This window comes from Paenibacillus guangzhouensis, assembly GCF_009363075.1.
Taxonomy (GTDB): domain Bacteria; phylum Bacillota; class Bacilli; order Paenibacillales; family Paenibacillaceae; genus Paenibacillus_K; species Paenibacillus_K guangzhouensis.
Map to the genome: position 1 here is coordinate 57,672 of NZ_CP045293.1, position 57,671 is coordinate 115,342.

The 57,671-nt window shown below is 49.2% G+C and carries 49 protein-coding genes, 1 tRNA gene, 1 pseudogene and 1 other annotated feature (2 of these 52 cut by a window edge); of the genes and pseudogenes, 40 read left to right on the forward strand and 11 right to left on the reverse strand.

Annotation, left to right across the window (positions count from 1 at the left end):
- On the forward strand, positions 1–56 hold the end of the coding sequence (locus GCU39_RS00270) for a hypothetical protein (RefSeq protein ID WP_152391663.1). The gene continues 898 nt to the left of window position 1, outside the view; 56 of the gene's 954 nt are visible here — the last part of the coding sequence; the start codon falls outside the window, past its left edge; its stop codon occupies positions 54–56.
- Here GCU39_RS00270 and GCU39_RS00275 read toward each other — a convergent pair.
- From GCU39_RS00275 to GCU39_RS00300, 6 genes are all read right to left on the reverse strand, one after another.
- Positions 48–1,994, reverse strand: a complete 1,947-nt coding sequence (locus tag GCU39_RS00275; RefSeq protein ID WP_193726705.1) for a tetratricopeptide repeat-containing glycosyltransferase family 2 protein — start codon at positions 1,992–1,994, stop codon at positions 48–50. The genes GCU39_RS00270 and GCU39_RS00275 overlap by 9 nt on opposite strands.
- Positions 1,995–2,020: 26 nt before the next feature.
- Entirely contained in the window at positions 2,021–3,550 is a 1,530-nt protein-coding gene (locus tag GCU39_RS00280) for a tetratricopeptide repeat-containing glycosyltransferase family 2 protein (protein ID WP_193726706.1), read from the reverse strand.
- 13 nt (positions 3,551–3,563) lie between these two features.
- Positions 3,564–5,588: a TPR domain-containing glycosyltransferase gene (locus tag GCU39_RS00285; RefSeq protein WP_193726707.1), complete on the reverse strand. Its 2,025-nt coding sequence runs from the start codon at positions 5,586–5,588 to the stop codon at positions 3,564–3,566.
- A 112-nt stretch (positions 5,589–5,700) separates the two neighbouring features.
- Complete coding sequence (locus GCU39_RS00290; RefSeq protein WP_152391667.1) at positions 5,701–6,801, reverse strand: DUF6385 domain-containing protein; 1,101 nt, start codon at positions 6,799–6,801, stop codon at positions 5,701–5,703.
- 114 nt (positions 6,802–6,915) lie between these two features.
- Positions 6,916–7,374 carry a DUF6385 domain-containing protein gene (locus tag GCU39_RS00295; RefSeq protein ID WP_152391668.1) on the reverse strand — a complete coding sequence of 153 codons (459 nt, stop codon included), beginning with the start codon at positions 7,372–7,374 and terminating at the stop codon, positions 6,916–6,918.
- 78 nt (positions 7,375–7,452) lie between these two features.
- Positions 7,453–8,376: a DMT family transporter gene (locus tag GCU39_RS00300; RefSeq protein WP_152391669.1), complete on the reverse strand. Its 924-nt coding sequence runs from the start codon at positions 8,374–8,376 to the stop codon at positions 7,453–7,455.
- Between the two features lie 154 nt (positions 8,377–8,530).
- Here GCU39_RS00300 and GCU39_RS00305 point away from each other — a divergent pair, with 154 nt between their 5' ends.
- From GCU39_RS00305 to GCU39_RS00360, 12 genes are all read left to right on the forward strand, one after another.
- Entirely contained in the window at positions 8,531–9,832 is a 1,302-nt protein-coding gene (locus GCU39_RS00305) for an efflux RND transporter periplasmic adaptor subunit (protein ID WP_152391670.1), read from the forward strand.
- The gene (locus tag GCU39_RS00310; RefSeq protein ID WP_152391671.1) at positions 9,829–10,569 is read left to right on the forward strand and encodes an ABC transporter ATP-binding protein; all 741 of its coding nucleotides are present in this window, start codon (positions 9,829–9,831) and stop codon (positions 10,567–10,569) included. The genes GCU39_RS00305 and GCU39_RS00310 overlap by 4 nt, the downstream gene beginning before the upstream one ends.
- Positions 10,547–11,704: an ABC transporter permease gene (locus tag GCU39_RS00315; RefSeq protein ID WP_152391672.1), complete on the forward strand. Its 1,158-nt coding sequence runs from the start codon at positions 10,547–10,549 to the stop codon at positions 11,702–11,704. The genes GCU39_RS00310 and GCU39_RS00315 overlap by 23 nt, the downstream gene beginning before the upstream one ends.
- Positions 11,705–11,758: 54 nt before the next feature.
- The gene (locus GCU39_RS00320; protein WP_407671728.1) at positions 11,759–12,439 is read left to right on the forward strand and encodes a response regulator transcription factor; all 681 of its coding nucleotides are present in this window, start codon (positions 11,759–11,761) and stop codon (positions 12,437–12,439) included.
- A complete protein-coding gene (locus GCU39_RS00325) occupies positions 12,436–13,899 on the forward strand; it encodes a sensor histidine kinase (protein WP_152391674.1) in 1,464 nt (487 codons plus the stop codon). Before GCU39_RS00320 ends, GCU39_RS00325 begins: the two co-directional genes overlap by 4 nt.
- Before the next feature lie 46 nt (positions 13,900–13,945).
- Complete coding sequence (locus tag GCU39_RS00330; protein WP_152391675.1) at positions 13,946–14,572, forward strand: RNA polymerase sigma factor; 627 nt, start codon at positions 13,946–13,948, stop codon at positions 14,570–14,572.
- A gap of 203 nt (positions 14,573–14,775) precedes the next feature.
- Positions 14,776–14,973, forward strand: a complete 198-nt coding sequence (locus tag GCU39_RS00335) for a hypothetical protein (RefSeq protein WP_152391676.1) — start codon at positions 14,776–14,778, stop codon at positions 14,971–14,973.
- A 221-nt stretch (positions 14,974–15,194) separates the two neighbouring features.
- Positions 15,195–17,912 carry a pyruvate, phosphate dikinase gene (gene ppdK, locus GCU39_RS00340; protein WP_227793394.1) on the forward strand — a complete coding sequence of 906 codons (2,718 nt, stop codon included), beginning with the start codon at positions 15,195–15,197 and terminating at the stop codon, positions 17,910–17,912.
- A gap of 196 nt (positions 17,913–18,108) precedes the next feature.
- Positions 18,109–18,690 carry a TetR/AcrR family transcriptional regulator gene (locus GCU39_RS00345; RefSeq protein WP_152391677.1) on the forward strand — a complete coding sequence of 194 codons (582 nt, stop codon included), beginning with the start codon at positions 18,109–18,111 and terminating at the stop codon, positions 18,688–18,690.
- A gap of 49 nt (positions 18,691–18,739) precedes the next feature.
- On the forward strand, positions 18,740–20,050 hold the full coding sequence (locus GCU39_RS00350; protein WP_152391678.1) for a cytosine permease: 1,311 nt from the start codon (positions 18,740–18,742) through the stop codon (positions 20,048–20,050).
- Between the two features lie 4 nt (positions 20,051–20,054).
- On the forward strand, positions 20,055–21,167 hold the full coding sequence (locus GCU39_RS00355) for an S-methyl thiohydantoin desulfurase family protein (protein WP_152391679.1): 1,113 nt from the start codon (positions 20,055–20,057) through the stop codon (positions 21,165–21,167).
- A complete protein-coding gene (locus GCU39_RS00360) occupies positions 21,167–22,744 on the forward strand; it encodes a hydantoinase/oxoprolinase N-terminal domain-containing protein (protein WP_152391680.1) in 1,578 nt (525 codons plus the stop codon). Before GCU39_RS00355 ends, GCU39_RS00360 begins: the two co-directional genes overlap by 1 nt.
- Positions 22,745–22,837: 93 nt before the next feature.
- On the opposite strand, the gene GCU39_RS00365 is transcribed toward GCU39_RS00360, so the two are convergent.
- Together GCU39_RS00365 and GCU39_RS00370 are read right to left on the reverse strand one after the other, a co-directional pair.
- Positions 22,838–23,080 (reverse strand): helix-turn-helix domain-containing protein, encoded by a 243-nt coding sequence (locus GCU39_RS00365; RefSeq protein ID WP_152391681.1) that lies wholly within the window; start codon positions 23,078–23,080, stop codon positions 22,838–22,840.
- A gap of 30 nt (positions 23,081–23,110) precedes the next feature.
- Positions 23,111–24,391 carry an adenylosuccinate synthase gene (locus tag GCU39_RS00370; RefSeq protein ID WP_152391682.1) on the reverse strand — a complete coding sequence of 427 codons (1,281 nt, stop codon included), beginning with the start codon at positions 24,389–24,391 and terminating at the stop codon, positions 23,111–23,113.
- A 126-nt stretch (positions 24,392–24,517) separates the two neighbouring features.
- Here GCU39_RS00370 and GCU39_RS00375 point away from each other — a divergent pair, with 126 nt between their 5' ends.
- Positions 24,518–25,396, forward strand: a complete 879-nt coding sequence (locus GCU39_RS00375; protein WP_152391683.1) for a LysR family transcriptional regulator — start codon at positions 24,518–24,520, stop codon at positions 25,394–25,396.
- 48 nt (positions 25,397–25,444) lie between these two features.
- Here the strand turns inward: GCU39_RS00375 and ku are convergent, their stop codons facing one another.
- Positions 25,445–26,302 (reverse strand): non-homologous end joining protein Ku, encoded by an 858-nt coding sequence (ku, locus tag GCU39_RS00380; RefSeq protein WP_152391684.1) that lies wholly within the window; start codon positions 26,300–26,302, stop codon positions 25,445–25,447.
- A gap of 128 nt (positions 26,303–26,430) precedes the next feature.
- On the opposite strand from ku, the gene GCU39_RS00385 reads away from it, so the two are divergent.
- The 3 genes and pseudogenes from GCU39_RS00385 to GCU39_RS32360 all read left to right on the forward strand — a co-directional run.
- Positions 26,431–26,670: a hypothetical protein gene (locus GCU39_RS00385; RefSeq protein ID WP_152391685.1), complete on the forward strand. Its 240-nt coding sequence runs from the start codon at positions 26,431–26,433 to the stop codon at positions 26,668–26,670.
- Between the two features lie 323 nt (positions 26,671–26,993).
- Positions 26,994–27,404, forward strand: a complete 411-nt coding sequence (locus GCU39_RS00390; RefSeq protein ID WP_152391686.1) for a YjdF family protein — start codon at positions 26,994–26,996, stop codon at positions 27,402–27,404.
- Between the two features lie 96 nt (positions 27,405–27,500).
- Positions 27,501–27,599: pseudogene (locus tag GCU39_RS32360) on the forward strand (chromosome condensation regulator); the annotation flags it as partial.
- A gap of 132 nt (positions 27,600–27,731) precedes the next feature.
- On the opposite strand, the gene GCU39_RS00400 reads toward GCU39_RS32360, so the two are convergent.
- Positions 27,732–27,808, reverse strand: a tRNA-Arg gene (locus tag GCU39_RS00400).
- 111 nt (positions 27,809–27,919) lie between these two features.
- On the opposite strand from GCU39_RS00400, the gene GCU39_RS00405 reads away from it, so the two are divergent.
- The 21 genes from GCU39_RS00405 to GCU39_RS00505 all read left to right on the forward strand — a co-directional run bounded on the left by GCU39_RS00405 (position 27,920) and on the right by GCU39_RS00505 (position 53,781).
- Positions 27,920–28,864 (forward strand): hypothetical protein, encoded by a 945-nt coding sequence (locus tag GCU39_RS00405; protein WP_321575650.1) that lies wholly within the window; start codon positions 27,920–27,922, stop codon positions 28,862–28,864.
- Between the two features lie 190 nt (positions 28,865–29,054).
- Positions 29,055–30,341, forward strand: a complete 1,287-nt coding sequence (tig, locus tag GCU39_RS00410; RefSeq protein WP_152391687.1) for a trigger factor — start codon at positions 29,055–29,057, stop codon at positions 30,339–30,341.
- Between the two features lie 381 nt (positions 30,342–30,722).
- Positions 30,723–31,313: an ATP-dependent Clp endopeptidase proteolytic subunit ClpP gene (clpP, locus tag GCU39_RS00415; RefSeq protein ID WP_152391688.1), complete on the forward strand. Its 591-nt coding sequence runs from the start codon at positions 30,723–30,725 to the stop codon at positions 31,311–31,313.
- 11 nt (positions 31,314–31,324) lie between these two features.
- The gene (gene clpX, locus GCU39_RS00420; RefSeq protein WP_152391689.1) at positions 31,325–32,584 is read left to right on the forward strand and encodes an ATP-dependent protease ATP-binding subunit ClpX; all 1,260 of its coding nucleotides are present in this window, start codon (positions 31,325–31,327) and stop codon (positions 32,582–32,584) included.
- Between the two features lie 119 nt (positions 32,585–32,703).
- On the forward strand, positions 32,704–33,807 hold the full coding sequence (ispG, locus tag GCU39_RS00425; protein ID WP_152391690.1) for a flavodoxin-dependent (E)-4-hydroxy-3-methylbut-2-enyl-diphosphate synthase: 1,104 nt from the start codon (positions 32,704–32,706) through the stop codon (positions 33,805–33,807).
- Between the two features lie 243 nt (positions 33,808–34,050).
- Entirely contained in the window at positions 34,051–35,484 is a 1,434-nt protein-coding gene (locus tag GCU39_RS00430) for an alanine/glycine:cation symporter family protein (RefSeq protein WP_152391691.1), read from the forward strand.
- Between the two features lie 262 nt (positions 35,485–35,746).
- On the forward strand, positions 35,747–37,480 hold the full coding sequence (gene lonB, locus GCU39_RS00435; protein WP_152391692.1) for an ATP-dependent protease LonB: 1,734 nt from the start codon (positions 35,747–35,749) through the stop codon (positions 37,478–37,480).
- Positions 37,481–37,895: 415 nt separating this feature from the next.
- Positions 37,896–40,235: an endopeptidase La gene (gene lon / locus GCU39_RS00440; RefSeq protein WP_152391693.1), complete on the forward strand. Its 2,340-nt coding sequence runs from the start codon at positions 37,896–37,898 to the stop codon at positions 40,233–40,235.
- Between the two features lie 32 nt (positions 40,236–40,267).
- On the forward strand, positions 40,268–40,906 hold the full coding sequence (gene yihA / locus GCU39_RS00445) for a ribosome biogenesis GTP-binding protein YihA/YsxC (RefSeq protein WP_152397023.1): 639 nt from the start codon (positions 40,268–40,270) through the stop codon (positions 40,904–40,906).
- Positions 40,907–41,085: 179 nt separating this feature from the next.
- Positions 41,086–41,673 (forward strand): non-ribosomal peptide synthetase module, encoded by a 588-nt coding sequence (locus GCU39_RS00450; RefSeq protein WP_152391694.1) that lies wholly within the window; start codon positions 41,086–41,088, stop codon positions 41,671–41,673.
- 363 nt (positions 41,674–42,036) lie between these two features.
- Complete coding sequence (speD, locus tag GCU39_RS00455) at positions 42,037–42,435, forward strand: adenosylmethionine decarboxylase (RefSeq protein ID WP_152391695.1); 399 nt, start codon at positions 42,037–42,039, stop codon at positions 42,433–42,435.
- Positions 42,436–42,623: 188 nt separating this feature from the next.
- Positions 42,624–43,166: a hypothetical protein gene (locus GCU39_RS00460; protein WP_152391696.1), complete on the forward strand. Its 543-nt coding sequence runs from the start codon at positions 42,624–42,626 to the stop codon at positions 43,164–43,166.
- A gap of 176 nt (positions 43,167–43,342) precedes the next feature.
- A complete protein-coding gene (gene hemA / locus GCU39_RS00465) occupies positions 43,343–44,749 on the forward strand; it encodes a glutamyl-tRNA reductase (protein WP_152391697.1) in 1,407 nt (468 codons plus the stop codon).
- Positions 44,728–45,591: a cytochrome C assembly family protein gene (locus GCU39_RS00470; protein WP_321575615.1), complete on the forward strand. Its 864-nt coding sequence runs from the start codon at positions 44,728–44,730 to the stop codon at positions 45,589–45,591. The genes hemA and GCU39_RS00470 overlap by 22 nt, the downstream gene beginning before the upstream one ends.
- A 6-nt stretch (positions 45,592–45,597) precedes the next feature.
- Positions 45,598–46,269, forward strand: coding sequence for a precorrin-2 dehydrogenase/sirohydrochlorin ferrochelatase family protein (locus tag GCU39_RS00475; RefSeq protein ID WP_193726708.1), 672 nt, complete (start codon positions 45,598–45,600; stop codon positions 46,267–46,269).
- Positions 46,270–46,308: 39 nt separating this feature from the next.
- On the forward strand, positions 46,309–47,250 hold the full coding sequence (gene hemC, locus GCU39_RS00480) for a hydroxymethylbilane synthase (protein ID WP_152391700.1): 942 nt from the start codon (positions 46,309–46,311) through the stop codon (positions 47,248–47,250).
- A gap of 13 nt (positions 47,251–47,263) precedes the next feature.
- Complete coding sequence (gene cobA / locus GCU39_RS00485; RefSeq protein ID WP_152391701.1) at positions 47,264–48,805, forward strand: uroporphyrinogen-III C-methyltransferase; 1,542 nt, start codon at positions 47,264–47,266, stop codon at positions 48,803–48,805.
- A 61-nt stretch (positions 48,806–48,866) separates the two neighbouring features.
- Positions 48,867–49,862, forward strand: a complete 996-nt coding sequence (gene hemB, locus GCU39_RS00490; protein WP_152391702.1) for a porphobilinogen synthase — start codon at positions 48,867–48,869, stop codon at positions 49,860–49,862.
- Positions 49,863–49,879: 17 nt separating this feature from the next.
- On the forward strand, positions 49,880–51,178 hold the full coding sequence (gene hemL, locus GCU39_RS00495) for a glutamate-1-semialdehyde 2,1-aminomutase (protein ID WP_152391703.1): 1,299 nt from the start codon (positions 49,880–49,882) through the stop codon (positions 51,176–51,178).
- Positions 51,175–52,053 (forward strand): RluA family pseudouridine synthase, encoded by an 879-nt coding sequence (locus GCU39_RS00500; RefSeq protein WP_193726710.1) that lies wholly within the window; start codon positions 51,175–51,177, stop codon positions 52,051–52,053. Before hemL ends, GCU39_RS00500 begins: the two co-directional genes overlap by 4 nt.
- 399 nt (positions 52,054–52,452) lie before the next feature.
- Complete coding sequence (locus GCU39_RS00505) at positions 52,453–53,781, forward strand: LysM peptidoglycan-binding domain-containing protein (RefSeq protein WP_152391704.1); 1,329 nt, start codon at positions 52,453–52,455, stop codon at positions 53,779–53,781.
- Between the two features lie 205 nt (positions 53,782–53,986).
- On the opposite strand, the gene GCU39_RS31285 is transcribed toward GCU39_RS00505, so the two are convergent.
- Positions 53,987–54,151, reverse strand: a complete 165-nt coding sequence (locus GCU39_RS31285; protein WP_193726711.1) for a hypothetical protein — start codon at positions 54,149–54,151, stop codon at positions 53,987–53,989.
- Positions 54,152–54,285: 134 nt separating this feature from the next.
- Positions 54,286–54,561: a binding site (T-box leader), on the forward strand.
- A gap of 188 nt (positions 54,562–54,749) precedes the next feature.
- Here GCU39_RS31285 and GCU39_RS00510 point away from each other — a divergent pair.
- Together GCU39_RS00510 and GCU39_RS00515 are read left to right on the forward strand one after the other, a co-directional pair.
- The gene (locus GCU39_RS00510; protein ID WP_152391705.1) at positions 54,750–57,419 is read left to right on the forward strand and encodes a valine--tRNA ligase; all 2,670 of its coding nucleotides are present in this window, start codon (positions 54,750–54,752) and stop codon (positions 57,417–57,419) included.
- Positions 57,420–57,439: 20 nt separating this feature from the next.
- Positions 57,440–57,671 carry the start of a bifunctional folylpolyglutamate synthase/dihydrofolate synthase gene (locus GCU39_RS00515; RefSeq protein WP_152391706.1) on the forward strand. It continues 1,148 nt past the right edge of the window, so the window shows 232 of its 1,380 coding nt (coding positions 1–232); it begins with the start codon at positions 57,440–57,442; the stop codon falls past the right edge of the window.

Here is a 57,671-nt window from a genome sequence, read left to right on the forward strand (position 1 = left end):
TGCGGTTGAATGAGGATCACAAGTATGTGACCGATTTGATCCGCGGTTCACGATAGAAGGAGCAGCATCGGAAAGGTATAGGTCAGCGGGAATGCTGCCCGTGTATCGTGGTCGGCTGCCATTTGAGCCGTTAGGGAGACAAGGGCCGCATCAGGTACGGCGGAGGTTGTCATCGCAGCGGCTTCCCGTAGCCACAGATAGGACAAGCCCCATACTTTGCCTGCTGAAGCCAATGCGGCGAATGTTAAGAGTTCCGTGTGTTCTGGCGAGGACTGTCTAGCTTTTCTAGCGTTGTACAGATGACATAACTCTTGAAGTACGTGGGGTGGTGCTTGCATGAGGCCAAACACAAGGGATAACGGCAGTGCTGGTAAGGGTTCGGGTTGTTGCATTCGGTTCGATACGAGCCGCAGGAGAGAAGACCATGCCGAGATTTGAGTGGTCATCTGGAGACATTGCAGCCATTCGGCGGAATGCGCAATCGGTTGATTCCATTCATGTTCTTGGATATCAGAGGATAACAGAGTTTTAACGGCATGGGTCCATCGTGGCCCGATAGCTTCGAGGCACTGCCAAATCTGTGCCATTTCTTCCTTCGTGAAGTCCATAAGGCACTGCTGCAGAACAGCATATTGCAGGACGAGGGGATCTGCTGCTGCGCCATTGTTCGCCATTTCCTTCAACACCTGTAAGCCCTGCGTTTCTCCTCTCTGTAAGGCTGCAATGACGCGGAATAGCGTAGCGTGCGACGGAGCTATGCCTGCCTGTAACACCTTGGCTTCGAAACGATCGATGAATGCAAGCAGAACTTCAGGCTGTCTAACGTTCAGCATAACGGGCAGTAAGTTGTGCCAACACTGCGCAGACATTGAAGCAGTTGGTGAACCATCGAGAAATGCAGGAAGCTCGGCAAGACGCTCCGATGCAGCGAGCAAGGTAACATATCGCAGCCAAGCGATGGGCTGTGCTGCAGGATAGCGCAGGGCGGCTTCGTAATGCAGCACAGCGGTCGCGAAATCAAGCCTTTGCTCACAGACAAGGGCTGCGGAGAGGTGTGTACGATATGTTCCCGTACCTGCTATTGTCGTATATCGCCGTCCTGCAGGTCCGATAGCAAGGGCTTGCTGCAGCGCCTCATAAGCGGCTGTTAAATCGCCTTGCGCCGTGAATAACTGTGCCTGAAGCTCCCATAAATCCGTAAAGTCAGGGAAGAAGTGAAGCGCTTGGTCAACTAATGTTCGCGCCTCCATGTATTCACCAGTTTCGCGGGAAGCATAGATCGTTTTAAGCCACAGATCCGATGCATAGCCGACATCCAGCGGAATTGCTTCCAATAAGGGCACAAATACACGTAGTGCTTCCTCGTAGCGTTCCTGCTGGAAATATTCCGTACCGAGGGCATAGCTCAGTTGCAATTGATTCGGGTACAGCTGCAGCGCCTTTTGGATTATGCTCAGATTCCGTTCATTTTTATGTTTCCGTTCAATGACTTCCGGTAAATAGCCATAGTGCAGAATGCGCAGGTCCGTGAATGGCACATGTCCTACTTGTTCAGCTTGGATACTCTCGTATACTTCTTCGTGGATGAGTCCGCGGAATCGGATACGAGGATCGTTACGGAACAGCCTGCATACGGCGTCTGTAGCATAACTAGGCTCGGGTGCAAGATGATAGAAGTTCACGAGCTGGAGAGACCAGCCTGCGACATCGTCGTGACTCATGAGTAGCCGCAGTTGTTCCGGCGTCCAATCATCGCAACGCTCATCGGCGTCGAGAACAAGAATCCAAGGTGCCGTCGCAACGGATAGCCCGATATTCCGCATGGCTGCAAAATCGTCAAGCCAGTCCGTCTCGATAAGCTGAGCGCCGTATTGTCTTGCAATCTCCTGTGTCCCATCCGTTGAGCCTGTATCGACGATAATGATCTCTGAGACCAGCCCTTGTACCGATTGGAGGCAAGCGTCCAAGTGCATCGCTTCATTTTTCGTGATCATGCAGAGGGAAAGGGGGAGTGAGGACATCAGGACCAACCTCCTAACGGGAGAAATGGAAGGGATAAGCGTGTGCTGCGCAGCAGCCTGTCATTGGGAGAGTCCGCTTGAAGCTCGGCAAGGCGAGCATCGGCCCACTGCAATAAGACAACAGCAACTGCAGAAGAAGTGGATGGTTCTTCCGAACGGCGGAAGACATTGAGCTGCTGAAATGCAGCAGTTCGATTCCCGCAGCTGTACTGCTCGATCATCGATAGAATTTCTGATGCAGGTGGATATGGCCGTATGTTGTGCAAGGACGGCGTTCGTAGCGCCTCGTAACAACCTTCGGATGCGAGAAGATCCCGAATCGGTTGCACGTCCACAGCAGGGAAGCATTCCTGCAGCTGCACGATATACTTCGCAAGACCTGTCGGCTCCTTCGCGCACTTGAATAATCGAACGACGCGCTGCAGAGGAAGGATCCAGCTCGGGTGCCGCTCGAGTGCCTGCGTGAACCAGTGAATGGCCTGAATATCATTGTACAGATCCTCATAGCACTGTCCGAGTGCATAGCAAGTTAAGTATGTTCCCGTACCGGATTCCGAATGAAAATGGACGGGAGGCGGACCAAGCGTTAGTGCTTCAAGCAGTACCTGTACCGCTTGTTCCGGTCTGCCCGTAAGCCGAAGACAAGTGGCTTTCTGTTCACGGAGATCGGTGTAATCGGGGTATTGGGTGATGCCTTCATCGCATACCGCGATCGCTTCCGACCAGCTCTGCAGCTGAATGCGGCAGAGAATGATATATTTAAGCACGAGATGATAATAACTCGTTAGGTCGTTCAGCTGACTGCGGGCTTGCTGTAGGAGATCAAGCGCGGGATGAAAAGCTCCAGATCGCATATGCTCCACAGCGAGGTTGAACTTAAGGAATGGATTCTGAGGATCTTCGGCTAACGCTTCAGTAAGTAGAGATGAATTTCGTTGTACCTTATTTTTGCCTACGACCTGTTCTTTGAGATACCCGTAATGGTGAATGATGACCTCTGTCATTTGGAATACGGCATCCGGGTTATGCTGCGTGATGGATGTTGTGATCTGTTCATGGATGCGGCCAGAGAATCGATGTTCAGGCCGATTTCGGAACATGCGAATAATTGGATTTCGAACGATCGAATCGTCTGCCGGGTTGTTGCTGCTATGATTCCAGACGTGCAGGAAGAAGCCTTCTGGCAGGTGGTGCTGCGCATAGTTGCGAAGCAGCGCATGGGAATCTTCATCTAGTCGTTCATCGGCATCGAGGAAGAGAATCCAAGAACCGGTGGCGTGCATCAGCGCAACATTTCGTGCATCTGCAAAATCATCATGCCACGCATGCTGGATGACGATGGCGCCGAATTGCTCTGCGATTAGGACTGTCTCATCGGTCGAGCCTGTATCGACAATGATAATCTCGTCTACGCTTCGAGATGCGCTCTCGAGACAGGCGGGGAGTGAGGCGGCTTCATTTTTAACAATCATGCATAAGGAGATGGTAGAGTTTCCTGTGGTCAGAGCATTGTTCGTAGGCTGTGCCATTTGTTCTCCTCCTCTATTCCATCCATTCGGCTTTGCGCTGACGGACCCGCTCGGTATGGTCCGGATCGACCTTCGTTCGCCACGGTAACCGTTCAAGGAGATGGATGCTGTTTTGCAATTTGGCGATATGTTCAGGAACACCCTTGGCATGAGGGTTGTGTCCCATCGTATCGTGAGCGGATTGCAGCGATAGCTGTAGATAACAGAAAGCTGCGGCCGTCTTGGCATCTAAGTGATCAGGATGATCTTCGATAAGACCTTCAAGGAGGCCAGCGGCTTGCCAATAATGCTGTTTTCGCAGCAGAATTTGCGCGAGCATGAACAACCCTTCGGTGTCTAGACATTGATGCTCCATCGCGTGAAGGAAGCCTTCAGCCGATTTCTGGATGTAGCCGCTGAGGAATAGGATCTTCGCATAGATCAATTCAGGCGATGGTTGCGGCGGCGCATCTTTCAACGTAATGAAGCAGCGGGCAAGCTCGAATTGCTGATATCGAACCGCGAGCTCTGCGAGCTGACGGATGATGGTATGGAGCGGGGGATCTTCAGACGGCGCTAAGTCGGAAGACGTTGGTTCCGCTGGGGATAGACCGTATATGTGAAGCTGTTCTATGATCTCTGTACGCGTCTGAGGAAAACCTGAAACGACCCAAGTGCAGAATGCGATTCGTAATACAATCTGTTGTTTCTCCTCTACCATCGTCGCTAGTTCGAGTAGTTCAGTCAGACATCGACGTGCCGTGAGGTGCAATCCCAAATGAATCAGGGCGTCGGCATAATAGAATCGGAGTACTGGATGTTCGCGGTAATGCGATCTACATTGTTGTTCGAGCAAGGGATACGCTCCCATCTTGCGTAAGATTCGTGCGATTAGGATATAGTCCTCGGATTGCTGCGGTGGGGCAGTGGCACACATGTGACTCCATATTTCTTCATCCGGGACTTGCAACTGCTGGAGCGTTTCAACGAGTCCACTCCATGCGGGTTCATACTTGGGCGACAAACTTAACGCTTGAGTGTAGAGCTGGACGGCGTCTGTGAATTGCAATGAGCGCCTGGATAGATCGCCCATCGCCGTTATGGAGCGCGTTCGAATACCTGATTCAGATACATAGATGTTGGTTGTCTGCATGGCGGCTTGCTGGTAAGCGAGATAGGCTTCTTCCCACCGTCCCTGCGACTCGAATACCATGCCGTACAGCGCATGCAGATCGGCATATTCGGAATAGCGGGTCAGTTCAGCATCCAGCAGCTGGGCGGCCTCTTCGATTCTCTCCAACTCGATATAAATTTTCGTTAGATCCCGGATTAGCGTCGAGCGATAAGGGGATTGTGGCGGGGCAATGGCGAGTGAACGATGGAACCAGTCTACAGCTTGGGGAAGGTCTCCTTCCTGGCAAGAAGTCACACCAAGATGGTAGAGATAGAAAGGGTCATCTGGCGATTCTTGCAGCGCTAGTTCCAGTATTCTGCGATTGCGTGCGACCTTCTCTTGCTGCTGTAAGAATTGAGGCAAATACCCGTCATGTTGGATGCGCATCGTGGATGGAGCGATGACAGCGTCTGGATGATGAGCGAGAATGGAAGGTCCAATCTGCTCATGGATTCTTCCTTGATAACGTGTTGTCTGTTGATTGCGGAACAATCGGATGGAAGGGTGCGTAATCCGTTGATTGCCCGAAGAATCAAGGACACTCTCGATGAAGAACTCATACGCTTCGATGGATGTATCTTCTTGCTCCTCAATGAGTCTGCGAACGGTCCCCAGCGAACAGAGCAGCTGCTCGTCGGCATCTAAGGTGAGGATCCAGTCGGTCGTAGCCGCCTCGAGCCCGGCATTCCGCGCGGCTGCGAAATCATCGATCCAGGGGAAATCGATGAGCGTTGCGCCATATTGCGCTGCGATGAGTTTGGTATGATCCGTAGAACCTGTGTCTACAAGGATCAGTTCATCGGCTCCTTCGACGGATTGGAGACAGTTGGGTAACGTATCTGCTTCATTACGAACGATGAGATGTACACCTAGACTTAGGGGCATGCGGTTTCCTCCTCCATTCGATGTGTACGCATAGCAAAGAGTACATGACTTACGTTCCATGTACTCTAACTGATTATGCTATGGATCATAAGTTGTTTCGAGTGAATCACGTTTACGTTCCTTGCGCGTTGAAAATAACATCAATCGTCGAGGTGCCTAACGTCGTCTGATAAGCGACACGCGTGTATTTCAGAAATCTTGCGGCGACAAGCACGTCGGTCGAGCCGCTGGCAATGCTTAGTCCTTGGGAATCGACATAGTAGTTCACGCCATCAGCACTAACCTGAATTTGCGTTAATACCGGATTCGCTCCTTTGTTATAGACGAAGAAGGAGTAGACGCCGAGGTGGCTTGTTGTAACGGCTGCCATTGGCGTTAGTGCAGTTGTAACAGGATTATTCAGAACTTGGGATTCAATGAAACTCTTTTGCGAGATCGATGTGACGCTGGAGAGTGTACCTGTGGTAATGGTCGCACCGAGCACGCTGTTGATCGTACCTGATAGGAGCGTTGTTAGAGTCCCTGCTGTGATGGTCGCACCAAGCACATTATTTACAGTAGTCAATGTACCTGCGGTAATGGTCGCACCGAGCACGCTGTTGATCGTACCCGATAAGAGTGTTGTTATAGTTCCTGCAGTGATCGTTGCCCCAAGGACATTATTTACAGTAGTCAAAGTCCCCGCTGTAATGGTTGCCCCAAGCACATTATTTACGGTAGTCAGAGTCCCCGCAGTAATGGTCGCACCGAGCACGCTGTTGATGGTACCCGATAAGAGTGTTGTTAAAGTTCCCGCAGTGATCGTTGCCCCTAGGACATTATCGACGGTGGTCAATGTACCTGCGGTAATGGTCGCGCCGAGCACGCTATTTACGGTATTCAGTGTACCTGCGGTAATGGTCGCACCAAGCACATTGTTTACGGTAGTCAACGTACCGGCTGTAATGGTTGCCCCAAGTACGCTGTTGATGGTACCTGATAAGAGTGTTGTTAAGGTTCCCGCTGTGATGGTCGCGCCGAGCACACTGCTGACGGTTCCAATATTGAGGATACTATTGATCGTGCCTACGTTAACGGTCCCGTTAACGACATTCACGTTGAGATTCCCGTTACTATCGGTCGCGATGATATGATTGTTGCCGACGGAATCTTGTCCATATATCAACGTGCGAAGATTATCGGGATCGGTCTGAAATACATTATAGTTAGGCACATGAATCATCCTTTCCGGCTGCTTGCAGCGTCCCTGAAGTTATATCATTATGCTACGCTGTAACAAGGACGAAGTCGTGTGCGGCATCCTATGGATTGCAAAATGTACACTAACCTAGTATTGGGATTGAAAATAGACATCGGCGGAGCTTGCGCTGCCACCAGATTCAGTGGTCAAGGTAAGCCGCGTCCATTTCAGGAAATGCATCGGATTAATGACCTTCATGGAGCCTGTGGGTACGGTATATTTTTGATCAATGGCGAATTGAATCGCGTTGGGGCTTACTTCTAATACAGCGAGGATAGGGTTCGGTCCATGATTCATGATGGCGTAGGATAGGAGTGTGGTTAAGGATGTATTCTGAACGGGGAGGGTAACGCCATTTGCAGTCACCTGCAGCCCTAAGAACTGCTGTTCCGAGAATGTATGCTGGCAGGTAGGTTCATTGACGATGCGAATCGCATGTTTGGGTGATTTGGAACCCTTGCGGCGGCCAGATTTCGGCCGCTTACGGACTCTTTTTCGGACAGGTGCGCAGGTTGAGCGTATGGATGCATCTTTTTTTGTTGCCACGGTACCCATCCTTTCAAAGACGATCGCTTCATTACTATATGGAAGTTCCCGATAGATGGTGACAGTGGCCGTGCATTCCTACGCGGTTTGGCTGGGGATCTCGGGGGAGACCTTTGCATCTTTGGTTCGTGTGCTTAATGTATAAATGAGAATTCCGAACAGGATGACGCAGGAGCCAATCCATTGTTCGAAAGTAAGTTTGTCGCCTAAGATCAGATACGCCAGAATACATGTGCCGACAGGCTCACCCAGAATACTCATCGAGATCGTCGATGCGCTCATCCAACGGATTAGTCCGTTCATTACCGTCTGGCCGAATAGTGTAGGTATGATCGCAAGCCCTAGGAATAGAAGCCAATCTTGATCCGCATATCCGCTAAAAGATGTACCCAGGGCAGCGCAATAGAGCGCGAGGAAGACGCTGCTGCTCAGATAGACGATGAATGTATAGACCGGCAGCGAATACACCTGACGAACTGATTTGCCAATGAGGAAATAAATCGTAATGACTGCCGCGCCTAACAACGCGAGTACATCGCCAAGTAGTGCAATCCCTCCAATACGGAAATCCCCAATGCCGATAATGAAACTCCCGATGATGGACAGAATGCCGCCGATAATGGCCATTTTGCGCAGACGTTCTCCGAATAAGAAATAGCTCCCGGCAAAAGCGAATATAGGCTGCAGCGTCACGAGCACCGTCGAGCTGGCGACACTGGTATACCGTAGCGATTCGAACCAGAGCGCGAAATGGACACCAAGCAATACACCCGACAGGATCATGGTATAGAGCTCGCGACGTTTCATAGACCGAAACTCAGCTAGGCTGTGTTTATTTAACAAAAGCCAAGGGAGAATCAATACCGTGGAGAACAGCATGCGATAGAAAGCAACGATCGGCGCGGGAGCAGTCGAAAGTTTCACGAAAATGGCCGAGGTAGATAGAGCAGCAACACCAATAAATAGAGCGATATATAAATAAATGGATCGAGGTTTGATCACGTGCTTAGGCCTCCGATAATTCAAATGTAAATTGCCGTACTCAGTCTATCTTTTCCCCCGAATCCCGTCAAGCAGGAAGAGACTATGGATGTTCATAGGTTGTTCATATTTTCTTGCTAGACTGATGGAAGAATAGGCGAGAGGGGTATGAAAGATGAAGAAAAAGATTGGGATCGTTATCATTTCGGTGGTGATCCTCGGGGGACTTATATTCGGTTATAACTTGTATGCGAAGGGTCAAAAAACGGAGCCGGTCGTTCAGATGTCGGCAAAAGCCTCGAGGACAGACCTTGTTGTGAAAGTGTCCGGTACGGGAACCGTATCGCCTGTCAATCAAGCGACCGTGAAATCCTCCGACTCGGGCAAAATCAAGAGCATCACATTCAAAACAGGACAAAAGGTCAAGAAGGGTCAGGTTCTGGTCACGTTCGAACAAGATGACATGAGCTCACAGGTTCGCAAATCCGAGCTGCAAATTCAGCAGAAGCAGATGGATTATGATGCGCTGAAGCAGAAGTTTATGCAGGCTTCTGACGAAGAGCGCGATGCGATGAAGACGCAGATTGAGCAGAAGAAGTTGGATATCGAGGTTGCGCAGCTGGATTTGAAGGATTTGCAAGCGAAGCAGAAGGAGACGGCGGATGTTGTCTCTCCAATCGATGGCACGGTTGTTACCAGCGATATTCATGTCTCTGACCAAGTATCGCCGAATACCGTCTTAGCGGAAATCACGGACTATGATCATCTGGAATCCGTTGTTCAGATCGACGAGCTGGATATCGGCAAGGTCAAGACCGGACAGAGCGTGGAGATGACGCTCGATGCGGTAGCGGATCAAGTGGTGCAAGGGAAGGTGACCACGGTATCTCAGGAAGGAACCGCACAGAACGGCGTTGCGAGCTTCGACGTCTCCATTGGGCTCGATAAGTCTGATGCAATCAAGGTCGGGATGTCCCTGCAAGCCGATATTATTGTAGAAAAGAAAGAAAACGCAGTGGTCGTGCCGATCGAAGCCGTTCATCAATTCGGCGGCAAGTCGTATGTGCAGCTGGCATCCAGCGGAACACAAGCGCAAAAGGGAGAGTCTGCGGCAGCGAAGGACAACACCAATAATAAGTTCGCGCCACCTGAAGGGAACCAGCCAGGCAGCGGAGGCGCGAACACAGGCCGAGGCGCGCGCAATGCTGCAATGATGCAGAATATGAAAGAGATTACCGTCGGCATTCATAATGAATCTTATATTGAAGTTCTGAGCGGACTAAATGAAGGCGAATCCGTGCTGCTTCCTGCCGTCGCGGCTTCGAAGACGGGCGCGGTTCAAATGCAAGGCGGCTTCGGAGGCTTTGGCGGAATGGGCGGCATGGGTGGCGGCCAAGGATTCCGTCCGGAAGGCGGCATGGGCGGCGGCACGCGAAGCACACAGCGAATTGGCAGCGGCGGGGGCGGTACGCGATGAGTTCCACAGTCACTACGCCAGTAACGCAGCGCAAGCCATTATTGAAGCTTGAAGACATATTCAAGCGGTATGTCATGGGCGGCGAAGAGGTAACGACGCTCGAAGGCGTCTCGCTTCAAATTCATCAAGGGGAATTTGTGGCCATCGTCGGCCCTTCCGGATCAGGCAAATCGACCCTCATGAATATGATCGGCTGCCTCGATGTTCCGACGAGCGGTTCGTATTGGATTGACGGCCAAGAGGTCAGCCGAATGAAGGATGGTCAACTCGCCGAAATTCGCAATCAGAAGATCGGCTTCATTTTTCAGAGCTTCCACTTGCTATCCGCTCTCTCGGCGCTGGAGAACGTCGAACTGCCGCTCGTGTACCGCGGCATGTCGGCTAAGGCGCGCAAGGAGCAAGCGCAGCAAGCGCTTCGCGAGGTGGGACTCGAGGAGCGCATGCATCACCGTCCCTCCCAATTATCTGGCGGTCAGCAGCAGCGGGTTGCGATTGCTAGAGCGCTCGCAGGCCAGCCGCCGATTCTGCTCGCCGACGAGCCGACAGGCGCACTCGATACGAAGACGGGGCTCGAAGTGATGCAGATGATTCACAGCCTTCATCGCAAAGGACACACGATCGTACTCATTACCCATGATCCCCAGATTGCAGCGCAAGCGGAGCGGGTGATTCACATTGTGGATGGTCAAATTTCACATATGGAGGTGACGCAGCATGAAGCTGACCCAAGCATTTAAGATGGCCTGGAAAAGTATTCTATCGAACAAGACGAGGACATTGCTGACAATGCTGGGCATTATTATCGGTGTCTCCTGCGTTATTCTCCTCGTCTCCGTTGGGCAAGGCGCGACGAGTGCCGTCACGGCGCAGGTTCAGGGATTAGGTTCAAATTTGCTCTCCGTATCCATCAGCGGGCGGGGGGTGCAGACATCGGTGTCCTACGAACAAGCCCAATCCTTTGAAGAGATCGAAGGGGTCAATGCGGTAGCACCGACGGTGAGTGGCAATGTGCAGGCGAAGAACGGGAATAAGAATGTGAACGTCTCGGTAGAAGGCATCACGGCAGATTATGAAGAGGTCCGCTCGACGAAGGTGCAGAGCGGGCGGTTCATCCTCCCGATCGACGTGGATTACTCACAGAAGGTCGCACTGATCGGTACGGAGACGGCGACGGATCTGTTCGGCACGAGCGATCCTGTCGGCTCTTATGTGATGCTGAACGGAATGCGCTTCAAGGTGGTCGGATTACTGGAAGAGAAGAGCACCTCGAACAATACGATCAAGGTTCCGCTCACGTCTGCACAGCGATTATTGCGTTCCAAAGGAATACGTACAATTTATATGCAGGCCGAGACGGGAGATCTGACGTCTATTGTTAAGGCGCGTACGGAACAGAAATTAAGCCAGATCTTCCGATCTACCGATGATAGCTATACGGTAACCGATCAGAAGGAGATGCTCCAGACGGTTAGCTCGATAACGGATACCTTATCCCTTGCGCTAGGCGGTATTGCAGGAATTTCCTTGATCGTAGGCGGTATCGGAATCATGAACATTATGCTGGTCTCGGTGACCGAGCGAACGCGCGAGATCGGGATACGCAAGTCCGTTGGGGCGAAGAGGCGCGATATTCTGCTGCAATTCCTGATCGAGTCGATCGTGATTAGCGGGATCAGTGGCATTATCGGAATTCTCGTCGGACTTGGCGGCGGGGTGCTCGTAAGTAAGATTACGACGCTTACGGTACAAGCATCGCTCAATATTATTCTGATCTCCTTCGGATTCTCTGTCTTTATCGGTGTATTCTTCGGCATCTTCCCGGCGAATAAAGCAGCAAATTTGAAACCAGTGGATGCCCTGAGGTACGATTAAGGGAGTAGGCATATAACGGATCGAACATCGAGAAGGGGAAGGGGTGTGCGAAAATTGAGACAGCCACGCGTCCTTGTGATTGAGGATGATGAATATATTCGCGATTTACTCTCCTTATATTTGGATAAACATCAATTCGATTATGATATGGCGGAGACGGGGAATGAGGGGGTTGAGCTCTTCCTCGCCAATCCGCCTGATATTGTACTTTTGGATATTATGCTGCCGGAAATGGATGGCTTCGAGGTATGCAGAGAAATTCGCCGGTATAACAATGTGCCGATTCTGATGATCACCGGAAAAGGCGAGAGCTACGATAAACTGAAAGGCTTTGAGCTCGGTGCAGACGATTATATCGTCAAGCCCTTTGACCCCAAGGAGCTGATCGCACGAATCAAGGCTGTGCTGCGCAGAACGCAAGCAGGGCTGGTACAAGAAATTATCCAGTATCCGGGTTTAACCATTCGGATGGACGAGAACAAACTTGTGCTAAACCATGCGGAATATATGCTGCCGCCCAAAGAAATGGAATTGCTGCATCGGCTCGCGATTCATCCGAATAAGGTGTTCACGCGCGAACAGCTTCTCTATCAGGTCTGGGGGCATGACTATGCGGGTGATTTTCGCACGGTGGATGTGCATATTAAGCGGCTTCGCGAGAAACTTGGCGAGACCGAGCAGTGGCGGATCGTCACGATTTGGGGTGTCGGGTATAAGTTCGAGGTGACGATATGATGCGGATGCCGAAGCTGAAGCTGAAGTGGAAGTTCGGAATTTTCGCTAAAATATTGGTCACCATTCTCGGCTTCCTCTTCGTATCGATGCTAACGCTAGCACTGGTGTTCAACTGGTTCTTCCGCGGTGATCTATTGAATTCGCACCGTGATCAAGATATGCGACAGTTACAAGATATCACCAAATACATTGAGCAAGCCTATGCCGAAGGATGGAGCAAAAGCGCGGTCAACGCGGGGTTATCCTTAGTCGTCCCGAAGGAGATGCGTTCACTCTATCTCTTCGATCGGAAGACTGGGAGAGCCATTCTTCGAATTACGAACCCGCAGCGGCCTGATCTGCAACCGGATCCCTATCTGGTCAGAGAACTTATCAAAGACACGGAAATGACACACAGCAAATATATAATCGACAAAGAGGACGGCAAGGTCATGATCGCTGCGGGATCTGTGATGATCGACAACCAACCGAAGTGGACCGTTATGATCATCTCGCGGGCCTTCCAAGCGGATTTCTCCAGATCGAATAGCCGGATGGTGCTCGCGATTTGTGTCACCCTCATTGTGTCGTTTATTTTCACGCTGATCTTATCCCGGCAGTTGACCCGGCGGGTGAAGCAGCTGACCGCAGCGACACAAGCGATTGCCAAAGGGAATTTTAAACCGTTCATTCCACTGAAGTCCAATGACGAACTGGGTGAACTTGCGAACACCGTGCAGCAGATGGCACATGATCTGGAAGGCGTTGACCGGATGCGTAAAGACTTCATCGCGAATGTCTCTCACGACCTGCGTTCCCCGCTCACATCGATGAACGGCTATGTGGAGGCGATTCTGGATGGGACGGTGCCGGAACAGCGAACGAAGCATTATCTGCGTATTGTCAAAGATTTGAATACGCGTGTGATTCGATTGGTTAATGACCTGCTCGATATGAGCAAGATTGATCATGGACAGCTAGAGATGCAATTCCGCCCTTTTAACATCACGGAGACGATTCGCAAGGTGCTCGCAAGTATGGAGTCGCAATTTGTTAATCATCAAGTGATATTCCGCGTCTACCCGAAATCTGGCGCAGCTGTGGAAGGCGAGACGGAAGACATTGAAGTCTACGGCGATCCCGATCGGATTAAGCAAGTCCTGACGAATTTGATTCAGAACGCGATTGAATTCTCGCCGGATGGCAAGCCGATTCTCGTCGATTTAATCGCGGGCGACCAGGCTGTCATTGTCGTGAAGGACCACGGCATCGGCATGGATAAGGAACAGCTGGAACGGATCTGGGACCGATTCTATAAAGCTGATCAAGCACGAACAAGACGTAATGGAACCGGCATCGGACTCTCGATCGTCAAGACCATTATCGAACGTCACGGCACGACGATTCAGGCATCGAGCGAGCTTGGAGAAGGCACGCAATTTACATTCGCTCTACCGTATGCAAGTCATTCTGATTCATAAGGCATGAAGAATAGCTTAGGACACGGGATAAAAGGAGGTACTTAACATGATGGAAAAGTCAGTCCATTACGATCGAAGCAAGGAGAAGCGAAATCGGGATTTCATGGAGGAAGTGGCGCCGTATCTCGATGAGCTGCGCTCATATTGTGCATACGTTGCTGCATCGACTTGGGAAGGGGAAGACCTGTACCAGGAGGTATTGCTCAAAGCGTTCGTCTATCGCGCGAAGGTAAGCTGCAGTACGGTGCCATTTACGAAAGCGTATCTTTACCGGATGGCACAAAATATCTGGGTGGATATGTATCGTAAGCATCGAGGGCGAATCATCCCTTGTGAACAGATTGAGTTCAATGGCGTAGACTCGAACCGTTATGTGGAAGTACGCGAGCTGGTAGAGCACGTCGCTGATCAAGTTCCTGAGCACCATGTTGAGATGCTATTAATGCAGGATGTATTTCGTTATTCGATGGAAGAGATAGCACTTATGAATAATATATCGGTTCCGGCTGTAAAATCAGCGCTTCATCGAACACGGACGAAGCTTCGGTCAACGAAGCGATCCTATCACGTGAAGCCAAAAGATGCGAAGCATCCTGCTCGTGTCGAAGGCTGGGTCTACGCCGTATTGAAGGGGGACCCGAGCCAATTGTTATCGAATGTATCGCAAGGATAAGACCGAGAGGGCAGCTTGCATAGGGGCTGCTCTTTTTTATGTTCGAACGCAGGCTTTGATGTTATCGCTGTATTCGCTGGGGATCTTTTTATGTAGAATTTTGAAGAAAAATGGTATACAATGAATCTTGTCGTCTTTTTTAACAATCGTACGGAATTCCGCTTGCGGAAGAACCGGTATTAATAATCATTGGAGTGGGCAACATGAGCAGCAATAATCGAAATCCATTTTTTCCTCGTCTCGATATGGATCGGATCATGGGACTGATCGGTCAGATCGAATCCGAAGATGATAGAACCGGTGTAAAGGCAGAGGATCATCGTACGAAGGTAATTGAGCCGAAGAAACGTAGACGTCCGCAGAGCGTGGATGCGCTGCTGCATAGTGTTTTGAACAACTAATTGTAGAAGAGAATAAGATGTGGTGAAAATAAGCTGCCCAAAGGGTCATATGATATGACCTTTTGGACAGCTTATTTCTTTTTGTGTGCATGAATGGGCGTTTATTGCGTTATAAATCCACTTTAATAGGTATCATAAATATAAAATAATGCATTATATATTGTAATATGAGCATTATTTAGTTATATTTATGACATCATATTTAATTGGGAGGAAATGCGATGAATAGAGCAGTGATGGTGAACCGCAAGTGGGTATTTACTTTTCAAGAAGGTCATGCGAAAATGGTTGATTTGCTCGGCGGCAAAGGAGCGAATCTCGCAGAAATGACGCGAGCGGGTCTCGCAGTTCCTCCAGGATTTACGGTGACGACGGAGGCTTGTCTGACTTACTTCAAGGATGGCAATCGATTAAATGATGTCATGCTACATCAAATTCTAATGGGGTTAGCACAGCTTGAACGGGAGAAGGGGCAGGTCTTCGGGGAGCGGGATAAGCCGCTGCTCGTCTCGGTTCGCTCTGGTTCGGTTACTTCGATGCCAGGGATGATGGACACAATTCTTAATGTTGGGCTGAATGATGAGACAGTGGTAGGGATCAGCGAATTGACAGGCAATCCGCGCTTCGCCTTTGATTGCTATCGTCGATTGATCCAGATGTTCGGACATGTGGTGATGGGCGTTGAGTCACATCTGTTCGAACAGCAATTGGATCGAATGAAGACGCGTGAAGGGGTATTGCGAGATGAAGAAATTTCCGCAGCGGGGTTACAGCAGCTAGTACAGGAATATAAGCTGCTCGTCCTCCTGAAGACAGGCAAAGGTTTCCCTCAGAACGTTGTTGATCAGCTGCGACTCGCCATCGAAGCCGTATTCAGCTCATGGAATAATGCTAGGGCGCAGGTATACCGGCGAATGCACCGTATTCCGGACGACCAAGGAACGGCTGTGAACATTCAGAGCATGGTATTTGGGAATATGGGTGAGACATGCGGTACCGGCGTTGTGTTCACACGTAACCCATCGACCGGGGAGAATATACTCTTCGGTGAGTTTTTGCTTAACGCGCAGGGGGAAGATGTTGTTGCAGGCATTCGGACACCGATGCCCATCGCCATGCTGGAACAAGTCATGCCGGATGCGTATGACGAATTACAGCGTACCGTGAAGCAATTGGAGTTTCACTATCAGGATATTCAAGATATCGAATTTACGATCGAACATCATAAGCTGTACCTGCTGCAGACACGCAGCGGGAAGCGAAATGCACAGGCAGCGCTCAAAATTGCAGTGGATCTGGTGCATGAAGGCATCATTACGAAGCGACAGGCCATTGAGCGAATTGATCCGATGCACCTTGAACAGCTGCTGCATCGAGCCATTCGAGAAGATGCACAGCAAGCAGTGGCGAAGGGACTTCCTGCATCGCCAGGGGCTGCGGTGGGGCAAGTTGCACTGGATGCCGAGACGGCCGCGTTATGGGGCAAGGAAGGGAAGCGGGTGATTCTCGTTCGACCTGAGACGACACCAGAGGATATCGAAGGCGTCCTGGCCTCCGAAGGCGTGGCGACGCTCCGGGGCGGCATGACAAGTCATGCTGCGGTTGTGGCGCGGGGAATGGGGAAGCCTTGCGTCTGCGGCTGCGAGACAATCGAATTCCTTGCGTCGGAGCGCGGGATTCGAATCGGGTCGCAGACCATTCACGAGGGAGACTGGATGACAATCGACGGGCATCGTGGATTGATATGCCTAGGCGAGCTCGAACTGAAGGAACCGGAGATGACGGAAGCATTGATGGAATTGTTGGCATGGGCGGATGAGGTTCGTACCCTTCGGATCCTTGCGAACGCCGATCATCCGTATGATGCGCAGGTGGCTAGGCAATATGGCGCGGAAGGCATCGGACTCTGCCGTACGGAGCACATGTTCTTCGATAAGGAACGGCTCCCGATCGTACAGCGGATGATTCTCGCTGAGCATACGGATGCCAGACGGGATGCCTTGGCACAGCTGCTGCCGATGCAGCAGTCGGATTTCGAAGGCATGCTCGAGGCGATGAATGGCCTGCCTGTGACGATACGTCTGCTCGATCCGCCGCTGCACGAGTTTTTGCCGAAGCGGAAGGAACTGCAAGAGCGTCTGCAGCATCTGCGAGGTCTGCATGGGACGGACCAGGAGATCGCTGGCATCGAAGCGACGATGAAGAAAGTTGAGGCGCTGGAAGAAATAAATCCGATGCTGGGACAGCGCGGTTGCCGGCTCGGCATCGTCTATCCCGAAGTCTACGATATGCAGATCGAGGCGATCTTCAAAGCGGCAGCAAGCTGCTTGAAGCGCGGAATCGCTGTCCTCCCGGAGATTATGATTCCACTCGTCGGCCATGTGACGGAGCTGAAGTTCTTCCGCGAACGCATTGAGCAGATTGCAAGCGAGATGCTGAGCAAGAAGCAATTGCAGCAATGCGCCTACAGAGTCGGCACGATGATCGAGGTGCCGCGCGCAGCATTAACGGCTCATCAAATCGCTGTCCATGCGGATTTCTTCTCGTTCGGAACGAATGACCTGACCCAGATGACACTTGGATATAGCCGTGATGATGCGGAAGGAAAATTCATGTCGCAATATTTGGATCGTCGTATTCTTGCGCATAATCCTTTCCAGGTGCTGGACGAGGAAGGTGTCGGTCAGTTGATTCAGATCGCGAATACGACGGGCAAATCCGTGAAGCCGGAATTAAAGGCAGGCGTCTGCGGGGAACATGGCGGCGATCCGCAATCGATTCGCTTCTGCCATGCCATTGGCCTAGAGTATGTCAGCTGTTCGCCATACCGCATCCCACTGGCTCGGATTGCTGCGGCACAGGCGGTTATTGCGGAGGAACGGCAAGGGGTCGAAGAAGCGATGGCGGAGAGTTTGTTAGCAGAGCGAATGCACGCCTGAAGCAAGCCTGAGTGTAACGCCGAATTTTAAATATATGCATACGACCTTACTTCGTAATATGTTGCGGGGTAAGGTTGTTTGCTGTACCGCATAGCGAAACAGTGATTTAACCCCAAAAAAAGTGTTGTATTAATATGCAACTAACTGTATAATCCACTTAATTAACGTTAATTAAATTTGGAGTGTGAAGTTATTCATGACCAGAATGAAGTTGAAGGAAGCAGCCATGAGGTTATTCGGAGAGAAAGGCTATGATGGTACAGCGCTCTCTGAAATAGCCAAAGAAGTTGGCGTGAAGACGCCAGCGATCTACGCCTTTTATGAGAATAAAGAAGATTTGTTCATGACGGTCTTTCGAGACGCCATGCAGTCATACAATCGATTCATTCAACAGCTCTCCGATGAGCAGCAGGTGAGAAGCACACGGGACAACCTCTACCGGATTCTCACGAGGCAATATGAGTACTACCGGGAGAGCCAGGAGATTAGTCTATTCGCCCTGCGGTACTTGCTATTTCCGCCGCCTTTTCTGAAAGAAACGATCGATCAGGCTTTCCTGCAGTCGGATGTGCTGTTGACGGAGATTATTCAAGGGATCATGGTGCAAGGCCAACAGAAGGGTGAAATAAGAGAGCAATCGATTGAGCCCCTCGTGGACGCCTTCCTTAATGTAATGGACGGGTTATGCATGCAATACTTCTATTATTCCTCCAAAGAAGTCTATGAACGCAAACTGAACAATGCATTTGAGATGTATTGGAACGGTGCGCGCTCCTAAGAAAGTTACACAACAACAAGAAGATTTCAGAGCTGGGGGATGAGTAAAAATGAGCGAAGCTAGTCAAGTACAGAATAACGAACCTGTATCACAAGATTTTGAGAGGGAACCCGTTCCCGCGCATTTGCGCAAAAAATGGCTGCCCATGGCGCTCGTCTGGATTGCCATCGGTATCGATTTATCAGCCATGTTCCTAGGGGCTCAGCTTGGAGCGGGGATGAACCTGGTGGATTCTCTGACAGCAACGCTGATCGGCTCGTTAATACTTGGTGTCATCAGTGCTTTATGTGCTTATGTCGGGGCCAAAACAGGCCTGTCGACCGCCATGATCACACGTTTCTTATTCGGTAATAAAGGCGCGTATATTGTATCGATCGTACTTGGGATTTTCTCGCTCGGATGGTTCGGTGTACAAGCCGGATTCTTCGCTTCAAATATGCAGACGGCCTTCCAATCATTATGGGGCATTAATCTGTCGTTAGGCTTGCTTTCTTTTATCGGCGGGATGCTGATGATGTCAACGGCAATTTGGGGATACCGTTCTATCGAACGATTAAGCGTATGGTCTGTGCCGCTGCTTATCATTTTTATCGGGATTGCAATTTTTGCCGCGTTTAAGAGCAAAGGGTCTGCGGCGATTTGGGAACCGATCAGCGCAGCTCCGATTCCAATGGGGCTGGCGATATCGCTTGTGATCGGGATTTTCATCGTCGGAACCGTGTTGTCGCCAGACATTGCCCGTTGGGCGCGTACGCCGAAGCATGCGGTGATTGCGGCGTTTATCGGCTTCTTTGTCGGCAACAGCTTCATGACGGTCATCGCGATCTTCTTATCGCGACTGATGGATACTGACGATTTGACGCATATTTTTATCGCGCTTGGACTGGGGCTTCCGGCTATTATTGTCTTAACGCTGGCGCAATGGACGACAAATACGAACAACTTGTATTCTGCATCTCTTGGTTTCTCCGTCGTCTTTCGGCATGTACCAAAGAAAATCATTACGATCATTGCGGGTCTGATTGCGACTTCCTTAGCCGTGTTCGGGATTTATGATAAGTTCTTATCGTTCTTGACCGTGATCACGATGTTCGTATCGCCGATTGGCGGGATCTACACAGCGGAGTATTTGTTTGTCGATCGCAAGAAATTTACGTTCGAAGGGCTCGACCGTAATCCGAATTTGATTATCCGTTCTTTGGTGGTATGGGTGGCGGCTACGTTATTTGCTTATATGACGACAGACGCGCCGGATGGCTTCGGATTATTCCATCTGACCTATGTGCCGGCACTAGATGCCTTTATTTTCGCATTTGTCGCACAATGGGTGGTCGGCAAAATTATGAGTAAGAAAGGATAACATCATGACTGACTTCAAGTTGACTGAATTAAATGAACAAGCTGTGGAATATATCGCTGTCGGCGCAGCGGTGCTCGGAACCGGCGGAGGCGGCGATCCTCATATCGGTAAACTAATGGCGATTGAAGCCATTCGCAAATACGGACCTGTCCGCGTGGTGAGACCCGAGGCGTTGGCGGACGATGATCTCGTCGTTCCGCTCTCGATGATCGGAGCGCCGACGGTCATGAATGAGAAAATTCCTTCGATTGAGCAAATGACAAAGCCGCTTGATTTGATGGAAAAAGAGCTAGGCCGCAAAGTGAGCGCACTGATGCCGATTGAGGTCGGCGGCGGCAATTCGCTCGTTCCGGTTATCGCGGCAGCAGAACGCGGTATTCCGCTGCTCGATGCGGATGCGATGGGACGTGCCTTCCCGGAATCGCAGATGGTGACTTTCCATCTCGACGGCATCGACTGCAGCCCGATTACGATGGCGGATGAGCGCGGTAATGCAGTGCTCATGCATGCGATCGACGGCGTCTGGGAGGAACGGATGGCGCGTGCCATCACGATTCAAATGGGTGGATCCGCGTCGATCTGCGATTACCCGGTGTCCGGTGCTCAGGCGAAGCAAAGTGTGATTCCTTATACATTGTCGCTGGCTTATGAAATTGGCAAAACGTTATTCGAATCCAAGGAATTGAAGCAAAATCCGATCGACGCGCTGCTGAAGCAGCTGAACGGGTACGCGTTGTTCCATGGGAAAGCGGTCGATATTCGTAGGCGGACAGAAGGCGGGTTTACTCGCGGTGAAGCGGTATTCGAAGGGACGGACGCGCAAAAAGGCCGTACGATGAAGCTGTTCTTCCAGAATGAATTCCTGCTCGCAACAGAAGACGGCCGTTCGCTTGCTGTTACACCAGATTTGATCTCCTTGCTTGATCAAGATACAGGCATGCCGATCACGACGGAAAACTTGAAATACGGTGCGCGCGTGACGGCCGTTGGCTTCCCGTGCGATCCGAGATGGCGGACGCCGAAAGGTCTTGAGACGGTAGGTCCGGACTATTTTGGCTATGATACGCCGTATATTCCAATCGAAGAATTAGCATCGAAGAAAGGTGGAGAACTGTAATGGCAGCGACGAAAACGAACAGCGAAGAAGTGTACCGCATCGGGATTGATGTCGGCGGGACGAATACAGACTCTGCCTTGCTCGATTCTCAGCTGAATACGATTCATACGGTCAAAGTGCATACGACGCGGGATGTCAATGAAGGAATTATCGAGTCGGTGCGCCGCTTGTTGGCAGAGAGCGGAGTAAACCCTGCGCAGATCCGTTATGCGATGCTCGGTACGACGCATTGCACGAATGCGATCGTGGAGCGCAAGCATCTTGGCAAGGTGGGCTTGATTCGACTTGGCGCGCCTGCGACGACGGCAGTTCCGCCCCTTGCGGACTGGGACGATACGTTGAAGGCCGCGATCGGTCCTCATGCGTATGTGGCGAACGGCGGTTATGAATACGATGGCCGCACGATCGTGGAATTGGATGAGGCTGAGATTATCGGTTACTTCCATCAAATGAAGGGTGAAGTCGATGCGGTTGCGATTTGCGGTGTGTTCTCCCCTGTGAATACATCGCAAGAGAAGCGTGTCGAACAGCTTGCGAAGGAAGTGCTCGGCGCGAATATGCCAGTAACCTTGTCTCATGAGATTGGGAGTATCGGACTGTTGGAGCGGGAGAATGCTTCGCTGCTGAACGGTGCCCTGTTGAACGTCATTTCGGGTGTTGTGAAAGGCTTCGAGCAAGCACTTCAAGGCTTTGGCATTCAGGCGGGCGTATATATCTGCCAGAATGACGGGACGTTAATGCGCAGTGAATATGCACTCCGTTATCCGATACTGACGATTGCCTGCGGACCGACGAACTCCATTCGCGGCGCGGCGCATCTATCTGGGCTAAGTCATGCGCTCGTCGTTGATATCGGCGGGACGACGACGGATATCGGCGTCTTGGCGCAAGGGTTCCCTCGCCAATCTTCGGCTGCGGTGGAAATCGGCGGCGTACGCACGAACTTCCGGATGCCGGATATTCTGTCGATCGGGATCGGCGGCGGTACGATTGTGCGTTCGGATGAATCGAACGGTACAGTGACGGTAGGTCCGGATAGCGTAGGTTATGAGCTGCTCAAGCGCGGTACGATCTTTGGCGGCGACACGCTGACAGCGACGGATGTGGCAGTGAAGCTGGGCCGGTTCGGATGGGAAGGCGCGCTGACGGAGAGTCTCGATGAGGCCGTATGCCAGAAGGCCGATGCGATCATGACGCGTGACATCGAAGATGCGATCGACCGCATGAAGACGAGTGCAGACCCTGTCGATGTGATTCTGGTCGGCGGCGGCAGCATTCTTGTCGCGGACAAGCTCGAAGGCGTAGCGCGAATTGTAAGACCGAACCACCACGATGCGGCGAATGCGATCGGTGCCGCGCTGGGTGAAGTGAGCGGGGAGACTGAACGCATCTACTCGCTGGATGATATGACTTATGATGAAGCGATGACCGATGCGCGTAATCATGCGATCGAACAAGCGGTGCTTGCGGGTGCGGATCGTTCGACGGTACAGGTCGTGCTGACGGAGGATATTCCGATTGCCTATCTGCCGGGGAACGCCTTACTCGTGAAGGTAAAGGCCGCAGGTCGATTGTAAAGAACATTGAATGAAGTAGAAAAGGCTTCTCTCAACGTCAGTGGACGGACGATGAGAGAAGCCTTTTTTGTTTGTAGATGCCACGGGAGTGATTTAGTCGCTGTGATCATTAGGAATCGAGTGAGACGTGGGGAGGATCTCATACAAGTCTCTCACGTCGCATCCGATGGTATCTGCGATGGATAACGCCATTTTCAGCGGCATGATGCGCTGGTTCTCGGCGAAGTCAATTAATCGCTCCGGTCGAAGAAGAAGCTGCTGAGCGAGCTGTTCGACCGACATATTCGTTTCTTCTAGGCGTTCCAGCAGCAGACACCGTCCTAACTCCAGCTTCATCTTCCCTTGCCTCCCATTTGGATTATTTCGTTATGCGCGCTCCATCATTTGTTCGCGGTTCGGACCGACGGAAATGAAGCGAATCGGTACACCGATCAGCTGCTCGAGGTATTCGACGTATTGCTTCGCTTCGGTTGGCAATTCGTCATACGAACGAATATGTGAAATATCGGATTTCCAACCTGGCACCGTCTCAACGACAGGAACCGATTTCTGCAATTGCGGCGTATTCGGGAAATCCTGCGTGATCTTATCGTTGCTCTTGTATGCCGTGCAGACAGGGATCTCATCCAGGTAGCCAAGGACATCCAGGTTTGTGAGCGCGACTTCCGTTGCGCCTTGCAGTTTGCAGCCGTAACGGGTCGCTACAGCGTCGAACCAGCCGACACGGCGTGGTCTCCCTGTTGTCGCTCCGAATTCGCCGGCGTCTCCGCCGCGTCTGCGTAATTCATTCGCTGGCTCATCGAAAATTTCAGCGACGAATGGACCTTCGCCCACGCAGCTGGAATAGGCTTTGGTGACGGCCACAATGCGTGTCATTGCATAAGGCGGCACCCCTGCGCCTACCGGAGCGAAGCCGGCTAAGGTCGAAGAGGATGTCACATAGGGGTAGATACCGTGATCCGGGTCGCGTAACGCGCCTAATTGTCCTTCGACGAGGACCTGCTCGCCACGCTTCAAGGCATCGTGCAATAGCGTTGTCGTATCGCTCACGTAAGGCTTCAGGAAGGCCGCTTGCTCACGCAGTTCTTGCATCAAGCCTTCAATTTCATAAGCTGGTTGATGGTATAAGTGCTGCAGCAGTACATTCTTCGCTTCCAGCGAACGGAGCAGCTTGGTACGTAAGAGCTCTTCATCATACAAATCGCTGACTTGTATCCCGAGCTTAATATACTTATCAGAGTAGAACGGTGCAATCCCTTGCTTCGTTGATCCGAACTTGCGATCCGCGAGACGCTCCTCCTCGAGTTCATCGAACAGAATATGATAGGGAAGAACAACCTGCGCACGATCGGATACATGCAGCTTCGGTGCAGGTACTCCACGGGAGATTAATTCGTTATATTCTTTTTGCAGGTTGGGGATGTTCAGCGCGACGCCAGGTCCGATCACGTTGCCTACGCCTGGATTGAATACACCCGAAGGCAGCAAATGAAGCGCGAACTTTCCGTAATGATTAATTATCGTATGTCCTGCATTGCTTCCCCCTTGATAACGGACGACATAGTTCGATTTCGCCGCAAGGACATCCGTAATTTTACCTTTTCCTTCATCGCCCCAATTGGCGCCTACGATGGCTGTAACTGTCATGTCTGCACTCCTTCAATGTTGGTATTTCGATCTATCTTCAGTATAATAAAGATCATCATATTAAAATAATTAATATTTATAATAGTTGATATTAATCACATTTATACTTAGGCGGTGGCATCGGATATGATCCAGAATATGGAGTTGTACCAGGTGTTCTATATGACGGCCAAGGCAGGCAGTCTGTCCAGAGCAGCGGTGGAGCTGTGCATCACACAACCGGCTGTGACGCATGCGATCAAGCAGTTGGAGGCGAAGCTGGGCGTTCAGTTGTTTTTTCGCACGTCCAAAGGGGTTCGATTAACGGTCGATGGCCAAGTCCTCTTCACTTATATTGAGCAAGCCTACCACTTTATACTCAACGGTGAGCGAAAAATGGCCGAAATTCAGCAACTCGGGGAAGGGGAAGTCAAGATTGGCGCGGGTGACACGTTATGCCGTCATTACCTGCTGCCGCATCTTCAGACGTTCCACGAAGCCTACCCGCAGATCAAGATCCAAGTGACGAATCGGACCACCAGGGAAATTATCGGCTTGTTAAAAGAGGGGAAAATCGATATTGGCATCGTCAATCTGCCGATAACGGATCATCAGGTCGAGGTGCAGGAGAGCGTGGTGATTCATGATTGCTTCGTGGCGGGGGAGGCGTTTAAGCAGTTAGCCGCGTCTCCGATCTCACTCGAATATTTGCTGGAGCACCCGATCATTTTCCTCGAACAGGGGAGCAGTACGCGAGCTTATGTCGATCAGTTCGTAGCATCGCATGGGCTTGTCATGAAGCCTGAGATTGAACTGGGCAGCGTCGATTTATTGGTGGAATTCGCGCGAAGCGGGTTTGGGGTAGCTTGCGTCACACGGGAGTTCATTGCTGCGGAATTGTCGAATCAGACGTTATATGAGATTCAGCTCCGGACACCGATCCCCCCAAGGCGGGTGGGCATCATTAAGCTGCGCAGTACGCCGCTTCCTGCGGCTGCCAAGCAGATCTATGAGATGCTGCTGTGAATGGGAACGGAAAGAGCCCCGGACTTGTCCGCGGCTCTTCAATCCATGTTAGGAGACAGATTCTTCTGGCGACGATTTCATCGCTTTTTTGCTTACTTTCTTTTTCGTGCTCTTGACCACCTCTACAGCGGACTCGGCCGGTTTCGCGGCATCGATGCTCGCCTGCAGTGCTGCCATTAAGTCGAGCACATTGGATTGTGCAGCTGCAGGGGCCACAGTGAACTCTTCGCCTGCTATTTTTTTCTCGATGAGATCCACGAGCTGATGGCGGTAGTCATCTTTGTACTTCTCCGGTTGAAATGGGCTCGAGAGGTGCTGAATGAGCAGTTGGGCCATTTCTAGCTCTTTTTCCTGGATGACAGGCTGCGATGGAAGGTTAGGAACCTGTGCGATCGGTCTGATCTCATCCGGATAATAGATCGTCTCCATCACGATGCAGTCATCGATGATGCGCAGGGCTGCAAGATTCGTGCGCGAACGAATCACGACATTGCAGATGGCGATTTTGCCGGATCGCTTTAGTGCCTCTACGAGCAGGCTGTACGCGTTAGCACCCGTCTCCGCGGGAGCGAGATAATAAGACTTTTGAAAAAATAGCGGGTCCACTTCATGAAGGTCCACAAAGTCCAATACTTTGATCGCTTTGTTCGCTTCGGGCATTAATCGGTCAAGCTCATCCTTATCGAAAGTAACGTATTTACTCGGTTCATATTCATAGCCGCGAAGGATGCTCTCCGAGGCGATTTCGGTATTGCATGTCCGACACGTTTTCACATGATTAATCGGTGATCCACAGTCTTTATGTAAGGTTTTCATTGTTATATCTTTTTCTTCTGTAGCTGAGAACATTTTTACCGGCACATTCACCAGGCCAAAGCTGATTGCGCCTTTCCAGACGGTATGCATTCGTTTCCCCTCCCACACTCTTTTTACTATTTATATCCGCATGGAGAGGGGTTGATACCAAAAAGATCGGCTTACCCCTTCAAAATATAGGGAAGTTGTTCGTTCGTATGTCTCGATGTGGTAAAATAATGAAAACGACTGAGGTGATACATATGCTGGGAACAACGATATTCATTGCACTTATTATCGTATCGATTATAGGTGTGTCGATTTGGATTATGAAAGGGAATCGAAGATGGCATGATGCGGAGACTGTAGATTGCCCCGTCTGCGGTAATCAATTTAAGCTGATCGGTGGAAGTTTTAAATGTACACAGTGCAGAAAAAAGATCGTTAAAACTTCTGAGGGGCAAATCAAAGCGGTTTAAAACACCTGTGTTAGGTGTTTTTTTTATGGGTCTGATAAGAAAAACGAGCTTGCATTTGCGCACATCCTAACGAGGAGGTATTAGATGAAGCTGATATTCAGTTCACCCATATTACACCAATGACCTATTTTTGAATATATATCCAATCTAAATGGAGACTCCATAGCAATAAGCTGGAATATGTTGTAACATAAAAATAGAGCGTAAAAACACAGTCTGGTTGGTAGTCCAGACGAATTGAGATTTTGATCAATCTTCGATTCCAGTAGCCTTCCCCCTCGGGATGTCCATCGTTCTAATTATTTTATTAGAGGGGAATTCATATGAAGCTTACGGTTTTTTACGATGGTCAGTATTGGGTAGGTGTTGTAGAAGAGAGTACAGAAGGCAAACTAAGAGCAGGCAGGCTTATTTTTGGGGCTGAGCCAAAAGATCAGGAAATCATCCAATTTATTTACACCAAGCTACTGCATTTCATGGATGGGTTATCGGAAGAAGTAGAACTCAGAAATCAATTTACAAGAAAGATGAATCCGAAGAGGTTAGCACGAATGGCTGCTCGTGAAGTCAACGCCAATGGCGTATCAACTTTCGCCCAAGCAGCAATCCAGTTAGAGTATGAAAAAAGAAAAAAAGAGAAACAAACCCTTACTCGTGAGAGACGAGAAGAAATGAAAGTATATAAAAGAGACATCAAGGTTCAAAAAGCGAAAGAAAAGCACCGTGGACGGTAAAAGTAGAACAATTGTTGAATCCGTATATTTTCGTGCTCAGATGCAAAAATAAGATGAACCGCCCATATCATGGGCGGTTTTCAATCTATTAAGGATGGTTGCGCTCGTACGCTTGGCCTTAAATCGGACGGCACGGTGGTGGATGTGGGACGAAATCATGAAGGCCAACACAATGTAAGCGGCTGGCGCGATATCCAATAGGCCCGATTGCTGAATTGTATGAACGCATTTTTAAATGTATAATATGAGAAAAAGCCGTAAACCCTTATATATCAAAGGTTTACGGCTTTTTATGTATACAATCAATCTTCATTAAGTTTGAATAGATGGCGTCCCAGAAGAGATTCGAACTCCCGACCGACGGCTTAGAAGGCCGTTGCTCTATCCAGCTGAGCTACTGGGACAACAGAACCTATTGTAACAAAAGATTTGATCATGTGCAATAGAAAATTTTAATTTTATTCGGTATAATAAATTTTGATCTGAAAAAGCACGCGCTGCTTACGAGAAAGTTGGTGTATCTTATTACGAAATCGCATGAGCAAGACACCTATCCGAACAATGTTATTTTATTTCCGAAGATGCTGGATGTGTATCAAATTCAGCTGACGCGCTTTCTGGAGACGGAACAATATGGGGAAGCGGTTCGTTTGCTTCAGTTTCTGCTGGGATGTCAGGGCGTTGAACAGCATAAGACTGAATGGCAGGCACTACTAGACTGGCTGCTTGGAGCTTTTCCGGATGCAGGGGCGAATGTAGGCGTTCCTCTTCATGAAGAGGATGAGAGTGAAGAAAAGATGGCCGAGCAGTATTTTCGTAATAAGGTGGACCAAGACCCTGATTATGTGAATAAACTCCTCGATAGTATTGTGAATGGACCGTTAACGCCGCAGAAGCTGCTGGGTCTCGAACAACTCACGTATTTGGATCATCCTGAGATTGACGATGTGCTGCGTACGTGGCTCGTGAATGAACGGCTTCCAGCGCTGATGCAGTTCCACATTCTCCAGACGCTGCGTAAGCGGGGAGCGAGAGGAACGATTCAATTCCACCGGGGTCAAGATACCGTAGAACTCGAGATCGAGGATACGCCAATCGGTTATGAGGATTTTCCTTCCGCGGTGCGCAATGTTCCTGAACGTGTTAGGGAACAGACAGAGGTGCAGGACCCGGGTTTATCCTTACTTGCGTTAGATCTGTGGCAGCAATGTGTGATGGCCATGTACGGGACGTCTGCCTATCGGAGTATTCTGGCCGATGAAGATGCAACAATTGATATATGGGCGGCAGCGCTGCATATTTGGATGAGGGAGATGTTGTCAGGCGGCCATGACATCGATGCGGAACGTGTCGAAATTAGGGAATATTATGGGATTACAGACGCGTTAAGATTCCGGATGGAGCAAGCGCATAAGCATCTCAAAAACTTAATCGAAAGTCCGTTGTTGCGCATGGAATAGCGTACTTTTCATAGGAAACGCACTTTAGGCGGTGTCTGTCAAGTCGCATTCTTGATTAAAATCGAGATGTTGTATATAATGTAATGGTTGTTTCGAACGTGGACGAGTCATGGGTCTTGCGCATTGAATCAACGAAAACGCTGATCATGTGCATCGAGCCATGTGAATTTTTTGGAGGGGAAGGCATAAAATGAAAGCAAGCTGGGAAAAAATAGAGAAGAACCTTGGGGTTCTGCAAGTTGAAGTTGACGCGGAGCGCGTTACAGGTGCCTTGGACAAGGCATTCAAAAAAGTAGTACAGAAAGTAGCTGTGCCTGGATTCCGTAAAGGTAAAGTGCCACGCCCTATTTTCGAAAAAAGATTTGGTATTGAGAGCTTGTATCAAGATGCAATCGATATTTTGCTTCCTGAAGTGTACACAGAAGCGGTTAATGAGACGAACATCGAGCCAGTAGATCGTCCAGAAATCGAAGTAGAACAATTCGGTAAAGGCGAGAACTTCGTATTCAAAGCGAAGGTATTGGTTAAGCCAGAAGTTAAACTTGGCGAATACAAAGGTATCTCCGTTCCTGTTGAGAGCGTAACCGTAACTGATGAAGAAGTAGCTGTTGAACTTGAGAAGCTACAACAACGTCATGCTGAATTGGTTGTTATCGACGAAGATACTGCTAAAGAAGGCGACACAGTTATCATCGACTTCGAAGGATTCGTTGATGGCAAAGCATTCGAAGGCGGTAAAGGTGAGCGTTATTCCTTGGAACTTGGTTCCAAATCGTTCATCCCAGGATTCGAAGAGCAATTGATCGGCCTTGGAACTGGCGACTTCAAAGATGTTGACGTAACATTCCCTGAAGTGTACCACGCTGAAGAGCTTGCTGGTAAACCAGCGGTATTCAAAGTGAAACTTCATGAAATCAAACGTAAGCAGCTTCCAGTGCTTGATGATGAGTTCGCAAAAGACGTAAGCGAGTTCGATACACTTGACGAGTTCAAAGCAGATTTGACAAAACAAATCTCCGATCGCAAAGTGAAAGAAAACGAAGCGAAACGCGAAGGCGAAATCGTTGAGAAAGCAGCAGAAGCGGCAGAAGTTGAAATTCCGCAACCAATGATCGATACAGAAGTAGAAGCAATGGTTCGCGACTTCGACAACCGTCTTCGTGCACAAGGAATGAACCTTGACATGTTCATGACATTCTCCGGTCAAACGATCGAAGACATGAAAGGTCAAATGGCAACGGATGCTGAGAAACGCGTTCGTAACAACCTTGTTCTTGAGCAAATCGCTAAAGAAGAGAACATCGTAGCGACAGAAGAAGATGTAACGGAAGAACTTTCGAAAATGGCTGAAGCGTACAAACGCTCCACAGACGAAATCCGCAGCATCTTGAGCGCTAACGGTTCCCTTGCGAACCTTCAAGAGGAAGTTGCAATCCGTAAAACGGTTCAATTCCTAGTTGACAACAGCAAGAACTAATCACAACTGAAGCAGGTCAATAAGGCACGTATATCACATGCGTGCCTTTATTTATACCACTTCAGCCTTTGTTAGACCCGAATACATACATAATGAACGGTGAGGTCATTTACTTCGAGTCGCTCATGCAGCCTATGATAGCTTTGCCTTTGCAAGGCTTATAAGTCGTTCGTCTGCGTGGTGGTTTGATCGTGATCGAGAAGCGTTCAACCTATTGGTTTTTCTCACATATTGATTCACCCCAAGGTTCGTGCAAGACACAATTTCCACTGCTGCGATACATACAATGTAATAGCGTCGTTGCGGAGGAAATGACATGGCACCTGGAACGTGATAAAATAACAGTAATTCACTAATTGAAGAGGAAAAGAGGTTGGTCAAATGAATCTGATACCTATGGTTGTAGAGCAAACAAATCGAGGCGAAAGATCTTACGATATCTACTCGAGACTGCTCAAGGATCGCATTATATTTTTGGGGAGTGCGATTGATGATGATGTAGCCAATACAGTCATTGCCCAACTCCTCTTTTTAGCAGCCGAAGATCCGGAGAAGGATATTTCACTATATATTAATTCCCCGGGCGGATCGGTGACAGCAGGACTTGGTATTTTGGATACGATGAATTTCATCAAACCGGATGTATCAACGATCTGTGTCGGTCTAGCTGCAAGTATGGGTTCTCTCCTCTTAACAGCTGGTGCGAAAGGCAAGCGATTCGTATTGCCGAATAGTGAAGTGATGATTCACCAGCCATTAGGCGGTGTGAGAGGTCAAGCGACCGATATTAAGATTCATGCGGATTGGATCATTAAGACGAAGCAGAAATTGAATCAAATTTATGTGGATACGACGGGTCAACCCCTTGAGAAGATCGAACGTGATACAGACCGCGACAATTTTATGAGTGCAGAGGAAGCCGTAGCTTATGGTCTGGTTGACCAAGTTCTCACTCGGCCCATTATGAACTAAGGGGGGATTCCATGTTTAAGTTTAACGAAGAAAAAGGTCAGCTGAAATGCTCGTTCTGCGGTAAATCGCAAGAACAAGTACGTAAGCTTGTAGCTGGTCCTGGCGTCTATATATGTGATGAGTGCATCGAGCTGTGCACAGAGATTGTGGAAGAAGAGCTTGGTCACGATGAGGATATCGATCTAAAGGATATCCCGAAACCAATGGAAATCCGCAATATTCTGGATCAATACGTGATTGGTCAAGAACAGGCGAAGAAATCGTTGTCCGTCGCGATGTATAACCATTACAAACGGATCAACACACAGAGCAAGATTGAAGATGTTGAGCTGCAAAAGAGTAATATTCTACTCGTAGGTCCGACAGGTTCTGGTAAAACATTGCTTGCGCAGACGATGGCTAAAATCCTTAACGTACCGTTCGCGATTGCGGATGCAACTTCCTTGACGGAAGCGGGTTACGTGGGTGAAGATGTTGAGAACATTTTGCTGAAGCTGATCCAAGCGGCAGATTACGATGTAGAGAAAGCGGAACGCGGCATTATCTATATCGATGAAATCGATAAGGTGGCTCGTAAATCGGAGAATCCTTCGATTACGCGCGACGTGTCTGGCGAAGGCGTGCAGCAAGCGCTCCTCAAAATTCTCGAAGGTACGGTGGCATCCGTTCCTCCACAAGGTGGACGTAAGCACCCGCATCAAGAATTCATTCAAATCGATACGACGAACATCTTGTTCATCTGTGGCGGGGCATTTGATGGCCTTGAGCAGCTGATCAAACGCCGGATTGGTAAGAAAGTGATTGGGTTCAACGCAGCTGGAGACGGCACGAAGGAACTGAAACCGGGCGAATACTTGTCGATGGTATTACCGGAAGACTTGCTCAAATTCGGATTAATTCCTGAGTTTGTGGGTCGTCTGCCTGTTATCTCTACCCTTGAGCCGCTAGACGAGAGCACACTCGTTCGGATTCTATCCGAGCCGAAGAATGCGCTTGTGAAGCAATATCAGAAGCTGCTTGAGATGGATAACGTCAAATTGGAGTTCGAACATGCGGCGCTTGAAGCCATCGCCAAAGAAGCGATCAAGCGGAACACCGGTGCGCGCGGTTTGCGTTCCATTATTGAAGGTGTTATGCTAGATGTAATGTACGAAGTTCCATCGCGCGACGATATTACGAACTGCGTCATTACAGAGAAAGTCATCCAGGAGAAAGTTGTTCCTGAGTTGACAGCGAAGAAGCCAAGCAAGAAAAAAGAAGAGAGCGCCTAAGTCGGCGTAAAGTGAATATATAACACGACTCAAATACTCCACTTGTTCATTCGGAAATCCGTGCTGGTAGCGCTGGTGGATGACGGGTGGAGTTTTGACGTTCTTGGGAGAGAAAAACAATGTTCCATAGAAAGCAGACGCGTCCGATTAAAGTCGGCAACTTAACGATTGGCGGCAGTAACGAAGTTATTATTCAGAGCATGTGTACGACGAAGACAGCGAATGTCGAAGCGACCGTCGCCGAGATCCTTCGTCTGGAAGAAGCCGGTTGTCAGGTGGTCCGCGTGACGGTGAATAATATGGAAGCGGCTGAAGCGATCAAAGAGATCAAGAAGCAGATTCATATTCCACTCGTTGCGGATATCCATTTCGATTATCGTCTTGCCCTCGCGGCAATCGAGAACGGGATTGATAAAGTTCGGATAAATCCGGGGAATATCGGTCGTCGTGAGAAGGTCGAAGCGGTTGTTAAGGCATGTAAGGAGAAGGGAATCCCGATTCGGATCGGCGTAAATGCGGGCTCGCTTGAGAACCATCTGCTTGAGAAGTATGGGTACCCAACGGCTGAAGCGATGGTAGAGAGCGCGAAGTTCCATATCGGAATCTTGGAAGAGCTTGATTTCCACAATATCATCGTGTCGCTTAAAGCTTCGGATGTACCGATGGCGATTGAAGCCTACCGGATGGCGTCGGAGAGCTTCGACTATCCGCTACACTTAGGGATTACAGAGGCGGGAACGTTGTTCACGGGTGCTGTGAAGAGTGCTGCTGGGATCGGTGCGCTATTATCGATGGGTATTGGCTCGACGGTTCGTATCTCCTTGAGTGCGGATCCTGTTGAAGAGGTGAAGGTTGCGCGTGAAATTCTCAAATCTTTTGGTTTGATCTCGAATGCAGCAACGCTCATTTCTTGTCCAACCTGTGGACGTCTTGATATTGACCTCTTCACGATTGCGAACGAAGTGGAAGAGTATATCTCGAAAATTAAGGTACCGATCAAAGTATCCGTATTAGGCTGTGCGGTGAATGGTCCGGGTGAAGCCAGAGAGGCGGATATCGGTATCGCTGGGGCCCGCGGTGAAGGGATGTTGTTCCGTTATGGAGAAATGATCCGGAAGGTACCTGAAGCAGAGCTGCTCAATGAGTTGAAGAAAGAAATTGATGTGATTGTTGATGTCTATAATCGCACGGGAGAAATCCCGGGACGTAAACAGCACGTTTAATAGATGATGATTAGCATGTCTTTTGTTTGCATGATGTAATGCAGACGAAGGGCATGCTTTTTTGTTTGCTTTGAATGGGACGGACAATTATGGCTGTGCGCTTGATTGTATAGTTTGTGGCAGATCTGCGAAAGGTAAATTTTATATGATGGAAAAGAGATAAAAAAAGTTTTCATTTTCTGAAAATTACGTTAAAATATCTTATGTTAAGAAATGTGACATCAAGTTTCGACAGAAGAAGGGATGATAGCTTTCGTGGAGTGGATTCATGAGCAAATCGTATTATTAAATGATTTCGTATGGACTTATATTCTAATCGCGGTCCTGATCGCATTAGGAGTATACTTCTCGATTCGTTCTCGGTTCGTGCAAGTGACGGCGGTTCGTGAGACGTTGAGATTATTGGTGGAGAAGGAGCCGGGTGATGCCGAAGGTAAAAAGGGCGTTTCTTCCTTCCAAGCTTTTTGTATAAGCACAGCGTCGCGTGTGGGAACAGGGAATCTTGCGGGTGTCGCGATTGCCATTTCGCTCGGTGGACCCGGAGCGGTATTCTGGATGTGGGTCATGGCGATTTTCGGCGCGGCATCTGGCTTTATCGAATCAACGTTAGCGCAAATCTTCAAAGAACGAGATGGGTCGACCTTCCGGGGCGGACCAGCTTATTATATGGAAAAAGCGTTGAATGCGCGATGGTTAGGCATTATTTTCGCGATATTGATCACATTTAGCTTCGGGTTCGTATTCAATGCGGTGCAAGTCAATACGATGAGCTCAGCTTTTCAAGGGTCCTTCGGATGGGACCCGTTATGGATCGGAATTGTGCTCGCGATTATGCTCGCGATGACAATCTTCGGCGGTGTGAAGCGAATTGGACAAGTTAGCTCCATCATTGTGCCTATTATGGCCACAGGATACATCTTATTAGCGCTGTTCGTTATTATCATGAATTTCACAGCCATTCCAAGTGTGTTCGCATTAATTATTGAGCATGCATTTGGTTGGAAAGAAGCGGCTGCTGGGGGTCTTGGTACAGCAATTATGATGGGGATCAAGCGCGGACTATTCTCCAATGAAGCTGGGATGGGGAGTGCGCCGAATGCGGCGGCAACCGCTAGTGTAAGTCATCCGGTGAAGCAAGGAATGATTCAATCGCTGGGTGTATTCGTAGATACACTTCTCGTATGCAGTGCGACGGCATTCATTATTCTATTCTCCGGTGTTCATACAAGCGGCACCTATGACGGAATTCAACTGACGCAGCAAGCGTTAGCTTCACAAGTCGGCAGTTGGGCCAATGGGTTCATAGGTCTTGCGATCTTCTTGTTCGCCTTCAGCTCCTTGATCGGGAACTATTATTACGGTCAGAGCAATATTGAGTTTATTAGCGGCAAAGGTCGCAACACTCGCGTCTGGATGTTCATCTACCGGTTGATTGTACTCGCGATGGTGATCCTCGGATCGGTTGCGAAGGTCTCTCTAGTATGGGATATGGCGGATCTGTTCATGGGCTTTATGGCGCTCATAAACTTGGTTGTTATTGCACTGATCGGCAAATATGCTTTGGCGGCTCTTAAGGATTATCGCGAACAACGGAAGCAGGGGCTGGATCCCGTCTTTACGGCGGATCGCATCTCTGGGCTGAAGCATGCGGACTGCTGGGAAGTTAAAAGCAATTAATAAAATATAAAAGATTCATGATGAGATAAATCTTGATCGAAGTTATCCAATGATGATCGACCGCGATTAAAGGTTGATTTATTCGCCAATCCGCATGTACACATTCGGATGTGGGCAAAAGATAATTTTTGAATTACCTCTAAGCGGTTAATTGGGCCGAGAAAGGGAAATACTATGACGTATTACACTTTCTCGGTTTCTTTGTGTTGTTCAAGAGTTTTGATTCAAGAGATAGCGAGGATGCATTGAGGAGGAATGATGGATGGATTTCAGTATGGCGTTAATGTTCATTCAAGTATTTTTTGCGATTATTATCGGCCTTTATTTCTGGAACTTGTTAAGATCGCAAAAAACGAATCGGACGGCGGTGGATCGCGAATCTAGGAAGGAAATGGATAAACTGCGTAAAATGCGCTCGATTTCCTTAACGAAACCGCTCGCGGAGAAGACAAGACCGACGACGATGCGGGATATTGTAGGACAGAAGGACGGATTGCGGGCATTGACGGCTGCGCTGTGCAGTGCGAATCCGCAGCACGTTATTATATACGGACCACCGGGTGTCGGGAAGACGGCTGCCGCGCGCGTTGTCCTCGAAGAAGCGAAGAAGAACACGAACTCGCCGTTCATGTCTGATGCGAAGTTTACAGAGATTGATGCAACAACGGCGCGATTCGATGAGCGGGGGATTGCGGACCCGTTGATCGGCTCTGTGCATGATCCGATTTATCAAGGCGCGGGCGCCATGGGTGTTGCCGGAATTCCGCAGCCCAAACCAGGTGCGGTGACCAAGGCGCATGGCGGAATCTTGTTTATTGACGAGATTGGGGAATTGCATCCGATTCAGATGAATAAGCTGTTAAAAGTATTAGAAGATCGTAAAGTGTTCCTTGAGAGTGCCTATTATAATTCCGAGGATACGAATATTCCTGTGTATATTCATGATATTTTCCAAAATGGCTTGCCAGCAGATTTCCGTCTGGTCGGGGCTACGACGCGTTCGCCACAAGAAATATCGCCCGCGCTTCGTTCTCGCTGCATGGAGATTTTCTTCCGTCCATTGCTGGCGGATGAAATTCGCGTGATTGCCTCGGACGCCGTGCGCAAAATAGGCTTCGAACCGTGCCCTGAAGCGGTAGAAGTGGTATCGCGCTATGCGACAAATGGCCGGGAGGCTGTGAATGTGATCCAGCTGGCAGCAGGTCTTGCGATGGCTGAGAAACGCAATAGCATCACCGCTGCGGATGTGGAGTGGGTCGTGAACAGCAGTCAAATTCCGCCGCGTCCGGATCGCAAAATTCCGCAAGCGCCTAGTATCGGCTTCGTCAATGGTCTTGCTGTCTATGGACCGAATATGGGAACACTGCTCGAAATTGAAGTAACGGCGATTCGAACGAAGCAGGGTCAAGGTAAAGTGAATATTACGGGCGTCGTAGATGAAGAAGAATTGGGCGGCGGCTCTCGTACATTGCGCCGGAAGAGTATGGCGAAGGGATCGATTGAGAACGTCCTTACGGTGCTTCGGACCATTGGCCTGGATCCATACAGCTTTGATCTGCATGTGAACTTCCCAGGAGGGACGCCAATCGATGGTCCTTCAGCGGGGATTGCTATGGCGACAGCGATTGCGTCGGCCATGAACCATGTGCCGATTGATAATAAGCTTGCAATGACTGGTGAAGTGAGTATTCATGGGAAAGTGAAGCCTATTGGCGGGGTCATTGCCAAGGTCGAGGCGGCATTTCAAGCGGGGGCAACAACCGTCATTATCCCGCGCGAGAATTGGCAGGAGATTTTCTCTGGCTTGAACGGTCTGAAGGTTATTCCTGTTGACACGATCCAAGAGGTGTTCCAGCATGTCTTCGGTGAAGCGGTGCAAGAAGTGCTGTTAGAGATTCCACAGGATAAGGACCTGTTCATTTCACCACCGGCGACATCGTTCTTGCAGGCGAAATCGGTGGATGACGTTCGTTCGACCGAGTCTGGCGGGGCATAATCGCATGATCGTACCGCGCTTGCAGGCCCATTGGTTTTTTTAAGCAACATTTGATAAAATGTTATAAATGCAGGTTCAAAAAGCCGACTTTTCAGCACCTGAAAGTTTTCGTAGAAAACTGGCATCGTAAGCGATACTTGGGTTGTATGAAAATGAAGAAGGAGGAACGGAGTGTAGGCAGTACCTACATGAGTACCGGAGTTCGAAGTTGAATGCAAGATTCGATGCCGAGTTTGCTCCCTGCAATTCTTCGTGATGAATAAGCCTTTATCGTAGTAAATCCACGATGAACGACCGCGGTATATGGTGGGTTTATTCGCCAATCAGTAAGCATCTAGCTTCCTGATGTGGGCAAAAGGGGACTTTTTGAACTTCCTCTAACATCTTATTGAGAGCCACTGGAGGTGCGTAACACATGGGCCTAACTAAAGCAAAAGGTCGCCGTATCCCTCTACTGCCCTTAAGGGGACTGCTTGTCTATCCTAGCATGGTATTGCACTTGGATGTCGGACGGGATAAGTCAGTTAAGGCTTTAGAGCGAGCAATGGTAGATGACAATATGATTCTGCTGTGTTCTCAATCGGACGTCAACATTGAAGATCCGGGTCAGGATGATATTTACTCGATTGGCACAATCGCCAAAGTCAAACATATGCTGAAGCTGCCGAATGGCACAATTCGCGTATTGATTGAAGGCGTCATCCGCGCTGAAATTCTGCAGTATGTGGATAATGAGGAATATTTCGAAGTTCAAGTGCAGGAGCTGCCGGAACAAGAACTATCCGATGCGGAGACCGATGCGCTGATGCGTACGGTGCTGAGCCAATTTGAATACTACATAAATCTGTCGAAGAAAGTAACGCCAGAGACCCTCGCAGCCGTAACGGATATTGAGGAGCCGGGGCGTCTAGCGGATGTCATTACAAGCCATTTGTCGCTCAAGATGAAAGATAAACAAGAAATTCTTGAGACGATAGATGTGACGGAACGGCTGGAGAAGCTGCTCGACATTCTGAATAACGAGCGTGAAGTGCTGGAGCTTGAACGCAAGATCAGCCAACGCGTGAAGAAGCAGATGGAGAAGACGCAGAAGGAATACTATCTGCGTGAACAGATGAAGGCGATCCAGAAGGAGCTTGGCGAGAAGGAAGGCCGTCTCGGCGAAGTGGAAGAACTGCGTGCGAAGCTTGCGGATTTGAATGCGCCGGAGTCGGTGCAGGAGAAGATCAACAAGGAAATTGATCGTCTAGAGAAGACGCCTGCATCTTCCGCAGAAGGCGGAGTCATCCGGAATTATGTTGATTGGTTACTATCTCTGCCTTGGTCGCATAAGACGGATGATCATCTGGATATTCAAGAAGCTGAGCGGATCTTAAATGAGGATCATTATGGTCTGGATAAACCGAAGGAACGTGTGCTTGAGTATCTTGCGGTGCAGCAGCTCGTCAAGCGGTTGAAAGGCCCTATTCTCTGTCTCGTTGGACCGCCTGGGGTGGGGAAGACCTCCTTGGCGCGATCAATCGCAAGATCGCTTGGCCGTCAATTCGTGCGCATCTCGCTTGGCGGCGTTCGGGATGAAGCAGAAATCCGCGGACACCGACGGACATACGTAGGGGCGATGCCAGGCCGAATCATTCAAGGCATGAAGACGGCCGGTTCCATGAATCCGGTGTTCTTGCTCGACGAGATCGACAAGATGGCGTCGGATTTCCGCGGCGACCCATCGGCAGCACTGCTCGAAGTGCTCGATCCGGAACAGAACAGCACCTTCAGCGATCATTTTGTCGAGCTGCCGTTCGATTTATCGAATGTCATGTTCGTGACGACGGCGAATGCGGTTCATAATATTCCAAGACCGCTGCTGGACCGGATGGAGATGCTCTATATCCCAGGCTATACGGAACTGGAGAAGCAGCAAATTGCAACGCAATATTTGGTACCGAAGCAGACGAAGGAGCATGGCTTACAGCCGGAACAGATCGAAATTGAGGATGCTGCACTCTTAAAGGTTATTCGAGAATATACCCGGGAATCAGGGGTTCGTAATCTGGAACAGCAGGTTGCCGCGCTCTGCCGGAAAGCAGCTAAGCAAATCGTTGCTCATGAGCATGAGAAGGTCGTCATTGCTCCGGATGATTTGAAGGATTACCTGGGCATTGCGAAATTCCGATATGGTCATGCTGAAGAAGAGAATCAGATCGGTTCGGTGACAGGCCTTGCTTGGACGGAGGTTGGCGGAGAAATGCTGAAAATCGAAGTCACCGTGATGCCGGGAACCGGGAAGTTGACGCTCACAGGCAAGCTTGGGGATGTCATGAAGGAATCGGCGCAAGCGGCGTTCAGCTATACGCGTTCACGCGCGGAAGCGCTGCATCTAGAACCGAATTTCCATGAAAAATATGATGTGCACATTCATATACCAGAAGGCGCGATTCCGAAGGATGGACCATCTGCGGGGATTACGATCGCTACAGCGCTGATCTCGGCGCTTACGAACCGCTATGTATCCAAGGATGTAGCTATGACAGGAGAGATCACATTGCGTGGTCGTGTGCTACCGATTGGCGGACTGAAAGAAAAATCTCTTGCTGCACATCGTGCTGGGATTAAGAAGATCCTCGTTCCGAAGGAGAATGAACGCGATCTGCGTGATATTCCAGATAGCGTCAAGAATGACGTGACCATCGTCCTCGTCGGACATATGGATCAAGTCCTGGAACACGCGCTTGTAGAACCGATCACGTTATCCGAATAAAGTTGTTGAACAAGAAAGGAATTACAGACGACATGAAAGTAACACAAGCAGAATTCATTATAAGCGCTGTAGGACCTGACCAATACCCTGATGATGCCTTGCCGGAGATTGCTCTGGCAGGGCGTTCTAATGTTGGCAAGTCCTCGCTTATTAACCGTATGATTAACCGCAAAAATTTGGCGCGGACAAGCTCGCAGCCCGGCAAGACGCAATGTCTGAACTATTACCGCATTAATGATCTATTATATTTTGTGGATTTTCCGGGGTACGGCTATGCCAAAGTATCGAAGACCCAGCGTCAGGCGTGGGGAAAGATGATCGAGCGCTATCTGCTGGAACGCGATACGCTTAAATTGGTCCTACAGGTTGTCGATCTGCGTCATCCGCCTTCGAAGGACGATATCATGATGCGTGAATGGCTGATTCATTATGATATTCCGACCTGTGTCGTGATGACGAAGGCTGATAAACTGCCGAAGAGTCAATGGCATAAGCATATGAAAGTCATCAAAAATGATCTGCAGTTAACCTCGGAGAATCCGATGGTGATGTTCTCGTCGGAGATTGGCCTCGGCAAGGACGAGCTGTGGGAGATTATTAGCCGTTATACCTCCTCTTCAGAAGATTCCGCCTTGGATTCAACAGATGATATAGGGAATCCGCAAAGTTAGTGTAGGAAACAGAGCATCTTCATCAAAACCTCAATCTCTTCACGGAAAAATCCGTATTTTTCGTGGAAAATGAAGAAAAATCAAGGCTGGTTAGCAGGAATAATTGTGCTTGATCGTGTATAATATCCTTAAGGCATTGAATTTTTGAAGTTGTAAGTTAAAGAATTGAGGAGATTTGTATGGGTCAACGGCTCGCAACAGAGTATGTGAAAGCCAGTTTACAGTTAACGGAAGCAGAGATGTCCAAGTTTGTGCATAGTTTTGAAGAGCAGCATATTCATTCGTATGTGCTTGTGCTCGATAACGGCAATCAAGAAGTTGTTCTTGAGGATGGTGCAGGGGAGGAGATTCGGTTACCGTTTCAACGGAAGGCGACGACGTATGTATGTGAAACGTCCTGCCGTCTGGTTAAACCGAAGTTGACCAATGCGATGCGTCAAGCGCTAGCAGCGTTTAAAGGAAACGCGATCGTGAATCGAATTTACAGAGGCTACACGATGGAATACAAGTATGATCAAGGGAAAGTATCTCGAATCGTTGAGCATGTTGATGGTCAAGATCGACTCATTTTCGAGTATAAAGATACACTTGGTCAATTGCAGCAGTTATTTAATCAGTGTCAAGTGGAGGCTCAGATCGAAGGGATTCAAGAGCGGATCAATTCATTGCTGGATGCAAGGAATCGTGCGAAGAACCTTGAGCAGATCGCCCAAATTGACGCGAAGCTTAGCAGCTATACGCAGCAATTATTTGTACTTGAAGCGTGATATCGCGCATTGATACGACGAAGGAGTCCGGGAGGACTCCTTTTTTATGTGGCATGCTTGGAGCACTTTAAGGAAAAAACTCCACATTGTGGGATTGTTTTGTGCTGACACATATACAGGCGGCGTGCATATGTTGTATACGGGACGAAGGGCTTCCGTACATTTCAAATATTCACCAAAAAAAAGTATTGCTTTTCTGGGCAGAAGATGTTATTTTTATTCTCGTTGAAAAGAATATAGGAACCAGGATTCACTCAGGACATTGTATGTTGCGAGAGAGTTTTCCCTCGGGAAGTGAATGACGTAGGTCCTAGCGGATGAAATTTTTCAAACATTTTATTCCTAGGAAGGGGGAACCGGAAGATGGAATATTCAACTTTCGGAAGACACGTTGCAGTTGACACTTGGGGTGTTGATTTTGAACTCCTAAACAATGCTGAATTTTTGCAAGCTCAAATGGTAGAGGCGGCTGAAGCTAGCGGTGCAACCGTACTGTCTGTTCAAGCCAAACAATTCGAACCACAAGGTGCAACGGTATTAGTAATGTTATCTGAGAGTCATCTCTCGATTCACACGTATCCTGAAAGAGGTTTTGCTGCAATTGATTGTTATACCTGCGGCGAGACAGTAGACCCGCAAGTTGCAATTGACTACCTGGTATCCGTACTTAAACCGGATAAAACGTATGCGAAGAAATTGGTTCGCGGTATCGGGGAGCTTCAAGTTGAGAACCCTGTGATGAAGCAAGAGCAATTCGCATAGTACGCCATAGAAGTCAAAGATAACCATGAAGATGAGATTCGTCTTCATGGTTATTTGTTTTATACCGGGGTCCCCGCAAAGTACCTCAATCGACTTCGAAGTTTGTGGGCCACTTTTGGGGTTATTTTATCTCAGAACCCCATAGAATGTACAAGGTTGGTTATGTCCATTGCAAAGGGGTTCGGAGGATGCGCAGAAATCAAAGTCGAAGTTCAGGGAAATGGTTCATTGTCGTTATGATCTTGCTTGTCATTGTCTGGCCGTCGTATCAGATTTATAAGCTGATGGGCGGCAATGTGGCGAAGGAAGATGCAGGACGAATGCTCTACGAGGTTGCGGCATTCCAGATGGGACTCGTGCAGAATGCATTGAATGAAGCTTCAACCATGAAGAATGCAAGTCAGTTGGATGCTGTTAAGCTCGCGATTTATTCGGCGAATTATACGCATGATCGTCTGGTGAAGGCCTATGACAATGATCATTTGAAAAGGTTAGCATCCCTCAATAAACTGCTTGAGTTCATTACGAGCGTTCAGATCGCAGGAGACCGTTCACTGCATGAAGAGGAGAAGCGTATACTGCAAGAGGTTCAGAGGCGTTACGGCGAATTCTACGAGGCCTATGAGCAGCTTGTGACAGGCAGCGGTCAGTTGGTTAGCTCGGAAGCTGTGATAGTATCTGAAGCCGATGAGGCGATGCAAGAACTGCTGGAGAAGCAAATGAATCCATAACCATAACCGCAGTAATCGTCTAGGAATCAACGTGATTTTGGTATAAGTGGAAAGGCTTAGGCTAACACTAATGACGTATGTCTTCCATTTCATAATTTTTTCAAATTTGAGCGTAATGGATTTGTCGAACTGTGATATAATTTACATCAGATGCGAGAGAGAAGGCAGGTGACACAATGCACATTTTAGCGGTCGGACTCAATTATCGGACGGCCCCGGTCGAAGTGAGGGAGCGGTTCGCAATTGCCGAGCAAGCTTTACCAGAGGCGTTACAACAACTGAAGGCAACGAAAAGCGTACTAGAATGTGTGATTGTTGCGACTTGCAATCGGACGGAAATTTACGTTGTTGTTGATCGTCTGCACATGTGCGGACATTTTATACGCAGTTTTATGGAGAAATGGTTCCAGATTCCTCGTCAAGAATTTACAAATTATTTATATATTTACGAAGATGATCGTGCTCTTCATCATTTATTCCAAGTTACAAGCGGACTGGATTCCATGGTCATCGGGGAGACGCAGATCTTAGGGCAGATGAAAGAAGCATTCCTGCTCGCACAAGAGTACGGTGCAACGGGAACATGGTTCAACATGCTCTTTAAGCAAGCCATTACGATGGCCAAACGTGCTCATGCGGAGACGACGATTGGCGAAGCGGCGGTATCGGTTAGTTATGCAGCTGTTGAGCTCGGTAAGCGAATCTTTGGTCAATTCACGAAGAAGAAGGTCTTGATCCTCGGGGCTGGTAAAATGAGCGAGTTAACCGTGAAGCATTTGTATGCGAACGGAGCGGACGAAGTGATCGTTGCGAACCGTACGTTAGCGCGAGCGGAACAGCTGGCATCGAAGTTCAATGGACGGGCTTGTTCGATTCAAGGCGGTATATCATTGCTGCATGAGGTGGATATCGTTATTAGCTCTACAGGGGCTGACGGCTACGTGCTGGATGCGAAGCAAGTGCAGGAGAGCATGAAGAAGCGGAAGAATCGACCGATTTTTATGATCGATATTGCGGTGCCGCGCGACTTGGACCCAGCGATTGGTTCGGTACCGAATGTGTTCTTGTATGATATTGATGATCTTGAGGGGATTGTTGAGAGTAATCTTGAGCTTCGCCGCAAGGAAGCGACGAAGATTGAAGCGATGATCGCGAAGGAGATCGAAGCGTTCCGCCATTGGCTGAAGACGCTCGGCGTGAGCCCTGTCATCTATGCCTTGCAGCAGAAGTCGGCGCAGATCCATCAAGACACGATGGAGAGTCTGTTCAAGAAACTGCCTGATCTGGATGAGCGGCAAGCGAAGGTCATTCGAAAATTAACGAAGAGTATTGTTAATCAAATGCTGCATGATCCGATTCTGCGAATCAAAGAAATGGCTGTTGAGAAGAACGGCGACGAGGCCATCGAGATGTTCACGCAAATTTTCGCGCTCGAGGAGCAGATGGAGAAGGCGGAAGCAGAAGAGCAGCGTCAGAACAAGGCACATGAGCATAAGCAACCATCATCACCCGAGATGAGAATGAACGAGAGATCGTCTGCCGGATCGAAATCTGGATTTGCATGGGCGACCGTAACGGAGTAGGTGGTGAAGGATTGATGTTAACTCAGAATTGGATATATGATGCGATTATTTATATATACGCCCTGAGCCTTCTGTTTTATTTCTCTGATTTTGCACAGCCAAATCGGAGTGCGAAGCGGATGGGCACGGGGCTTCTTCTTTTTGTATGGGGCCTGCAGACCATTTTCCTTGCTAGTAAATTAATTGAGCAGCCGGCTGTTCCATTATTGTCGGTTCTTGAATTTATGTTTTTATTATCTTGGCTGCTCGTCACGATATCGCTGCTTATTAGTTTCTTTTTCAAGATTGAATATATCGTGTTTATCGTCAATGTCATTGGGTTTGCCGTCCTCTTACTTAATTTATTTAGCAGTCCGATCGGGGAGCAGCGGCTGGAGCATTGGCAGATCGTCAAGGAGATTCTGATTCTGCACGTAGCCTTCGCAATAATCAGCTTCGCTGCATTTACGATCGGTACCATATTCTCGGGTATGTATATGTACCTGCATCGGAAATTGAAGGATAAGCAATGGGATGATTCGGTGCGTCGGTTACCGAGCCTTGAGAAGATTGATCGTTATGCGAACCTGTCGATCATGGTTGGCACGCCGCTCTTGATTCTATCACTCGCTGTCGCGGTCTCATCGATCTATGTGGAGGAGAAGCTGAATCTGCTCCTTGATGTGAAGGTGCTGCTTACATTCGTCGCAGCAATTTGTTACGTGTATTATATTATTAAAAGAGTATCGCTTAAAACTACAGGATATCGATTGGCACGTTGGGCGCTGCTTGCGTACGCGCTCATGGTGCTCAATTTCGCTGTCAATTCGTTCTCGACATTCCATCATTGGATATGGGAGTGATGACGTTTGGAAGAAACATCGCATTCGACATATTATCCCATTTTAATGCAGCTGGAATCAATGCGGTGTGTTGTCATCGGCGGTGGCCGCATTGCAGAACGTAAAATTCGAGGTTTGCTCGAAGCGGGTGCCAAGGTGCATGTCGTCAGTAAAGTCTACACTTCGCAGATTGATCAATGGATTGCTGGTAATCGAATAACGGGTAGCCTTCGAACCTATCAATCGGAGGATCTTGCAGGCGCGCAATTGGTGTTCGCGGCGACCGACTCGGAGGAAGTGAACGAGCGCGTCGCAAGCGACGCACATGGGTTGGGTATTCTGGTGAATGTCGCGAGTTCTTCGCGCAGCAGTAACTTTGTGAATGCAAGCACGTTGCGCAGGGGCAAGCTGATTATTTCCGTATCCACCTCCGGGGCGAGCCCAGAGATGGCCAAACGAATTGTATCGAAGCTCGATGAGCAATATGGTGAGGCCTATGAGGTTTATTTGGATATTCTCGCCGAATTGCGACACGTGATTCAAGGGCATATCCCGGATGCAGGAGTTCGGAGACAGTTGATGCAACGAATGATCGGGATGAATTGGATTGAGCAGATTGAGCAAGGGATGTTTCCGCCGAAGGATTCGGGTTGGATGGAACGTTGGATCAATGAACAGATGGCATTGATCGAGGAATAGACGATGCAATGGTGGAAGTCAGGACGAGGAGGCAACACGATGCGTAAGATTATCGTAGGAACAAGACAGAGCGCGCTTGCGCTAACACAAACAGGACAAGTCATACAACAGTTGGAACAGATTTGTGAGAAGCACGGGCTTCCTTACCAATTCGAGATCCATAAGATTGTAACGAAAGGCGATAAAATTCTAGATGTTACGCTCTCGAAAGTCGGAGGTAAAGGATTATTCGTCAAAGAAATTGAGCAAGCCTTAATGGACGGGGTTATCGATATGGCCGTCCACAGTATGAAGGATATGCCGTCAGAACTGCCGAAAGGCCTCATGAATGGCGCGATACCGAAGCGAGTAGACCCGAGAGACAGTCTAATTTCTCGCGAAGGACGCAAGCTGGCTGATCTGCCGATCGGCGCCAAGGTAGGAACGAGCAGTCTGCGTCGGTCATCACAGCTCCAGCATGCGCGTCCAGATCTGAAGCTGGAGTCCATTCGCGGTAATATCGATTCGCGCCTTCGGAAGCTGGAGACGGAAGGTTTCGATGCGATCATGCTCGCGACAGCGGGACTAGTTCGGATGGGCTGGGAAGATCGGATTACGGAGCATTTGGCGACGGATGTTTGTCTGCCGGCCGTCGGGCAAGGGGCGCTTGGTATTGAGTGCCGGGAGAATGATCCTGAGGTTCGGGAACTGCTACAATTATTCAATGACCAGGCAACGGCGTTGACCGTTCGGGCAGAACGTCGCTTCTTAGGGCAGCTCAACGGTGGCTGCCAGGTGCCGATCGGTGCATTTGCGACGCTCGTGAATGGTGATATCGAGAATCCCGTGATTGAGTTGACCGGCATGGTCGGTTCAACAGATGGGCGTGTTATACTGAAAGAAACGCTTCGCGGGAACAACCCTGAACAGCTTGGGGAACAAGTAGCTAATCAATTGATTGCACAGGGAGCAGACCGAATTTTGGCGGAATTGAATCAGTAGGGAGATGGACGGCATGGGGAAAGGAATCGTTTATCTTGTCGGCGCTGGGCCGGGAGATGCCAAACTCATTACATTAAAGGGTCTGGAGTGCATTCAGAGGTCAGATGTCATCGTCTATGACCGTCTTGCTTCTCCAAGGTTACTCAAATATATGAAGCCGGGCGCGGAGAAGGTTTATGTCGGCAAACTGCCGGATCGGCACACGATGAAGCAGGAAGACATTAATCAATTGCTTGTAGATCTTGCTCTTCAAGGTAAAGTGGTAACTCGTCTGAAAGGCGGCGATCCAACCGTGTTCGGGCGTGTTGGGGAAGAAGCTGAATTGCTGCGGCAGCATGATATCGGCTATGAGATCGTACCGGGCATTACTTCGGCGATCGCGGTCCCTGCTTATGCGGGGATTCCTGTGACCCATCGAGATCTAGCTTCCTCGTTCTCCGTCATCACGGGTCATGAGAGTCCAGATAAACTGGATAAGTCTATTTATTGGGACAAAGTAACGAATGCGACAGGAACACTCATATTTTTGATGGGCGTCGCTAAAATCGACTACATAAGCGAACAACTCATCAAGCACGGCAGGCCGCCGGAGACACCCGTTGCGCTTGTCCGCTGGGGAACACGTCCCGAGCAAGAGACGCTGGTTGGGACGCTTGCGACCATCGCTGAGCAGGTACGGGTGACCCAATTCCAATCTCCAGCGGTTATTGTCGTCGGTGACGTTGTCTTACAGCGTGAGAAATTAAAATGGGTGGAGCAGCAGCCGTTGTTCGGCAAACGGGTGCTCGTCACACGTGCAAGATCGCAAGCGAGTGATCTGGTACAGCAAATCGATGATCTGGGCGGGGAACCGGTTGAATTCCCAGTCATCGAGACGAGAAGAACGTCATCGCCGGATCAGCTGGCTGTCATCCAGGAGACGATGCAGCAGCTGGAATCGTACGATTGGGCTATTTTTACAAGCGTCAATGGCGTCGAGTGTTTCTTTGAGCATTTGCGTGAGCAGCGGATGGATATTCGGCGGCTAACGCGTGCTCGTGTTGTCGCGGTAGGTCCGAAGACGGCAGAAGCGCTCGAAGCACGCGGGATCATGACGGAATGCTTGCCGGAAGAGTACCGTGCGGAGGGAATACTCGAAGCCATTCGCGCAGAGCTTAACCCAGGGCAGCGCGTGCTGCTCCCGCGAGGTGATCTTGCGCGCAAATGGCTGCCAGATGAGCTTCAGAACCTAGGGCTTGACGTGACGGACTTGAAAGTATATGAGACCGTGCAAGTGAATGCAGCGGAGGAGAGTCGCGAATTGCTCGAGCAGTTGAAAGAACGAGAAATTCATATGATTACCTTTACGAGCTCCTCGACGGTAACGAATTTCGTTCGCGCGTTCGAGCAGATTGGTGTTACGAATGTATCGGAATTGCTTGGCGGGGTGGATGTCGCTTGCATCGGACCGCTTACGGCGGAGACCGCGGTAGCAGCAGGGCTGACCGTATCGGTCATATCCCAAGAGGCAACGATTGAGTCGTTAGTCCACGCGCTATGTGATCTGGCTAGATAACCCACATTCATGTTCTCATTCCAAATGATATAACAGATTTGATTTCTAGGAGGGTACTATAATGAGTTTTCCAATCGTGAGACATCGTCGTCTGCGCCGTACTGCAGGCATTCGCAGCATGGTGCGTGAGACGGTATTAACGGTAAATGATCTGATCGCACCGATTTTTGTTACTTACGGAACAAATGTCCGTGAAGAAATTCCTTCGATGCCTGGTGTATATCACCTGTCCATGGACCAATTGGATGCAGAGATCGATGAGATCGTCAGCTTGAATATTCCAGCGGTACTGCTATTCGGTGTGCCTGAGACCAAAGATGCCGTAGGCTCATCCGCTTATGCTGAGGACGGTATTGTACAGCAGGCGACGCGGCATATTAAGAAAAGATATCCAGAGCTTGTCGTCGTGGCGGACACATGTTTGTGCCAGTTCACGGATCATGGACATTGCGGCATGGTGCATGTGGAAGAACGCTGCGGTGAGCTGCATGGTGAAGTGGATAACGATGCTTCGCTTGAATTGCTTGTGAAGACGGCTGTGTCCCAAGCGGAAGCCGGTGCAGATATAATCGCGCCATCGAACATGATGGATGGATTCGTGCAAGCCATTCGTGCTGGCTTAGATGAAGCAGGCTATTCTCATATTGCGATCATGTCTTATTCCGTCAAATACGCATCCGCATTCTACGGACCATTCCGTGAAGCAGCGCATTCGGCGCCGCAATTCGGGGACCGCAAGACGTATCAAATGGACCCGGCCAATGCGCAAGAAGCGCTTCGTGAAGCTGAATCGGATGTTCTCGAGGGTGCAGATATGCTCATGGTGAAACCGGCGCTCGCGTATATGGATATCATTCGTACGCTCAAGGATCAATTTGATCTTCCGCTTGTCGCGTATAACGTGAGTGGGGAATATTCGATGGTCAAAGCGGCTGCGCTGAACGGCTGGATTGATGAGAAGGGGATTGTACTCGAAACGCTCGTCGGAATGAAGCGTGCGGGCGCTGATCTCATTATTACGTATTTTGCCAAAGATGCAGCAAGATGGCTGAAGTAAAGGAGATAGGAACTGAAATGGACAATCTTCATACACGTAAAGACGACCGTGCAAGAGAGGCATTTGCAGAAGCAAAAAAATATATTCCGGGTGGCGTGAACAGCCCTGTTCGTGCATTTAAATCGGTAGGCCTTACGCCGGTATATGTTGATCATGCGGCAGGATCTCGGATTTATGATATCGACGGCAACAGCTTTATCGATTATATCTGTTCCTGGGGACCGCTCATTATGGGGCATGCTCATCCTGAAGTTATTGAAGCCATTCAAAAGACTGCAGCCAAAGGAACAAGCTTCGGTGCGCCGACAGAAATTGAAACATTGATGGCTAGATTAGTATGTGAACGCGTGCCTTCCGTGGAGATTGTACGGATGGTGAATTCAGGGACGGAAGCAACGATGAGCGCAATCCGCCTCGCACGCGGCTATACGGGCCGCAGTAAAGTATTGAAATTCGAAGGGTCTTATCATGGCCATGCCGACAGCCTGCTCATTAAAGCGGGTTCCGGCGTAGCGACGCTCGGCCTTCCGGATAGCCCAGGCGTTCCAGAAGGGGTAGCATCCAACACTATTACCGTGCCATATAACGATATGGAGTCGGTTCGTCTTGCCTTCGAACGTTATGGCGAAGAGCTTGCTTGCGTGATCGTTGAACCGATCGCAGGAAACATGGGTGTGGTACCGCCATTGCCAGGGTTCTTGCAAGGCTTGCGTGATATTACAACACAGTATGGCAGCTTGTTAATCTTCGATGAGGTCATGACAGGATTCCGTGTACATATCAATTGTGCTCAAGGCTTGTATGGCATCACGCCTGACTTAACTTGTATGGGCAAAGTGATTGGCGGCGGCCTGCCTGTTGGCGCCTATGGCGGTAAACGGGAGATTATGGAGCAGATGGCACCATCCGGTCCAATCTATCAAGCAGGTACGCTAAGCGGTAATCCTCTTGCGATGATTGCAGGGTATACAACCTTGAAGCTCTTAACGCAAGATGTATATGAACAGCTAGAACGGCAAGCGGTGAAGCTGCATCTTGGATTTGAGAATAATGCAAAAGAGCTGGGGGTTCCCGTTACAATTAATCGCGTAGGATCGATGGTCTGTCCGTTCTTCACTGATCAATTCGTGATCAACTATGATACAGCAAAGACAGCGAATTTGGATCATTTCCGCCGCTATTTCAGCAATATGTTAAATGCGGGAGTAAGTATCGCGCCATCGCAATTTGAGGGCATGTTCGTCTCAGCGGCGCATAGTGATGCTGATATCGATGCGACAATCGAAGCGAACTATACCGCGCTGAAGCAGCTATGATTCCAGACAGATATCTTTCTCCTGAACAATGGGTACGCAAAGGGGAATGGCTCGTGACGACTGCATCGCAGTCGTCTCTTCATATACCGGAGAAGCTCGCGGCGAAGCTCACGCATCAAGGCGATCTTATGAAGACGGGAGATCGTCTGCGTGTCCGACTATTCCCTGAAGAGACGGATGCCTTCCCAGCGTATTGGACAGAGCTTGAGGTGCTCTACGAAGACGATTTCTGTATGGTGGTGAACAAGCCTGCTGGCATGCTCGTACATCCCACCGTGCCGGATCAAGTCGAGACGCTTGCGAACGCGGTCGCAAGCTATTACATAGGCTCCGGCCAACAGCATCGAGTTCGGCATATTCATCGGTTGGATGAGTATACGTCAGGGCCTGTCCTTTATGCGAAAAATGAATTCAGTCAAATTCGGCTTGATGAAGCGATGCGCGAGAAAGCCGTTGAACGGATCTACGTTGCGTTCGTGCAGGGCATCGTTGATCCGAAGCTTGGCAAGATCGATGCGCCGATCGGCAGAGATCGTCATCACAAGCAGCGACGTCGTGTCTCGACCACAGGAGATCACGCCGTGACGTATGTCGAGCTGCTCGAGACTTTCCCGCAGGCAAAAGTAAGCCTAGTACGGCTTCGACTGGAGACGGGAAGAACGCATCAGATTCGCGTCCATATGAGCTACGCGGGTCATCCGTTGCTTGGAGACACGCTCTATGGCGGCAGTGATGAGCATGCGGCGTATCAGGCGCTGCACGGCGAATTGCTGTGCTTCCAGCATCCGATGTACGGAGAGCAGCTTGAGGTAAAAGCGCCATGGACCGTGATGTTCGAGGAGTTGTATGCGAAGTTCAGCGAATGGAATGCATAAACGTGTTGGATCTGATGATCTAAAAAAAGTAGATGAGAGCACAAAGTAGAACAAATAGGAAGGGGGTACGGGGTGGAGAAGCGATAGCGTCCGCCTTTGAAATTCGTGTTATAACCGCTAAACTTCATTCAATGAACACGAATTTCAACAGCGGGTGGAACCCCGTACCCCCTCCTTTCACATGCTCAAACGTAGCAGTTTCTTGAAGGACCTGGCCAACGGCCAGGTTCTTTTTGCTAAGATTGATAATCTCCACGAAGATCGCAAACTTTGTCCCACTTTTCGAAAAATATATGGCATGCTCTTTCCTTCTAGGCATATAGATAAATGTAAGTAGTCATGAGTTCCATCTGACAATGATGGTCATTTAGGTTTATATGCAGAAGGGAGGACCTCGTTTTGTTTGATCAATCCTATGGTTTGCGATTTGACATTTACGAGCGGGTTCACTTATCAGATGAAGTAGTTGGGATACAAGAATTAGAAGAGATCGAGCTTGTTCCGAATGTTCAAGTCGTTCCGCATGGAGACCACGCAACGCTGCGCGGCAATCTACTGCTGTCTGGCGTATATAAAGGCGACGATGAACAGCGATCAACGCTGACCCTCACGCACTTTATCCCTGTGGAAATTACGCTGCCAATGAATCGAGTACAGAGTCTGGACGATATTTCCGTCGAGATTGAGAATTTCGATGTGGACTTACTGTCGACACGGACGATAAACATTAATGGCGTGCTGTCGCTCAAAGGCATTGAACTCACGCAGCCGGAGCAATCCCCATGGATGGCTGAGCAGTTTACTGTTGTGCATCAGACCGAGCCGGCGAAAGTTCAGGCTGGCGCACCGAATGATTTCCGTTCACAATCGAATGAAGAAGAGAATGATGACGAGGCCATTCAAGCCAGTAAAAATAATGATGCCCTGGATATTCTCGAATCGGTTAGCTTGTATGAACGTGAGCAGCAAATTGAACGTGAGCTCGAGCAGAAACAGCAACAACAACAACAACAGCATATTGAGTTCCACCCTGAAGTCATTACTGTACAGCCTGAAGTCGATCCTCGGAGTGAGATCCCGCAAGAAGCTGTGGTAACCGCGGAACGAATTGCCGGTGCATCGCCCAGCGAGCCGTTCCAGCAGATAGATTCGCTCGAGACGGACAAGGAACCTCAGCTGGATTTTACGCAAGAGGAACCAATCGAGCAAGAGAAAGTCTTTATTTCAAGTGCTGACAATGCTGTGGAAGAGTCGTCGCAAGAACCATTCTTTGATTACGGATTCGTGGAAGAGCAACCAGCCCCGGATGTGGAGGAGCTCTCCGTCGAAGAACGAATCGCGGAAGAGAAGAAAGAGCTGAAGGTGGCCTTTAACAGTAAGAAGGATCCTGAACCTGAGAACGTGGGCAATATGGGTCTAAGTGCGCTGCTCTATTCGAGCAAGAATATTAAGGAAATTGAGACACGGCATGCCGTGGAAGAATTGGAGAAGCAAGCGAAGAAGTTGCGTTCTGATTCGAATGGTGAGGAAGTGGAGTGGAAGAGTCTGTTCTTGAATCATGAAGATGAGAAGAGAGCCTTCCGCAAATTGAAAATATGTATTGTTCAGCGGGAAGAAACTTTGGATGTGATCGCCGATCGATATAACATGAATCCACGTGAACTTCTGCTCTATAATCGGTTGAATGATCATACCATTGCGGAAGGTCAAGTTCTGTATATCCCCTAATTGAATTGAGTGGAGCAAAATGACATTCGATGAACATGATGTTCAGCTTGGATCGGATGAGCGAGCCCCCTCACCTGTCCCGTACGAGAAAATCTCGATCGGTTCAGGTGAGGGGTTTTTTGCTGTTTTATGAGCGGCTTGCCTGATACATGTTAAAGAGGCCTTACAGACTACCATCTGCAAAGCCTCCTAAACATGATGTATGCTAATAGACATTAAATAAAAATCCTAAGTAGATTAAGAACAGCGCGAACAAGATGAAGACACCAAATCCCGTAGGCAATATAAGCGTATGGACAAATTGAATGCAAATGAGAGGGAAAATGACGCCTTTGACGGCATAGCGGTTTTTGTACCACCATCGTTCCACGTTAGACCACCACCTTATCGTATTTTATGAGGATTGACGAGCCGGTATGACTAGGAAAGCCTTGCTTCTATACATCTAGCTGCGAAGATTGACGTTGGAGGATTTAAATGATAAAATATTGGATATTCTATATAGGAAAGACATTGAAAGGGAATAGTAGGCACCGAACCCTTCAGAGAGTGGAGCTGATTGACGCTGTGAGGCTCCGCAGGATGTAGTTGCTGAAGTCGCCCCGGAGTTGTTTGTTCGAATCCTTCTTAGATTGCAGATGTATCTGCCGATGCAAGGAAGAGCTAGTGCAAACCGGTTGCAGCCGTTATCTGTTGAGTGTCGCATGCTATAGTGGTTGAAGTTGTTAGCGGTATGCGAAATAAAGGTGGTACCACGGAAGATAACCTTTCGTCCTTTGCGACGAAGGGTTTTTTTGTTTGGATTTAAAGAATGTGTGAGATCACAATGGTTCTTTGAATTCCGAAGGAAGAGATGACAAAATCATTCTTCCGGCCTAGCTCCCTAGTTTATTGGTTTTACCTATAGACTTATATGGGGCGAAACGTGTAGGTGTAGACGCTGAATTTAAATAAATGGAGGGTTACTCATGTCAGAAGCACAGGATACTAAGAACCAGACGTCGATGCCAACGACGTATGATCCAAAAGCGGCAGAGCAGAAATGGTATGATTTCTGGATGAAAAATGAATTTTTCAAAGCGGGACAACGTCCGGATGCGCCTAAATATTCGATCGTTATTCCGCCGCCGAACGTCACAGGTATGCTTCATATTGGGCATGCGCTCGATTTTACCTTGCAAGATATTCTTGTACGCGCGAAGCGGATGCAAGGCTATGATGCACTATGGCTGCCGGGTTCCGACCATGCGGGAATTGCCACGCAGACGAAGGTGGAGCAGAAGCTGCGTGAAGATGGGGTATCTCGTCATGATCTAGGGCGCGAGAAATTCCTTGAGAAGGTATGGGATTGGAAAGAAACGTATGCGAATACGATTCGTGAGCAGTGGGCGAAAATGGGCTTGTCGCTCGATTACTCCCGTGAGCGGTTTACGCTGGACGAGGGTCTATCCAAGGCGGTTCGTGAAGTGTTCGTCAAACTCTATGAAAAAGGCTTGATCTATCGCGGCAAATATATCATCAACTGGGATCCAGCAGCACGCACAGCATTGTCGGATATCGAAGTAGAGTACAAAGAGGTGCAAGGGCATCTGTACCATTTGGAATATCCGCTCGCGGATGGCAGTGGTTCAATCACGGTTGCGACGACACGTCCTGAGACGATGCTTGGCGATACTGCTGTTGCTGTACACCCAAAAGATGAGCGTTACAAAGATATGATCGGTAAAATGCTGATTCTTCCGATCGTTGGGCGTGAAATCCCGGTGATTGCAGATGATTATGTTGAGAAGGAATTCGGTAGCGGTGCAGTTAAAATTACACCTGCGCATGACCCGAATGACTTCGAAATGGGACTTCGCCATAACTTACCGCAAATCACTGTCATGGATGAATCCGGTGTTATGAACGAGCTTGCTGGTAAATACCAAGGAATCGACCGTGCGGATTGCCGGAAGCAAATCGTGAAAGATCTGAAAGAGCTTGGTGTATTGATCAAGATCGAAGATCATGTTCATCAAGTTGGACATAGTGAGCGCAGCGGTGCTGTCGTTGAGCCGTACCTCTCCACACAATGGTTCGTACGGATGAAGCCACTCGCTGAACGTGCGATTGAAGCGCAAAAATCAGGTAAAGGTGTTAATTTTGTTCCGGATCGGTTCGAGAAAACATACTTGAATTGGATTGAGAATGTTCGTGACTGGTGTATCTCCAGACAGCTCTGGTGGGGACATCGTATTCCAGCTTGGTACTGTAATGATTGCGGTGAACTTCATGTCGCGCAGGAAGATGTAACAGCTTGCTGCAAATGCGGAAGTTCGAACCTAAGACAAGACGAGGATGTATTGGATACGTGGTTCAGTTCAGCGTTATGGCCTTTCTCCACACTTGGGTGGCCAGAGAATACAGAAGATTTGAAACGCTACTACCCGGTTGATGTTCTCGTAACAGGTTACGACATCATTTATTTCTGGGTTGCTCGCATGATCTTCACAGCGCTGGAATTCACGGATGAAATTCCATTCAAAGATGTATTAATGCATGGTCTCGTTCGCGACTCGGAAGGCCGTAAAATGTCGAAGTCGCTAGGCAATGGGGTTGACCCACTTGATGTCATTGACCAATACGGGACAGACGCAATGCGTTACATGATCTCGACGAGCAGTACGCCAGGGCAAGATCTACGTTTCCGTTGGGAGCGGGTAGAGCAAGCGCGGAACTTCGCGAATAAAATTTGGAATGCTTCCCGGTTTGCACTGATGAATCTTGAAGGTTTTACGGTGGATCAAATCGATATTAGCGGCAATCTCTCCACAGCAGATCGTTGGATTCTGCACCGCTTGAATGAGACGGCTCGTGATATTACACGTCTGATGGATTCTTATGAATTTGGTGAGACTGGACGTCTGTTGTATAACTTTATCTGGGATGATCTATGTGATTGGTATATCGAGTTTGCGAAGCTTAGTCTCTATGGTGAGGATGCCGAAGCGAAACGCACGACACAATCCGTATTATCCTATGTACTTGACCGCACACAGCGGATGATTCATCCATTCATGCCTTATATTTCCGAGGAAATATGGCAGCATTTGCCGCATGAAGGCGAGACGATTACACTTGCGGCATGGCCGACTTACGATGCGAAGCTCGAAGCGCCGGATGCGGTGAAAGAAATGAACTTGTTGATGGATATCATTCGCTCGGTACGTAACGTACGTGCAGAAGTGAACGTTCCGATGAGCAAGAAAATTGAGCTGATCATTAAATCGGCTGATGCGCAGAGCGATGCGATTATCCGTAACAATGAAGTCTATATCAAGCGTTTCTGTAACACATCTCAGTTCGAAGCTTCTATGGACATTGCGGCGCCGGAGAAAGCGATGACTGCGATCGTGACCGGAGCTGAGCTGTATCTTCCGCTAGCAGGTTTGATTGATATTGCACAGGAAATCGAGCGTCTGGAAAAAGAAGTGAAGCATCTAAGAAGCGAAGTTGAACGTGTGGATAAGAAACTGTCGAACGAAGGTTTCGTGGCCAAAGCACCTGCAAAAGTCATTGAAGAAGAACGTGCGAAACAGCAGGATTATTCCGATAAGCTTGATAAAGTGCTTGCACGCATTCAAGAGCTGCAAAGCTAAGAGCGAAGGGTGAGATCACCATGGCGGACAATCGCGGGGCTGTAACCACAGCCCCTTTTGATGAATATCAACAGGCAGTAGATTGGATTAACGGCCTGATTTCTTTTGGGATTAGACCTGGTATGCAGCGCATTGAATTGATGATGGAGCGCCTCGGGCATCCGGAGCGCACGCTGAAATTCATTCATGTTGCGGGGACGAACGGCAAAGGATCGACGTGTGCGTTTCTTACTTCTGTGCTTCGTCAATCGG

Bases quoted from the DNA above. Each gene is read 5' to 3' on its own strand.
- speD (WP_152391695.1), top strand. From the start codon at position 42,037: ATGGAATATTCAACTTTCGGAAGACACGTTGCAGTTGACACTTGGGGT.
- hemC (WP_152391700.1), top strand. From the start codon at position 46,309: ATGCGTAAGATTATCGTAGGAACAAGACAGAGCGCGCTTGCGCTAACA.
- GCU39_RS00315 (WP_152391672.1), top strand. From the start codon at position 10,547: ATGAAGCTGACCCAAGCATTTAAGATGGCCTGGAAAAGTATTCTATCG.
- GCU39_RS00280 (WP_193726706.1), bottom strand. From the start codon at position 3,550: ATGGCACAGCCTACGAACAATGCTCTGACCACAGGAAACTCTACCATC.
- hemB (WP_152391702.1), top strand. From the start codon at position 48,867: ATGAGTTTTCCAATCGTGAGACATCGTCGTCTGCGCCGTACTGCAGGC.
- GCU39_RS00335 (WP_152391676.1), top strand. From the start codon at position 14,776: ATGAGCAGCAATAATCGAAATCCATTTTTTCCTCGTCTCGATATGGAT.
- GCU39_RS00375 (WP_152391683.1), top strand. From the start codon at position 24,518: ATGATCCAGAATATGGAGTTGTACCAGGTGTTCTATATGACGGCCAAG.
- yihA (WP_152397023.1), top strand. From the start codon at position 40,268: ATGAAAGTAACACAAGCAGAATTCATTATAAGCGCTGTAGGACCTGAC.
- GCU39_RS00390 (WP_152391686.1), top strand. From the start codon at position 26,994: ATGAAGCTTACGGTTTTTTACGATGGTCAGTATTGGGTAGGTGTTGTA.
- clpP (WP_152391688.1), top strand. From the start codon at position 30,723: ATGAATCTGATACCTATGGTTGTAGAGCAAACAAATCGAGGCGAAAGA.
- GCU39_RS00430 (WP_152391691.1), top strand. From the start codon at position 34,051: ATGATAGCTTTCGTGGAGTGGATTCATGAGCAAATCGTATTATTAAAT.
- GCU39_RS00470 (WP_321575615.1), top strand. From the start codon at position 44,728: ATGGGCGACCGTAACGGAGTAGGTGGTGAAGGATTGATGTTAACTCAG.
- GCU39_RS00330 (WP_152391675.1), top strand. From the start codon at position 13,946: ATGATGGAAAAGTCAGTCCATTACGATCGAAGCAAGGAGAAGCGAAAT.
- clpX (WP_152391689.1), top strand. From the start codon at position 31,325: ATGTTTAAGTTTAACGAAGAAAAAGGTCAGCTGAAATGCTCGTTCTGC.
- GCU39_RS00305 (WP_152391670.1), top strand. From the start codon at position 8,531: ATGAAGAAAAAGATTGGGATCGTTATCATTTCGGTGGTGATCCTCGGG.
- ispG (WP_152391690.1), top strand. From the start codon at position 32,704: ATGTTCCATAGAAAGCAGACGCGTCCGATTAAAGTCGGCAACTTAACG.
- GCU39_RS00345 (WP_152391677.1), top strand. From the start codon at position 18,109: ATGACCAGAATGAAGTTGAAGGAAGCAGCCATGAGGTTATTCGGAGAG.
- GCU39_RS00275 (WP_193726705.1), bottom strand. From the start codon at position 1,994: ATGATCACGAAAAATGAAGCGATGCACTTGGACGCTTGCCTCCAATCG.
- GCU39_RS00500 (WP_193726710.1), top strand. From the start codon at position 51,175: ATGATTCCAGACAGATATCTTTCTCCTGAACAATGGGTACGCAAAGGG.
- tig (WP_152391687.1), top strand. From the start codon at position 29,055: ATGAAAGCAAGCTGGGAAAAAATAGAGAAGAACCTTGGGGTTCTGCAA.
- hemL (WP_152391703.1), top strand. From the start codon at position 49,880: ATGGACAATCTTCATACACGTAAAGACGACCGTGCAAGAGAGGCATTT.
- GCU39_RS00355 (WP_152391679.1), top strand. From the start codon at position 20,055: ATGACTGACTTCAAGTTGACTGAATTAAATGAACAAGCTGTGGAATAT.
- ppdK (WP_227793394.1), top strand. From the start codon at position 15,195: ATGAATAGAGCAGTGATGGTGAACCGCAAGTGGGTATTTACTTTTCAA.
- lon (WP_152391693.1), top strand. From the start codon at position 37,896: ATGGGCCTAACTAAAGCAAAAGGTCGCCGTATCCCTCTACTGCCCTTA.
- GCU39_RS00310 (WP_152391671.1), top strand. From the start codon at position 9,829: ATGAGTTCCACAGTCACTACGCCAGTAACGCAGCGCAAGCCATTATTG.
- GCU39_RS00365 (WP_152391681.1), bottom strand. From the start codon at position 23,080: ATGAAGCTGGAGTTAGGACGGTGTCTGCTGCTGGAACGCCTAGAAGAA.
- GCU39_RS00385 (WP_152391685.1), top strand. From the start codon at position 26,431: ATGAAAACGACTGAGGTGATACATATGCTGGGAACAACGATATTCATT.
- hemA (WP_152391697.1), top strand. From the start codon at position 43,343: ATGCACATTTTAGCGGTCGGACTCAATTATCGGACGGCCCCGGTCGAA.
- GCU39_RS00510 (WP_152391705.1), top strand. From the start codon at position 54,750: ATGTCAGAAGCACAGGATACTAAGAACCAGACGTCGATGCCAACGACG.
- ku (WP_152391684.1), bottom strand. From the start codon at position 26,302: ATGCATACCGTCTGGAAAGGCGCAATCAGCTTTGGCCTGGTGAATGTG.
- GCU39_RS00370 (WP_152391682.1), bottom strand. From the start codon at position 24,391: ATGACAGTTACAGCCATCGTAGGCGCCAATTGGGGCGATGAAGGAAAA.
- cobA (WP_152391701.1), top strand. From the start codon at position 47,264: ATGGGGAAAGGAATCGTTTATCTTGTCGGCGCTGGGCCGGGAGATGCC.
- GCU39_RS00360 (WP_152391680.1), top strand. From the start codon at position 21,167: ATGGCAGCGACGAAAACGAACAGCGAAGAAGTGTACCGCATCGGGATT.
- GCU39_RS00350 (WP_152391678.1), top strand. From the start codon at position 18,740: ATGAGCGAAGCTAGTCAAGTACAGAATAACGAACCTGTATCACAAGAT.
- GCU39_RS00325 (WP_152391674.1), top strand. From the start codon at position 12,436: ATGATGCGGATGCCGAAGCTGAAGCTGAAGTGGAAGTTCGGAATTTTC.
- GCU39_RS00285 (WP_193726707.1), bottom strand. From the start codon at position 5,588: ATGCCCCTAAGTCTAGGTGTACATCTCATCGTTCGTAATGAAGCAGAT.
- GCU39_RS00450 (WP_152391694.1), top strand. From the start codon at position 41,086: ATGGGTCAACGGCTCGCAACAGAGTATGTGAAAGCCAGTTTACAGTTA.
- GCU39_RS00460 (WP_152391696.1), top strand. From the start codon at position 42,624: ATGCGCAGAAATCAAAGTCGAAGTTCAGGGAAATGGTTCATTGTCGTT.
- lonB (WP_152391692.1), top strand. From the start codon at position 35,747: ATGGATTTCAGTATGGCGTTAATGTTCATTCAAGTATTTTTTGCGATT.